We start from the raw sequence: 57509 nt of genomic DNA on the forward strand, positions 1-57509 counted from the left end.
TACAAATGGAATGGCCACCGACTGGCCACCCCAGCTGCGCACCACGCGTGTCTCTTCGAGCGACGCCATGTCGTAGTCGCCGCCCTTGACATAGACGTCAGGGCGCACTGCCTTGATCAGCTCGACCGGTGTGCGTTCATCGAAAAAAGTGACCAGCGACACCGAGGCCAGTCCGGCCAGTACCAGTGCCCGGTCCACATCGTGGTTGAGCGGCCGGTCTGGCCCCTTGCCCAGCATGCGCGCAGAGGCATCCGAATTGACAGCCACCACCAGCGAGCCACCCAGTTGGCGCGCCTCGTGCAGGTAGCTCACATGCCCACGGTGCAACACATCGAAGACACCGTTGGTGAACACCAGTGGACGTGGCAGCGCGGCCAGTCGTTCGGCCAATTCGGAACGCGGGCACACCTTGTCAGCGGGATGAAGCTGCGACGTCACGCAAACAACTCCTCGTAAGTGACCGTGGCGGTGCCGAACTTGCCCACCACGATGCCGCCCGCGCGGTTGGCATGCTGCATGGCCTCGCTCATCGGCACACCCGCAGCCATGCAGGCCGCGAAGGTGGCAATGACGGTGTCACCCGCACCCGTCACGTCATAGACCTCACGCGCCTGCGCCGGAGCATCGGTCACCTGCCCTGCCTCAAACAGGCTCATGCCCTCTTCCGAGCGCGTCAGCAGCAAGGCCTGCAACTGCAGGCGCTCGCGCAAGGCCTGCGCCTTGTCACGCAATTCAGCCTCGGTACGCCAGGTGCCCACCACCTGCGCCAGTTCGGCGCGATTGGGGGTGATCACCGTCGCGCCGGCATAGCGCTCGTAATCACTGCCCTTGGGGTCGACCAGCACTGGCTTGCCCGCAGCACGTGCCAACTCGATCATGCGCTGAATATGGGTCAGCCCACCCTTGCCGTAGTCAGAGAACAGCACCACATCGTGCTGAGGCAACTCGCGCTCGAAGTCGGCCGACATCTGCATGAGCACCTCGTGGTCGGGCTCGCGCTCGAAATCCACCCGCAACAGTTGCTGGGACCGGCCGATCACGCGCAATTTCACGATGGTCTGCAACTGCGGGTCTTCGCCCAGCACCGCGTGGATACCGGCCTCAGACACCAACCGGCGCAGGCTGCGGGCGGCATCGTCCTGGCCGACCATGCTGATCAATGTCGCCTGGCACCCCAGACGACTGACATTCAGCGCCACATTGGCAGCGCCGCCCATCCGGTCCTGCTCACTCTGTACACGCACTACCGGCACGGGGGCTTCGGGCGAAATACGGTCCACCGCCCCCATCCAGTAGCGGTCCAGCATCACGTCTCCCACCACCAGCACTCGGCGGGCTTCAAACATCGACCGCGCAGGCATCATCAGATTGGCATCCATTCTCTATAGAACAAAGCGGTACGAGCGCTGTCAGGCCAAGCCGAGCTCGTGCTCAATCAAACCGCACAGCGTGTGTCCGATCAGGATATGCGCCTCCTGAATCCGTGCCGTCACCTGACTGGGGACCACGATGGCGACATCGCACATCGGCGCCAGCACGCCACCATCCCGGCCGAGCAAGCCCACGACCTTCACCCCCAACTGGCGAGCCTCTTCCACGGCACGCACCACATTCTTCGAGTGCCCCGATGTGGAGATGGCCACCAGCACATCGCCGGCACGCCCCAAACCGGCCACCTGTCGGGCAAACACCTCGTCAAAGGCATAGTCGTTGCCGATGCAGGTCAGCGCCGAAGAGTCGGTTGTCAGCGCGATGGCTGCCAAAGCGCGACGATCCTTGATGAAACGCCCCGTCAATTCGGAAGCCAGATGCTGACAATCGGCTGCGGAGCCGCCATTGCCGCAGAACATCAACTTGCCCCCAGCCGACAGGGCTTGTGACGCAAGCTGCCCTGCAGCGGCCACGGGCTCTGACACCACCGACAGCGATGCCATCAGAGCCATGTGCTCCGAAAGATTGGTTAAAAACAAAGACGCCATCATTCCTGGCTGGGCAGCCGAGTCATCCACAGCCCTGCATTGTCACCGATCACCATCGATTTACCTCGCGTCAAACCACGCCTGTTCAGGCTGACTGGCTGTGAAATTTCCGACGCCGGTTCCAAAGCGACCACCTGTCAAGCAGTGACAGCGATTTTGTCGTCTTGACCTTGTGGACCTGCAAGCGCTTCAACAGCGCGTTCGGCACCAAAACGTGCTCTTGCACAGCCAGCCTGGCACATGCCTCAACCGGGATGCTCTGCTTCTGGCAATACCAGCCAAACAACTTCTCCAGCTTGTGTGCGCGCTGAGCAATGTAGCCAGCGCTGTACTTTTTCCCCAAGAACCCGTTATTGCCATGAACGCGGTATCCCACACCCACCCCCGGCATGTAAACCTTGGAAGCACCCAAAAGGCTGGCGCCAAAAACCAGCACATCATCAGCGCGCGTCACCCACTCACGCTCATGAGGATAGGGCAAGATGTCCTTGAGCAAACGCCCCCTCACAGCAATGGCCGATGTCGGACTACCGATCCAGGCCCCAAAACGACGTGCCATGGCAGAACTACACGGAATGACAAAATCAGTCCGGTCACACAAAACAGCAGAGATAAGCGGCTGAGCCTTTCCGTCCTGAAACTGAACCGCCTCGCCAAAATAGAAATCAGCCTGGTGCTTGTCAACCCGCCTCAACAAAGAAGCCAGGTAATCAGCCGGATAGACATCATCGGCATCCAGAAATGTAACGATGTCATCTTCCTCGACGAGCTGAACGCAAGCATTAAAGCAAGACAACTGCCCACCGTTCGACTTGAACAAAGCCACCCAGCCCGACAATCTATTGCAGTACGACTCGATGATCCCCCTTGACTGATCACTCGAGCCATCGTCAACCACAACCACCAGATCAAACTGCGTCGATTGCAACTCAATGCTGCTCAAGCACGCAGGCAAAAACTGCGCATAGTTGAAGCTATTGACAAGGCAAACACGCCGCATGGTCACTCCGTTATGTCTTTGCGGGTATCTTGTTGATGCCATTGATCCTTCATCGAGTAGCGGTAGAGGCGCTTCTTGACAGATCGGCTGATGCGCCCACACCAACTGGATTGATATTTCCTCAAACCGTGCCGTTTGACCTCCGTAATGGTCGACGTCACCCCCTCAGCATGGTGAATCGGAGCGGGGTTCACCATGACCATGCGAACACCCCTGGTCCAGCAGCGGTCCACCACAGTGTCGATGGGTATACGGACCACTTCAGCCTGGCTAACCAGCTTGGCGGCGCCTTCGCTGGTCAGCACATATCCAGCCAGACCACTAGGGTTCTTCATCGGGATAATCAACTGACGCCCACCCGCCAAGTTGGACAAAGGCGCCCCAACCTGCTTTTCCAGGGCTGACAGCCTCAAGACATCAAAGCGATCTGTATACCGTGATGCATCACGTACCACATCCAAAGCGTCCGAATCGATCCGGGCGTCATCTTCCAGGATCAGCGCCAGTGGAATCTGTTCATCACGGATCTTCTTCCACAAGGAAAGATGGCTCAGATAACAACCAACTTCCCCGCGGAACAATCCATGGGCACCACCTCGTTGCATGTACACAGACTCGTCCAGTGCCCGCCCATCAATGGCCGGCCAGATCTCGTAATCAGCCCCCAGATCACGCAACTGCCTGTCCATGTCTGTGCGCCGATCAACCGACCTTTCCAGATTGATCACAAATATTCTCAAACCGATCCCCTTTTATTTTCTTAACCACGCCATCCTCAGACGTTTGACATCGACAGGCAGCGTCCAGTGCCCGTGCAGCCAATAGCGAACCCGATACTTGAAAAACACATACCCGAAAGAAAACAGCACATGCATTTTGGGTCGACCGTGAAACTTCACGATCAGCGCCTGTGCCGCACACTGCCTGGCCGCGACAAAGTCATGCAACCCGAGCCTCATCAACCGCTTGAAGCTATCTACATGCTCAGAGGGGAACAATGCGACCGCAGCCCCCCTGGCACGGGTTGAACCGTATATGTAGTCTTGATCCCCCGCAATCTGCATCGGGTATTTGATGCCGGCCAGATAGTCGTCGTAGACGTATTTCATATCACGGGGCCGGATACGCATGACTGACGAGTTGTACCCGTCATAGAACCAGTCCTGAACCACGACCAGCCCCTGCGAGCACCCCGACGCGAAATCGACAAGTGGAGTCAGATTGCGCTGAATGACAAGGCTCAAGTCAAGATAGATGAGCTCCTCGCAGTCAGCATAGACCGGGTTGAAAAGCCCGATCTTGTAGTCGGTCGGGTGAGTTCCGTCCTGCTGAAACTCAAGCCAACTTGAACAGTCCATCTGCCGGATACGCTCATCCACCTCACGCCGCCGGTCTGTGTAACATCGCAACTGGAAGGGCCGCTTGTAGTGTTTGGACAACATACGGTACATCGCGTTGATGTACTGATCGGCCAAACCATAAAGCGGGCCGGTTGCGACGCACGCAAAGACGGTCTCCGACTCAACACGCAAGCGATTTCTCCTTCGACTCAGACAATGGCGCACACGGTATCACCGTTCAAGGGCCTTCCCAGGTCCAAGATGTCTACAAATGTCACCCCCATGCTTCAGGGGTGCAAGCATGTTGCCCATATGTCGATGATAGGAGGATGGATCTTGTCCACCCAGCCCGCAGCCGCCCCATGACCCAGACACATCGCGTGGCCGTCATCTGCGCACACAACCCCAAAAACAGTGGCATGTACTGTGTGGACAGCAGCGCACAGGCCTATTTCAACAGCAGAGGCATCCCTCACGATCTGATCGTCACACAAGGGCGCGCTCATATTGGCGGGCTGCAATACCGTCGACTGTCGACCCCGGCAGACTTCGCCCCCTATCAATCGGTCGTGTACTGGGGAGATTTCCTGACCAACCCCTTGTGGGGACAGCGAGACTACCTGACCCGTCGATCAACGCACGGGAGCCCCTCCACAGTGGAGGAGTGGCTGACACTCTATCTTCGACTCAAGCAGTTCAACCCACACCAGCGCATCATTGTGGCGGGTGGTTGTGCCCTCGGGGGCAACGCGCACTGCAATTCCCCCGTCATCCGCGAGGCATATCAACAGTTTCTGCTCGATGCAGATGCACTGATCCTGCGCGACCCTGGTTCTGTGGAAGAGGTCAAAAGCATTCAGCCACATGCCACCCCTCGGCTAGGGTTCGATTGCGCTGCCTTGCTGGGCACTCCTGAGCGCCATCGAAAAAGCCCCATTCGTTATTTTGTGTATGCCTTTCAGCGCACGCTAAGCCCCAACGATGCAGAACGCGTCGTCCGGGAAACAGAACTGCTGACAGGTATGAAGGGCATCGAAGTTGGATGGCTTCGCAACCGTTGGCCCCGAAAATTCTTCCATATCCGGCTTGCCGCGCAACTGGCCCTGATTGCCAGAGCACAGTTTTGCATCACCGATATTTACCACCTGAATATCTGCGCCATGGGACGTGGCACCCCTGCCATCTGCATCGCCGACCCGCTTGGCCCTGTCACGTCCACCTTGAACGAGTCCAAGAAGCACCTTCTCTATAACATGCTGCGGCTTCCCCAGCACCTCATCATCTGGAACAGTGACTGGGACAAGTCTCTGAGCGCGGCCATTGATGCGCTTCAGCTCGACGCCCCCTCCCCCCCAGCATGGGCTCGTAGCTTCCTATCCCAAAAACAATGCCTGCTGCACCAGCTGGATCAGATCTTCGTCACCCCGGCCCGCTCGGGCTGACCCTTGGCGATGTAGAACAGCCGCCGCAACTTGCCGACAAACAGCAGTACCGGAACCCATCGATGCCACATCGGGCGAGGCCCGGCGAACCTGGCAGACAGGATGGACCGCCATTCGGACTCCTGAGCAGGAGTCCGCAGCTTGATCCGGGTGATGTAGCGGCCCAGGTACCGGTCATCGCCCCCCAGACTGCGAGGCACCGGGTGCCCCTGCGTCACGAAGTTGGCCATCGTCCGCAGACACTTCTCACACTTGAGGCAATTTCCGCCGCTGACGCTGTCTTGCCAGCACACGCGCAAGTGGTCACACCCCTGCGCCCACCCGGCCACTGCCGCCGCCTTCTCCGAGCGGGAAAACTCCGCCCCGTCGTGGATCACGCGCAACGAAGAGCTCGACAGCAGGTGGTCACAAAGTGGCGACATCCCCCAGGGAATTGCGAGATCGTCATACGGCTCACAGCTGGCGACCAGCATGGTCCTGGCATGGGCTTTGAAAAAGTGAAAGCAGGCTACCAATGAGGTGCCATGCAAATGGTCCCACTTCACCGGCATCACCTCACGCAGATTGGTTCGCAGCGTTTTGAGTTCAGCCCCGATGCTGGCCAGTGTCTTCCGCGCTGATGCCATCGACGCGTCAACGTGCCCGGTCCGATCGTGGCGGATATCAAACCCACTGAGCATCACAAAGAACCCGATATCCCGGCTTCGCCAGCCAACTTGTCGACGGTGATGGCGCCAGGCCAAAAATGTGGCATCGAGCCCACCTGAAAACGCAGCCATGGCCGTCCCGGTACCCAGCACATCCGCCCCCATGTCGCCGGGAGCGGCATCATCAACCGTTGTGGCCTCGATATCGACCGAGCGATACAGGCGTGGCGCCACACGCGACCAGAAAGCCATGTATTCACCCAGGTTCTGCAACAGATACCTTGATACACGGCCCTGAACCCTTATCGAGCGTTGCTCCTGCATGGCAAGCATCAAGCTTGCAATCAAAAACGGCTCGGCATCATCCGGCGCCAGCGCCCCCGCATCTGTCACGGGGGCGTCGAACCAAAGCTCGTCTGCTGACTCCTGAGCCTGATGCTCATCTGTGCGAACCAGCTTGCACGCCCAGCGGGTCCGCCCCTCAAGGACACGAGCCGCCTGTGGCTCCAATATCAGAAACCCCATTTCCACCCAACCTTCTGCTCTGTCTTAAGCATAACAGCACAGGCGGCGATGCAAAAAATGCATTCACACTTCGTAAGGAGATGGCTCCGGAAAATAGTCGGCCAAGAACTTGATCATTTCCTGCAAATTGGCAGGCATGGTCAACTCGGTCTGATTGATGCAAAACAACAGCGGCCGCATATCCATGACCCGGCCCAACTGCACCTCGCACCCATCCTGCAGGCTCACGTATTTACTCGACCTCATATTCAGCGTGCGATAAATATAATCCTTCCATCGCGCACGATCCCCGAAAGATTTGAGATACGTCTTCTTCGCACGCCCAACAGCCAGCATATGCCGCATGAAGCATTGAGGCGCCAATACCGTACCGGGCGACCTCACCGGTGACGCCGCAGCCGCATCAAAGTACTCTCGATAGAGCACATCGGTCAGTTGCCGCAAATCAGCTGTGACAAACGGCACGACCTGATGCCGTATTTCGTAGTTGGGTGCTGAGCCCGCCACGGATTTGACGGCCTGCTGGGTAGACCGCAGCCCATCATGATGCAACCAGCCTGGGGCCTGGCTTGACACATTGAAAAGCGCCCGTCGCGAGGGCAAGCGGGTTGTTGTAAATACCCTGGGAGCCCCCCTGAAGAAGAAATCATTTTCCGAAGAGGACCGCCCCAGAAACATGTCATCATTGAAATATACGAACCGTTCCGCCAGACCCTCTATGTTCACCAGCCGAGCCTCAATGGCACGGCTACTGAAGGTTGGCAACACATCCGACGGATAAAATATATCCCGATGCGCGACAAGGTTGATCTTTGGGTGTTCAACATTCAACCACCCCGGCCTTTGCCCATTTGTAACAATGTGAATTCTATTAACCCATGGCGCAAACTTATGAATCGACCTGAGCGAATACAGCAACTCACCATTATTGGCAAACCTAGCCGGATGCGCCCCGGCTTCACAGACCAATTCGGGGTGCTCATGCGCAGCCGCTTGCTTCTGCCACTTCCACTCCGGATCAGAGCTGTCGACCCATGTGTAAACAATATCAACCTTCATTCGCCGGATGCTAATGCGTTGTTTGTAAAAAAATGCTGTGATTAGGCAATTTTCAGAAAAGGCCCAGCTCGTATATGATCTGAACGTGTTGCATGATGGCAGTGACAGGGTGGCAACCATCGTGCTATTCAAGCATCGCTGCTGCAGCTTTCTGCCCCATCATCGCCCTTGATCAAAAGCTCCCATCCCTGACATACACATGATCGACAACCTGGCTGAAAACACCGGCAACCTGTCTGGCGTAGCCCGCGTGCTCGTCAATGCAGGAAAGCTTGATGCCACCGCCGCAGGCGAACTGACCCGCGCAGCCAAAGAGCAAAAACGCAGCTTTGTCAGCACGCTCGTAACGCGCGGCGCCATTTCATCGTCTGATCTCGCACACACCTTGTCGACCGCATTAGCCGTTCCCCTGCTGGATCTCTCGGCAATCGATCTTCAACGGCTGCCCAAAGGCGTCATCGACAACAAGCTGGCCAGCCAATACCAGGTGCTGGTACTGTCCAAGCGTGGCAACCGCCTCTTTGTGGCGGGAGCTGACCCGACCGATCAGGAGGCCATCGAGCGCATCAAGTTTGCCACGCAACTCACGCCAGAATGGGTCATCGTCGAATACGACAAGCTGGCCAAGCTGATTGAGGGTCAGGGGGCATCTGCAGAAGAGCAGCTCAACGCTTTGACCTCCGAGGACTTCGAGTTCGATGTCACCGACGATGTCACACAGCCGCAGGAATCCAACGACATTTCAGCGGACGTGGAAGACGCTCCCGTCGTCAAATTCCTGCAAAAGATGCTGATCGACGCCATCAACATGCGTGCGTCCGACTTGCACTTCGAGCCATACGAATTCAATTACCGGGTGCGCTTCCGTATTGACGGTGAGTTGCGCGAAATCACCCAGCCACCCGTGGCCATCAAGGAAAAGCTCGCCTCACGGATCAAGGTCATCTCCCGGCTGGACATCGCCGAAAAGCGCGTGCCGCAAGACGGCCGGATGAAGCTCAAATTCGGCAACAAATCCATCGACTTTCGGGTCAGCACACTGCCCACGCTGTTTGGCGAAAAGATCGTGATCCGTATCCTGGATTCGTCCTCTGCCAAGATGGGGATCGATGCACTGGGCTACGAAAAGGCCGAAAAAGATCGGCTGCTCAACGCCATCAACCGCCCATACGGCATGGTGCTGGTCACCGGCCCGACAGGCTCGGGTAAAACCGTTTCGCTGTACTCCTGCCTGAACATCCTCAATCAGCCTGGCGTCAACATCTCCACGGTTGAAGACCCGGCCGAAATCAACTTGCCCGGCATCAACCAGGTCAACGTGAACGACCGCGCAGGCCTGACCTTCTCTGCTGCGCTGAAAGCCTTCCTCCGCCAGGATCCTGATGTGATCATGGTCGGTGAAATTCGGGACATGGAAACCGGCGATATCGCCATCAAGGCCGCTCAGACCGGCCACATGGTGATGTCCACCCTGCACACCAACGACGCGCCCACCACCCTGACACGTCTGTTGAACATGGGTATCCCCCCGTTCAATATCGCGTCCGCCGTGATCCTTATCACGGCCCAGCGGCTGGCGAGACGCTTGTGTGAAAACTGCAAGGTCCCGGCCGATTACCCTAAGGAAGCCTTGCTGAAAGCCGGTTTCCAGGAATCCGAACTCGATGGCACGTGGAAGCCTTACAAGGCTGTGGGCTGCTCAGCTTGCAACAACGGTTACAAAGGGCGTGTTGGTCTTTACCAAGTCATGCCCATCAGTGAAGAAATACAACGCATCATTCTGCGTCAGGGTACGGCCATGGATATTGCGGAGCAAGCACGACTTGAAGGCGTGCGAGACTTACGGGAGTCTGGCTTGGTCAAGGTCAAGTCCGGCCACACGTCCCTGGAAGAAGTGATTTCCGTCACTAACGAATAATCAGACACGCGCGCAACGCACCTCGGAGTTCCACATGGCCACGGCTGCAGCCAAAAAAACCACTGAAGAGTTCGTCTTTGAATGGGAAGGCAAGGATCGCAACGGCAAGATTGTCCGTGGTGAGGTCCGCGCTGCAGGCGAAGCAGTGGTCAGTGCCACGCTGCGCCGCCAGGGCATCATGGTCCAGAAGGTCAAGAAGCGTCGCACCAGCGGCGGCTCCTCGATCAAAGGCAAAGACATCGCGGTCTTCACACGCCAGTTGGCCACCATGATGAAAGCCGGGGTGCCACTCCTGCAATCATTCGACATCGTGGGCCGCGGCAGCACCAACCCGAGAGTCACGAAACTGCTCAACGACATCCGCACCGACGTGGAAACCGGTACAGCGCTGTCGCAGGCATTCCGCAAACACCCCATGTACTTCGACGCCCTGTACTGCAACCTCGTCGAAGCAGGTGAAGCTGCAGGTATTCTCGAAACATTGCTGGATCGTCTGGCCACCTACCAGGAAAAGACGATTGCCATCAAACAGAAGATCAAGTCGGCCCTGACTTACCCCATCGCCGTGCTGGTGGTCGCGTTCATCGTGGTCGCCGTGATCATGATCTTCGTGATCCCGGCTTTCAAACAGGTCTTCACATCCTTTGGCGCCGAATTACCCGCCCCCACGCTGTTCGTGATGGGCATGTCCGAGATCTTCGTCAAATACTGGTGGGCCATTTTCGGCTCCATTGGCGGCGGCATCTATTTCTTCATGCAGTCGTGGAAACGGTCCGAAAAAATGCAGAAAGCGATGGATCGCTTCCTGCTCAAGATCCCCGTCTTTGGCGACCTGCTGTTCAAATCTGCCGTAGCCCGCTGGACCCGTACGCTGTCCACCATGTTTGCCGCTGGGGTGCCCCTGGTTGAAGCCCTTGACTCCGTTGGTGGGGCAGCCGGCAATGCTGTCTTCTCTGAAGCGACCGAGCAAATCCAGCGCGATGTGTCGACAGGTACGAGTTTGACCACATCCATGCAGAGCGTAAACCTGTTCCCGGTGATGGTGCTTCAGATGGCATCCATCGGTGAAGAGTCGGGTTCGCTGGACCAGATGCTGAGCAAGGCAGCCGACTTCTACGAAGAAGAAGTGGACGAGGCAGTGAAATCCCTGTCGAGCCTGATGGAGCCGTTCATCATCGTGATCCTCGGTACGGTCATTGGCGGTATCGTGGTGTCCATGTACCTGCCTATCTTCAAGCTGGGCCAAGTGGTTTAAGCGCGCAGCTCTCCTTCATGCAATTCGATACCCTGCTGGCGATGCTCGCCACCCCCTGGTGCATGGGCCTGATTGGCCTGTGCATCGGCAGCTTCCTCAATGTCGTCATTCACCGGCTGCCCAAGATGCTTGAGCGCCAGTGGCGTGTGGACAGTTCCGCCTTGCTCGAGATCCCCGTCAAGGAAGAGCCCGAACTCAACCTCGTCAAGCCCGCCTCGCGTTGCCCGTCATGCGGCCACCTGATCCGCTGGTATGAAAACATCCCTCTGCTGAGCTGGCTGTTCCTGCGGGGCAAGTGTTCTGCTTGCAAGACACCCATTTCGATACGCTACCCGCTGGTCGAGTTGGCAACCGCCCTGCTGTTTGCCGCCACCAGCTGGCGTTTCAATGGGCAACCCGTGACGCTGGTCTGGGCGGTTTTCGTGTCCATCCTGGTCGCCGCATCGATGATCGACTGGGACACCACCCTGCTGCCGGACGACCTGACGTTTCCGCTGTTGTGGGCTGGTTTGCTGGCAGCCTTGTTCGGCTGGACTATTCCGCTCAACGAGGCCGTGACTGGGGCCATGGTGGGCTACCTGTCTCTCTGGGCGGTGTACTGGCTGTTCAAGCTCACCACAGGCAAAGAAGGCATGGGCTACGGCGACTTCAAGTTGCTGGCAGCGCTTGGCGCCTGGCTTGGCTGGCAAATGGTGCTGCCCGTCGTGCTCGGTTCATCCATCATCGGTGCCGTTGTCGGCATCATCATGAAGGTGTCGTCGCAACTTCGTGAAGGCCGCTACGTGCCCTATGGGCCTTTCCTCGCTGGCGCAGGCCTGGGCATCATGCTGGCTGGCCCGCAAAAAGTGCTGGAGTGGTTGGGATGGGCCTGAAAATCGGCTTGACCGGTGGCATTGGCAGCGGCAAAAGCACCGTTGCCCACATATTGGTCGAGCTGGGCGCCCACCTGGTCGATACCGACGCGATCTCTCGCAGCCTGACGGCAAAGGGTGGCGCAGCCATTGAGGCCATACGGCAACAGTTTGGCCCCGACTTCATTGACGCGACTGGCGCACTTGACCGTGACCGCATGCGCCAGGCTGCATTCAGCGATCACCACATCCTGCAACGCCTGGCCGGCATACTGCACCCCCTCATCGGGCAAATTGCTGCCCAGCAAACCCTGCAGGCCAGACCTGGCCAGATCGTCGTTCTGGATATCCCTCTCCTCACGGAATCAGGCGACCGCTGGAAACAGCAGGTCGACGAGGTGGTGGTGGTCGATTGCCAGCCGGAGACTCAGATTCACCGCGTGATGGCCCGCTCTCACTGGAGCAGAGAAGCCGTAGAAAAGGTCATTGCACAGCAGGCCTCACGCTCCGCCAGGCTTGCCATTGCCGATCATGTGATCCTGAACGAGGATCTTGATCTCGATGAATTGCGACAGGAAGTTAATAAGCTCTGGCGCCTGTGGAACAATGCAGCATGACTGCTGATTCACTTGCTCAGGTGGCGCGTTGATCCTTTACGAATACCCCTTCAACGAGAGTATCCGGACCCTGCTGCGGCTGGAACACCTGTTCAACCGCCTTGGTCAGCTGATGTGGCGCGAAACCCCGGTGGACCACCACTTTGCGCTGGCCACGATCTTCGAGATCATGGACGTCGCCTCGCGCGCCGACCTCAAAAGTGATTTGCTGAAAGACCTGGAGCGCTACCGCTCGCAGTTCATTGCCTGGAAAGGCAACCCTGCCATTCAGGAAGCCATTCTCGACCAGGTGCTGCAACGCATCGATACGGCGTATTCCAATTTGCAGCAGCTGCCCGGCAAGGCGGGACAAGTGCTGGCATCGAACGATTGGCTGATGGCCATTCGCAGTCGCATCAGCATCCCCGGGGGCACCTGTGAGTTCGATCTGCCGTCCTACTACGCCTGGCAAAACGAACCAGCCACCAAGCGTCAGAATGATCTGATGCAGTGGACCCAGACGCTCACCCCGCTGGCTGATGCCTTGCGCCTGATGCTGGGTCTTTTGCGCGATACGGGCACACCGCACATGGTGGCAGCCCCCTCTGGCCTGTACCAGCAAAGCCTGAAGGAAAACAAGCCCTACCAACTGCTGCGCCTGCGCATTGCCAGAGAGTATGGGCTGGTGCCTGAAATCAGTGGTAACCGATTGATGGTTGCCATTCGACTCATGAAACAGGACACTGAGGGCAAGTTGAAGTTGGCAGCAGATGCCGATGCGGGTTTCGAGTTGACCTTGTGCGCATGACGCGCACACCGTGACAGCGTTTCATGACAGACCAGACCACGCCTGACAACACGCAGGCCACCAAGCCGTTGATGGTGCGCTGCCCATCCTGCGGCGACACCGTGCCGTACCGCCTGGACAACCCATATCGACCGTTTTGCAGCAAAGGTTGCAAAGCCATCGACCTGGGCGCATGGGCCAGTGAGGAGTACCGGGTAGAGGCCAAGCCCAACCCGGAAGATTTGATCGGTTGAAAAGCGACGAAGGTGTACACCTCCGTTTAGTTGAGCAAGCGTTTACCATGCTTTACAATCCAAGTTAATCCCGCATTTATAGGGGTAGTGCTGTACCTTTTTCACAGGAGGTCCAAGTGGGACACCCAGGGCTGTTGGTTTTACTGGCAGTACTCATCGCTTCTTTCACCACCTGCATTGGCCTTGTGCTGACGCAACGCTGGCACGGCAAGCTCTCTTTAGACCACGACCTCTGTGGCGTACAAAAGATACATAAGCAGCCCGTGCCACGCATAGGTGGTGTGGCTTTGCTCCTGGCCATCATGGTTGGCATTGCCGGTGCCTACTATTTCGACGAACCCCACGCAGTTCGCATCCTGACTTTGCTCGGATGCGCGATGCCAGCCTTTATCGCAGGGCTTGCTGAAGACATCACCAAGCGGGTAGGCGTCAGACCCCGCCTCTACGCCTCGTTTGCATCTGCGGCATTGGCCGCATGGTGTCTGGACGCTTCACTGACAGACATCGATACCCCGGGCATCAACCTCCTGATTGCCTATGGCCCGGTGTCCGTGGCATTCACCTGCTTTGCGGTGGGCGGCCTGACCAATGCGGTCAACATCATCGATGGCATCAATGGCTTGGCGGCAGGCAGCGTGATGCTGATGCTCGCTGGCTTGGGCGCCCTGGCCTGGTTTCACACCGACATGCTAGTCCTGATGCTTTGCAGCATCGGCTTCGTCGCCTTGGCCGGGTTTCTGCTGGTCAACTACCCAGGCGGGAAGATTTTCCTGGGGGATGGGGGCGCATACCTTGCTGGCTTTTGGCTGGCTGAGTGTGCCGTGCTGCTGCTGGTCCGCCGCCCGGCCGTGTCAACCTGGGCTGTGCTGCTGACCTGCTGCTATCCCGTTGTAGAAACCTTGTTCTCGGTGTACCGGCGCCACGTGATTGCCGGCACAGACAGCAGCCAACCAGATCAAGTTCACTTGCACCATGTACTGATGAACAGACTGCGCATGGCCATGCCCTCTGGTTCACCGAGACCAACTTGGAGAAGCCATGCCGGAGCGAGCTTGATCATTTGGATCTTGGTTCTCTTGTGTCAAGGCCTTGCAGTTATCGGCCATGAGTCGTCATCAAGTATCGCTATTGGGTTGCTTTGGTTTTTAGTAACTTATTTATGGCTTTATACAACAAGCACACCTCCAGGTACAAACAGACGAACCAAATTTGACGAGACCAGCCACAAATCGTCAATCATTCGTTAGCTATCACAACACGAACACAACAACACAAAGCTACCCAACGAAGACAGCGCACATGTAATTAAATGGCAGCAAAGAAGGTTTTATTTGTCACACCGACTGTAATAGCCCAACATACCAGCGGCGGCATGCAGGTAACGCAAGAGCGCCTGGACGCATTGGCAAAAATATCCGACGTCACTGTGCTAGCCCTAGAGGTGGATGATCAAGCCCGAAAAGCCTATCCCAGCATCGACTGGATAACTGCAGGAAATCTTCGAGCAAGATCCACACAAAATCTATTTCTTTCCTACACAGCGGGGCTGCCACTGAGCGTCTGGAGGAATTCCCACAAAGAATTTGTAAGTGCTGCAAAAAAACTAAGCGAAGAGCACTATGACCTGGCCTACGTGGACCACTGGCTCGTTGCAGAGGCGGGACTGAATTGCCATGCCGACAGGCGAGTTCTACACCTCCACAATGCTGAACCAGAAATATTCTTTAGAGCGGCCCTCCATGCTCGTCAACCTACCCGCACGGTGCTTGAGCTGGAGGGGCATCGCTGTGTGAGATATTTATCCCGGATTACACCAAAATTCGATGAGTTGCACCTCCTATCTGGCGACGATCTTTCCAATCTTGCGACTAGAGGCATCAGCAACGAGCATACATCCATATTCTATCCAGCAGCCCCCAAGCCACCATCAGCAATCGCGGCATTCGCCACACGAAACGATTCCATACTGTTTGTCGGAACACTGAGCTGGCACGCGAACCACGAAGGACTTCGCTGGTATGCAGAGCATATTCACCCACACCTACCGGCCGACATAGATATGGATGTCATTGGCGGTGGCGCACCACAATCTCTATCGTCGATGTTGATTGAGCATCGAAATATCATTGCGCATGGATATGTCGACGACATTGAGCCTTTCTACGCGTCAGCAAAATGTCTTGTAGCGCCACTGCTATCTGGGTCAGGAATCAAGATCAAGATTCTTCACGCCTTGACAAGAGGGCTGCCTGTCGTTACGACGACAACGGGCATCGAGGGATTTCCAGCTGGGTATGGGTCGGCCGTGCAGGTATCAGACAAACCAGAAGAAATGGCCTCATTTATTCAGCGGCTGACGATCGATAGAACAGCGTGGGAGCAAGCAAGTTCTGCCGCGCTAGACTATGCTCACAAGCATTTCTCAGGCGCCGATTGGCACAACTGGACGACACATATTTTGTCGGACAAAGTCAATCAGTGCCTGCCATCCCATTCATGAGCAAGAGCCGCCAAGCAGACACCCACGTCGCCGGGGTGCGCGTAGATCTCACACCTAAGCCCCAGTTAATCAAGCAGTTGGCCAGTTTATTCGATGCATCTGCAGACATGGACCAGCTTACGGCCGTTCATACGCTGAACCCGGAAATCTGCATGGCTGCGCTGTCTGAGCCCTGCTTCCGTGACGTGCTCAACGCAGGACAGTTCAATGTCGTCGATGGCGTTGGCCTGCAAGCTGTACTGAAACTACGTACGCACCACCAGGTCGATAGAACCTGTGGATCGGACCTCGTCTATGACCTTGCTCAGATGTGTCACGCAGCTGGGAGAGCATTGATGATCATAGGTGGAACTCCCAACCGCATAGAAAAAGCCTGTGCACGATTGGTCGATTTACTCCCTAACCTTCAAGTTATTGGGAACTCTCCACCTTACACACCTCATTTGCCGCTCATCAATCAAACCGAAATTGAAAGCCTGATCACAAAGCACAAACCGGCTGTGATTGCAGTTTGCCTTGGGGCGCCGAAACAGGAGTTCTGGATAAATGAAAACAGAACATTTCTTTATGCAAATCAAGTCAAAATTGCAGCGGGCTTAGGTGGAACAGTAGATTTTCTGAGTGGAGATGTACCACGTGCGCCCAAGATGTTACGTCAAATTGGTCTGGAGTGGCTATATCGTCTGTATATCGAGCCACAACGCTGGAGGCGCCAGATACGCACATTACCAAAATTTGCAGCACTGGCACTGACTAGCAAGAGTTTCGTACAAAATGGCTGACCTTACTCCAGGCGTGCTGATTTATGCGCACTATGTCCCACCGCATCCATCTGCCAGCGCCACGCGAATGAGATCTCTGGCTCGGTACCTCACCCAGAGCGGGCATGCAGTCAATCTATTGACCAGCCAAGCAGGACCGACTCACGTCGACGGCATCAACATAATTAGGTGCAAGAATAGATTGGGTTTACTCATTACCATCCTCAAGCATCGAAAATGGTCCATATTGGTCAGCTCGCCACCAGGCACACCTGCAGCAGAAGTTGCTTTGATGGCCAGACTATTCGGCATGCGGGTTATTGTAGATATCCGCGACCCCTACGTCAGCGAGGCGCTTGCAAATGGGGAAATTGCGCCCGGACTCAAAACCAACATCAAGAGGTGGCTAGAGAGCTGCTTACTGAAGGTGGCAAATGGCCTGTCTTATGTTTCAGAGCCTCTTCGGCTCACCATGAACAAGCACTTCAGCACGCCAATGGCACCATATGTCATTGCACCCAATGGCATTGATCTTGATATTTTTCATTTGAACCCGGCTACTCGACGCCATACCAGGCTGGAGCTTGGTGCAGGGGACGAGCCGGTTTTTGTCTACGCAGGAATATTAGGCGGCAAGTCTCTTGACAAGGCTATTCAGTCACTCGCGCAGCCGTTGAGAGATGGTGCCAAATTACTCATCATCGGTGTGCTGGACGAACACTCCAAGCCCATCAAGGAAGAGTTGGAAGTCATCAGCAGTCGACTTGGAATTTATTCAAACATCATCTGGCGCTTTAATGAGCCGCTCGATCAGGTTGCCAGACTATTAAATGCCTGCGACATCGGTATAAACCCACTGCCAGACACGCGGCTATATTGCCTTCCAGTGAAGACATTTGAGTACCTGGCATGCGGACTGCTACCCCTTTGCATCACCGGATCCAATAGTGCACTGAGTGCACTATTTCCAAGCGATTCGACTGGAGTTGTATGTTATGACTGGGCTGAATTTGCCAGACAAGCAGACAAACTGGCATCCAACATTGCAATAGTTCGCAGTCAATCACTGTTCCGAGCGGATTTTGCCAAGCGATTTGATCGCAATATTGCCAACCGCGCATTGAGTGCCCTGCTATTAGAACGGTCTACTCCATGACGAATGCAACTCGCGCACGGATTCTCATCCTTTCCCCTCAAAAGCCAGGCGAAGGATTTGGAGGGGCCGAGCAACATCTTGCAACGTTAGCCCAGATACTTGATCCACTTTGTGCGGGAATCGAGTTCATCTCCATTGGTGATGCACCGCCCCCCTCTTGGGTGGAGCGTGCGCTCCTGGGAGTCATACCTCTGCTGCGCTCCCCTCTGGCAGTGAAGCGATTGCTGCGCCACCGTGCACTGCCGCCATATGATGTGATTTTCAGCGTCGAGTTGATGGGCGTCGGCTTGCCCCGGCGAAGACATCTCCACCTGTTCTTTGGCAGCTATTCAGGCTTTCATGCTCTGGCGCTGAGTCCCCCCCGGGGGCTCAAAAGACTTTTGCGCCGGGCAAACGGAGTGCTAGCGAACACACTGGAGAGACATACGGCCAGACCAAGTGGAGCTGTTGCCAACTCGATTGGCCTCCAAGAGTGCCTGCGACAACATGGAATCCCAGTGCGCGATGAGGTGATTCCACCGCCAACCGATACGGAAAAGTTTCAACCTGGCGATAAGACCCTGGCCAGACAAATGTTGGGGCTTCCATTAGACAAGAAGCTTTTACTTTTTGCAGGGCGCTGGGAGTACGCCAAGGGCGCCGACAGAATTGAAGCGCTCGCAAACACACTCGCCCCCAACTGGCATATCTTGATTGCAGCCCCTGGCAATGCCAGTTGGCCATGGCCAAATTCACCCGCTGTCACTGTATTAAAAGATATCCCCAATGACCAGATGGTCACCGTGTACCAATCGGCTGATGTAACCCTCCAACCATCACGTTTTGAAGGGTACAGCCTGGTTGCGAGCGAAGCCCAATCTTGCGGCTGTCCGGTCATAACGAGCGATGTTGGTCAAGCAAAGCACTTTCTACTATCCTCTGACCCACACATCAAAGAGTCTGTCATCGCACAACCGGACAGTCCAGCAGAATGGGCGCAACGAATCGATGCGCTATTGGTAGAACTCCCCCAGGCCAGTGTCGCAAGTAGAAGTTACGCCCTGGAGCATGTGTCACCTGCTGTCATACAGCACCAGTGGATGCAACTTCTCACCCGTCTTTACCCAGAATTCGAATGGCACCCACGCTAACCATCCTCGCACCTACACACAACAGACCCGATGTTTTGGAGAAGGTCTGGCCGACTTGGCTTGAACAAGAGGGTTTGGCTGAAATCGTAGTGGTAGATGACGGAAGCACCGAGCCCTACAGCGCCGTTTTCAATCAACTCTCCGATGCGTGCAAGGCCAATCGGATAGTGCTCAGAGTTATACGCAACGACACACGCTTAGGAGCGCCCGCGGCAAAGAACCGCGGCTTGCTCCATTGCACATCTGATGAAGTGCTCACGACAGATGACGACATCCTGCTGCCGCCGGACATGGTCCGCCTATGCCGCGCGGGCAAGCCAATCGACGACCGCCCGACCATCGTGGGTCCGAGGGTGATCTATCTACTTGACGACGAGCAACCAGATGCCGCCATTGCAAGGGCGAACGCCGAAAAGCGGGCTTTCTTCAACTACAAAGACCTCACCCTGACACCATGGTCAAACCCGGGAAAAGTGCGTGAATACCCCTTTGTCACGGCCGTAGCACTCTGGCCCAGATCACTTTTTGAGCGCGGACTCACGTTCCACGAAGGCTACGGCGGCAACGGCTACAGAGAGGAGACGGACCCACAGCTAGCAGCCCGGGCTAGTCATGCGGCCGCAGTATTTCTTGTTCCTGACGCCGTATGCTTCCATCTGCCATTGTCAATTGCTTATGCAAAAAAGGGTGGACAACGACGGGGAAGTCGTCTGTGGTTCGAGTATTGGGTACACCGCAACAACGCCACGTTCCTGAACCGGCACAGAGAAATACTTCATTCATTCGGCATTTCCGTATTTGGCAGCTGGGTTCATTTGATACAAAACAGAATAGGCCCGAGGAAGATTGCAAGCCACATCATGAAGAAGATTGATGAAAAAAATGCCAAACATCACTGAAATATATTTGGCCATCTTTCTTCTTGGGTATTATCTATCCTACCCTACCAAGGTATTGCTAGCCAGCACACAGGCATCTACGCTCACAGCCTTCACAGCACTAGGCTGGGCCATGCTTTGCTACCATGGAGCGAAAGCATCCATATCCAAATCAGACTTCACCATGAAGTCAAGCCACTTATTTATCACTTTTGTTCTATTTGCCGCGGCCATCAACATCAATATTGCATCGGCATACCATCCAGCAGCCCCCACGCTGGCTGCAAATGCAGGCAGGTATATTATATTTTTCTGCGCATGTGCACCACTCATGCTGACAACACACAAAGAAGTCGACCCAAAATCACGATTGATCAAATCATCAATCATCGCCGGATCGATTACTTACGCTATTGCAGCCGCACTGAATTCAAGCTACCGCCTACCAAGTGACTTATCTGAACCCATCAACGAAAAATATATTGTTGGTCCGCTATTACGCGCCGGCGCCGGTTATCTTGATCCCAACTTCCTGGCAATTAACCTGATCATCCTCCTCGTTATTTCATATCACTTTAGTTTTGGAAAGATTGCCAGATATTTGATCACCACGACCTGCATGCTTGGCATCTTTCTCACTTTCTCCAGAGCGGCCTGGCTAGTTACTGCTGCAATATGGATCGCACTGACATGGAGAACGCAAAAGACATCGTTCTGGCTCATTGCAATAGGCTCATTTGCAGCAATTTCTTCTCAATTCAGTGACGAAATCACATCGGAAAACGGGTTGTTCAGAAGATTTTTTGACGAAGAAGGTTCATCATCGACAGCCGATCGTTTTCACCAGTACTCCGGCGCCTTGTCGGAAATTTTCAATGCCTCGACTGAAAAATTGTTTTTCGGCATGGGTGGACCTGACTCATTTTTCCAGAGTTATGGCTCTCATCTACACAATTTCTATCTAGGTTCATTCATTGACGGCGGCGTTCTTTCGACTTGCCTTCCCATTGTTGCGCTATTAAGCACGTTCTACATCTCAGATCGCACTTCCAGATGGCTATTGGCATCTTGGTTTTCCATGAGCCTCTTCCTTCCGGATGTCCCCGACACCCTGTTCCTCGCTGTTTCACTTGCATTGACACTAAACAATAGCGCCGCCCCAAAGGTCCAATCGCTCACAACGCTGAAGCCAACGCCGCCCATTGACAGCATGGATATTTAACACGTCAACATATTGAAACAACCCCTCCTGCACTACGCAATCCAAAAGCAATCCGCATCTGTATAACTGAACTTTAAATTAATTTAATACGTATATTTATGATTGCATGCAAACATATTTCGTTGCGAATTCAATTTCAAGTTGATGCGAATGGTCAACGGGATACCATCGACATTACCCAGGTGACTGTTCAGGGTGAGATGTTGCAATGACGCGCACAGAATGGAGCGGCTTCTACGGGCCATCCTATAGACTACTACTGGCCGAAGATTACCCACATCAGGTTGATGACGATCTGTGGAACGCAATATGTGAACCACACAACCAAAACCCATCCCGAGAAGGACATTGGGAGTTTCTGGCAATCGGCTACCTCCACTTGATAGATCGTGGAAGTTATCTTTCAACAATACACCAGACCAGACTTTCAGCAATCGCAACTCGATTCAATCCAAGACCGCGGACAGTCAACTGGCGGCTCATGGCTAAGATCATTGATGTGCGCTTATCTGGGCGCCATCTAAATATGGATGACTTGAAGGCCATCCGACTGTATCCAGAGCAATCTGGTTTTTTACCTGACGAACCAAAAGACAACAGTTCACAGTATCACGCCTACATGCTCCTGTTGATCATGCGGTTTGCTGACCGTAGCGACCTGCTGCTGCGAAGATTGGTATTGAAAGCCATAAACTGGATGGAGGAAATCTGGCGCCAATATGGTGATCCATCTCCATTGGGCCGGGGAAGATTTCAACTGTTTGGCTATGCATCCATGGTCACTTGTGGACACATGGCCAAGGATTGGGGCGTCAACGTAGATCCGTTATGGGTGAATGCTGCCCGTGTTCGTGCGCGGCCAGAAACCCCCACGGGGGCCATGTCTGCAACTTGGGCTGGCCCATTCCGTCACTGTCTACTGCACGGCTACAACACCACCGATGACTATGCGGCTTTTGCGGAACTCTGGTTACGTGGAATTCCAGCTCCAGATTCAGTTGAATCTATGACTGGCCATGTGGTCCCACGTTCAACGCAGCTCTGGTGGCATCCTGTGGACCACGACGGATCCGGTCTAGTGGCAACCAATTCTGGGCCCATCATCGCCTTGCTCAAGAATCATCAGAGGCCACCAGCACAGCGACCCGGCGTCATCAGCTTCTTCAAGCAACTCTTGATCTCGCCTTTCCAGCAGAAAAAGCTTACCCTGACCCCACAACTCATCCACCACGACAAACCTTTTGCTGTGGACGGCTTTGTTATTTCACAACAAACTGACAAGTTGGTCATTCAGAACAACGAGAGTACCTTGAATCAACATTTGGTACTTGAGTCGACCACAGTTTGGGGGAAAAATGCCGCTGACAAGTTCAGCTTCAGCGGTAGCTGCGAAGTTGAAGAACTGACATGGGCCCGTCAATCTTCGGCTGCTTGGTATGGGGTGTGTTTCCGAATGGCACGCCACGCTAATGCCGCACTGGAGTGGACAGTTTGACCTTTATCCGCGTTCGATCAGAGGCTGTATGGCGCTATGTGGACGCCTATTTTCCACGCATTTTCGGCCTTGTGTTTCACACCTACCTTATCAGTAGGTATGGTAGCTCTGGGTATGGCTTACCGGGCTGGGTTCTCGGTACGCTAGGAATTTGCATTTCACTCATTCCTGACCCGCATGCCTACATCTTGGTCAGGGCCCAAGGCCAGCGAGCCAAAAGGCTGCTTAGCCTGACAACGCCTGCATTGCTGGTCAAGATATTAATTTCTGTATTGATATCACTTGGAGCGCTTTACGCTCTTCCGACCAAAAATCTGCTCACACCCCATCAAGATGGATGGATTGGCGTATTTGCTGGGACTGCGCTTTATGGGTCTACAGAGTTCTTGTGGGCAACACTTGGCACGACTTCATTGGCTTGCAATAACACACGGATCATTGCGTCAGCTGGAATTTTTGCAAGATGCTTATCCCTGACCATTCTCGCTATTTTGTGGGCCACAAAAATAAGCACCATGGCACTCGACTTTTTCGCTGTCACGATGCCTGTACTAATATCGGCACTCATACTATTACCCATTAGCACAAATGCCAATAGAATTCTGGAATTCTATTGTTTCAGCACCCGCACATACTCCATATGGAGCCAAGCGATTGCATTAAGCACAAATCTACTATTCCAATTCCCACTACTTATTGTAGGCAGCACACCAGGGTTTACACCCAACACAACCGGCCACATTGCTTTCATTTCCAGAATACTACTTGCCGCGCTACAGCCATTCCAAATACTTCAATCAATTTCCATCCGGAACCTGGCATCACACCAACACCCAGAAAGCCACAGGCGACATAAAAATATAATATTAACCTTCAAAATTGGCGCAACCTGCACACTGATTGCCGGCACATGCCTGTTGCTGCAACTCAATTATGCAAACAAAATTGGACGCGACTCATTGATGATATCTGGCGCAATGTTGATTGGCGTATCCGCATCCATTTGGTACCGACATGAACAAGCACATTTATTAGCAAGACCAGCATCGATCCCATACCTAGTTACCCTAGGGTATATACCAGCAGCATTTATCAGCTTTGTGGCGGCCACCTTTAGCGCAAATCTCGCCAACACTAATTTGTTCGCCCTATCTATAATATTCGGGTGGATTGCCGTTTCATGTAGCTGGAAATGGGTTTCTCTGTTATTACCCACACCCAAAACCAGTCGTTGAGCTGCCCATTTAGGCAACTCACTCAACGCAACAACAACTCCATTTTTTCTGCATTGCGACCAGACTGAATAGTCTTTCGCCATGACTCTTTTATAAACACGTAGATCAGCAAAAAGAACCCACTGATCAGTGTTGCAAGCACGGCAATCAATGCCTTCATGGGCTTCGACTTACGTTCAGGTGGCTGAGCCTCATCCACTACCTGAATCAGTGCACCTTCCTTGGCCTCATCCAATTTGGCAAGCTCAAACTGCTTGGCAAACATTTCAAACAATGTTTCCTGATATTTGAAGTCCCGATATTTGGCAATGTAATCGTCATCCGCAGCGGCATTGTTTGCCGCTTCGGCCTTGGACAGTTGTGATCGCAATGCCCCCAGGTTTGCTTGTGCAGCACGCAATTCTGGTGATTGATCTGTCAGGTAGGCTCTCATTGATTGCAGTGCAACTTCCGCTGCCGTCACCTGTGCTTTCAATGCAGCATAAGCCTCTGCCGCTGCACGAGGCTCTGCACGCAATGCACCCTCCTTGATTCCGCTGCGTTGTAAATCAGACTGCGCTTGCTTCAGTTTCGTCTGCACATTGGCAAGTTGTCGCTCATAGAACATGCGTCGCTGCTGCGCATCTGTGACAGCCAATCTATCTAGCAGCTTGTTCAACTGCTCAATGTGGGCATTGGCCAGCTTGGCTGCGAAAACTGGGTCAGTATCATCGACGTCAATCGAGATCAACCCATCCTTCCCCGCCGTCACCTTTGCATTCCCAGCAAGCGTTTTCAATGCATCGTCGGTGAAGTCAGCCTTGTAACGAGACTTCAAATCAAACTGCTTTACCAGGGCCTCTTGAACACTTCGGCTTTTGGCGAAAGACACATATTGATCCGTAGCATTCTTGATGCCAGCCGCTGCACCCGCCAAGCTGCCCAGTGCCCCCAAGCCCTGCAGCATGGCTGCCGCAGAACTTTGTTGCTGCTGCGGGGGCAGGAATGTGGTGGTCGCCGTATATGTCGGGGTAATCAAGAAGCTGCAGCCCAGGGCAACAATGCCTATGGAAAGCGGGCCAACGAGCAGTAGCTTGATGTTGTTCTTGATGACAAGCAGCAAGTCGAGCAAGCTGATATCACCTTCCGTCCCATTGTCAGCACGCATGTCTGTCATGCTTGTTCCTTAATCTCGCAGCGTCTTGATCGCCGCGGCGCCCAAGCTCAACTGGTAGACGATCTGGGTGATGTCCTTCGCATTGCGCGTGAACACGCTCCAGGCGCTTTCGTGGTCTGTCTTTTCCGGCAAGACGATCACGTCGCCTGCGCTCACAGTCGCGCCCGACACCGAGCCAAACCAACGGCTCGCGGCTGACAGCACGCTGCCGTCGGCGCGAATCACAAACATCTCATCCTTGTCCGCTCCACTGGTCAGGCCCGACTGGTCCAGATAGAACTGCACGGACTTGCCTTCCTGCCAGATCAGAGACGACTCAGTGTTGACAGAGCCCAGCACATAGACAAAGTCAGGCCTGGATGGAATCACCAAGCGATCCTGGTTTTCCAGCTTCAGGGCAGGCAGGTCGTCTGGGCGTGATTTGTCGTTCAGCCCCAGCATGATCCGGCCTGTCGGCTTCAGATTACGCAAACGCTGCAAAGCCTGCTTCTGGGCCTGTGCTTCAGCCTGAACGCGAATTTGCGCCACGCCAGCTGAGTCACTACCGGAAACGCTGGCTGCTGCTGCGCTCAATCGGGAGTCAACTTGTGCCTCCAGGCGTCGAACCAGTTGATCCAGGCTGGCAAGCTGGGCACGGCGCACTTCTTCGCGGTAGAAAGCTGCGCCAAACAGATAGGCATCCGGGGTCACACCGCCAGCCTTTTCCAGCATCTGCTTCAGGCCATCTCCTGGCTTCATCTGGTAGATGCCAGGGCGGTTCACTTCGCCTTCCACCCGCACAAACACCTGTCGCTTCGACTGGGGCACCTGCACATCGTTCACAGAGAACACCGTGACCGTGTCGCCTGGTTGCAGCGCCAGGTTGTCAGGGCTGTTGGCATCTTCCAATGCCTTGTTCAGGCTGAAGGGCAGCAACTTCACCGTCACATCTTTACGGTCTACGCGCTCGACCACGGCGTAGTCCATGTTCACCTCGTCAACGAGGTTGCCAATGCGTTGTGCAAGGGTGTCTGCCGTGTCGCCCACATCCTTGTCATTGGTTTGGGGCATGGCGCTTACCCCGGCAGGCTGCGCAAGCATCGACTGGGCCATTGGCCGCTGTCCTGGCTGAGACACTGCATCATCTGCTGGTGTGGTGAACCCCAGCAAGGCCCGCTGCTTGTCCTCAGGCGTCAGCAACACTTCGTTTTGTCGCTTCACCGAGCCGCGAGACATCAGGAAAGATTTGCTGGGAATCAGGTCACGGATGGTCATGCCCTCCTTCCAGGGCATGCGCAGTGGCTGGTCCACATTGCCGCGCAACGTGACCGCATTGCCAAACTCACCCGTCACCGCCTGCACAGCCAGCGTGTCGCCATTGCGCAGTGTGCGTTTCAGTCCGGCCGTATCCAGCGCAAAGCTTTCAACGGAACGCGATGGTTTGTGAGACGGGTCCACACGCTCCAGCGTGGCCCGCTTGGGGTCGGCTGTCACGGGCAGGCCACCAGCAATCGTCAGCAGGTTTTCAATGCTGTCACCCTTGCCTGAGATTTCATAGACCGCCGGGTTGTTGACCTTGCCCGTCAAAGCCATGAAGCCCTTGGCCGCCGGGATGACGATGGCGTCGCCATCTTGCAGCTTGATGTCGCCGGATTTGTCACCCCGCGCGAGGAAGGCATACAGGTCCAGCTCGGCCACCACGCGGTCACCGCGCTTCACCTGCACATTGCGCATGCTGCCATTGGCACCAGGCCCACCGCTGGCGAACAGGGCTGAGATCACTGTCGACACGCTGGACAAGGTGTAAGCGCCTGGCTTGCGGGCCTGCCCCACGACATAGACCGTGATGCCTCGCAATTGGCCCATGGTCACGCTGAGCTGGAAGTCTCGGTAGTAACGGCCCACAGCGGTGCGCAGCACGCCTTCCGCCTGAGACGATTTCACGCCAGCCAGTTGAACCGCGCCCACGCGGGGAATGTGCAACAGCCCATTGCGATCGACCACGCCCTTGACGTCAATGTCGACCGAGCCCCAGCCTCGAACCAGCACCTCGTCGCCGGGGCCGATGGCGTAGTCAGGTGATACGGGCGTGTTGGCAAGCGGCACATAGCTGTTGGCCGCTTGCGTGAAGAAACTGGCGCCAAACAGAGGCAAAGACTGACCTGTGCTTTCCAGAATGAACTTCTGAAACTCATTGGGTGGCAAAGGCCGTGCAGGCTGATCAGGCACAGAAGGCGCGGGGGTGTTGACACCGGAGCTCAAACGGTCGCTGGCCACCCCATTGTTCTGGCGAATCTGCGGAATGCCAGACAAGCCACCCAGGGAGGTGGACAAACCGGACGGAGACGACAGCACGGCACTGCCCATCGACGCACCTGACAAGCTGCTGCCGCTGCCATCGGTGGCCATCTGCAGCATTTGGGCATAGCTGGCAGGCGGCAAGGCGAGTGAAAGGGAAATCAGGTAAGGCAGGACGACCCTGAATGGTTTCTGTGCGCGTTTAATGGCCATGACCCCAGTCTTTCAAGCGAATTGGCAACCGATTGTATGGGCAAGGAATTTGGGCAAAAACGATAGATAGAACCAATGACAAACATCAAAACGATTGACTTCTCGGTTGACTGAACAAGGCATACAGTATCTTCATCGACAGCAACTTGCTGCCCCAAAGAGAACAGAAAGGAGCCCCCCATGGCCAGCCCATTCCACGATCCAAAGTCTGTCACCATCAAAAACCTGGAAGCCGCTTTCGCCGGCGAGTCGATGGCGCATATCAAATACCGCTACTTCGCCAAGCTGTGTCGCGAAATGGGCGACGAAGACACTGCCAAGGCATTTGAGGCCACGGCAGATCAGGAAGTCATGCACGCCTTCGGTCACCTGGACCTGCTGTTCCCCAAGGCGAACATGACGCCCGCCAAGGCGCTTCAATTCGCCATCGAAGGCGAAACGTACGAGTACACCGAAATGTACCCGTCGTTCCGCAATGCGGCCGTTGCGGAAGGGCATGACGCTGCCGTCCAGGAAATAGACGAGCAGATTGCCGAATCCAAAGAGCACGCTGCGCAGTTCAAGGCCGTGCTGGAAAAGGCGGCCAAGCGTTTCGCTGCGCTGGCCAAGGTGGAAGAGCGCCACGCCAACCACTATCAGGCCGTGCTGGACAAGTTGTCCGCCTGACAATCTGACGCCAGCACACCCCGATCTGACGCATGGCCTTCCCTGGCCTGCTCAGATCCACAGGCAGAATCCACCCCGAAATTTGTATTGAGTGAGTGAGCAATGAAAACCTATCAATGTGTTGTTTGCGGCTTCATCTATGACGAGGCACAAGGTCGCCCCGAAGAAGGCATTCCGGCTGGCACCAAATGGGAAGACGTGCCCGATACCTGGACCTGCCCTGACTGCGGCGTGGGCAAGGCCGATTTTGAAATGGTCGAGATCTGAGCATCATGTCTGAAGCAGCTGTCGTCATCATTGGCTCTGGTCTGGCAGGCTACAACGTGGCCCGCGAATTGCGCAAGCTGGATGCGCAGGTGCCCATCGTCGTGATCAGCCGTGACCAGGCGGGCTTTTATTCCAAGCCCATGCTGTCCAACGCACTGGCAGGTAAGAAGACCGCTGCCACGCTGGTGATGAAGGCTGCCGACAAGATGGCCTCCGAGATTCAGGCTCAGGTGCTGCCGCACAGCATCGTCAGCCAGATCGACACGCAAGCGCAGACGGTGACGCTCACCGGTGGTCAGGTCATCACCTATCGGGATCTGGTGCTGGCCACGGGTGCAGACCCCATCCGCATTCCGCTCGAAGGCGACGCGGTCAAGCAGGTGCTGTCGGTCAACGACCTCGAGGACTTCGCCCTCTTTGCAGAGGCACTGGACACCGCTGCGGGTGGGCAACCCGCGCGCAAGGTCGCCATCCTCGGCGCCGGCCTGATTGGCTGTGAGTTTGCCAATGACCTGCTGGCGCGCAGCATTGAGCCCACGGTCATTGACTTGTCTGACCGCGTGCTCAACCGCCTGCTGCCCCCCGTGGCCAGCGCCCGTCTGCAATCCAGCCTGGAGCAAGCTGGGGCCCGCTTCCGTTTCGGTGTGGGGCTGCAACGGGTGGACCGGCGAGCCGATGGCCCGGGCCTGACCTTGACACTGAGCGACGGCAGCACCCTCGAAGCCGATCTGGTGCTGTCTGCCATTGGTTTACGCCCGCGCGCCGCGCTGGCTACCGTGGCGGGCATCCAGGTCAACCGCGGCATTGTGGTGAACCGGCAGTTGGCCACCAGTGCCCCGCACATCTATGCGGTGGGGGACTGCGCCGAGGTCGACGGGCTGAACCTGCCCTACGTGCTGCCACTGATGACGCAAGCCCGTGCCCTGGCAGCCACGCTGACCGGCAAGCCTACGGATGTGGTCTACCCGGCCATGCCCGTGGTGGTGAAAACACCCGCGCAACCCACCGTCATTTGCCCGCCACCAGCAGGTGCGGCAGGCGACTGGCAAGTCAACGAGACCGACGATGCACTGGAGGCCCGTTTCACGTCGCCCGCCGACCCGGCGCAACTGTTGGGTTTTGTGTTGCAAGGTAAAGCTGTGTCGCAGCGACAAGCCTGGGCCGCACAAGCCCCCGCGTTGTTGTCCTGAAACAGGGGTAACGGGGTCTCACCCCGTTTGAACCCGGACCCTGATTGCGCTAACCTTGAACCCTTTTCGCTGCAAAGCGTCCAGCAGGCGTGGTTGAAGCTGACGCAATTTGGCCGACAAGGCCGAATTCGGCACGAGCAGGGTCCACCCTTCATCGTCAATGGGGCCCGCCTTCACATAGGCGGCCACAGCGGGCGGCAAAACTGCCCGAACCACCTCCAGACATGCCTGCGAAGCCTGAAGCCGTTGCATCAGGCTCACCAAGGGCTGTGCCTGTGCAAGCGCCTCCTTGATACGGGGCACTTCAGGCACGAGCGGTCGAAAAGTGGAGCGTGAGCGCAGGCTCATGATGGCGTGTGGTTTGGCGTCGAACGGGTTGGCATGCAGATTCTGATCACTTCCAGCGTATTGTCGCGTCCCCGGGTGTTGCAATTCACCCCGGTCACTTTTGTGCTCACCGCACTGGCACTGTGCTTGCCCGCCATTTTGCTGTCTGCATTGATCTACCACGCCGTGGTCATCAAGGCCGCGCATGAGCACTGGCCCAGTCTGTCGGAAGCCGTGCGCTTTGTGGAGCGCCAGGAATTCGCCCAGCGTGACCGCTACATGCGAGAGAACCTGGACGCCATGGCCCAGAAGGTGGGTGACATGCAGGCCAAGGTGGTGCGACTGGAAGCCGTGAGCGAGCGTCTGGCCGGCATGGCCGGGGTCAAGCCCGATGAACTCAAGCAGATGACCGAGCCGGACCCGAAACAAGGCAGCGGCGGAGCACTCCCCAGCCTTCGAACCGGGGACGACCCCCACAGCGCACTGTCGCTACAGGACTTGAACCAGCAGGTCGCGGCCATGGATTCGCAAAGCGACCATGCGGCAGACGTGCTGACCCTGATCGAATCCCGCCTGTTTGAAAAGCGCCTGGAGGCCCGGCTCATCCCCAGCTCCGCACCGGTACAAGGCCCGATCGGGTCAGGGTTTGGCTTTCGCCGAGATCCGTTCACGGGCGGGTCAGCCCTGCACACCGGGCTGGACTTTCCTGGCGACATTGGCACACCCATCAAGGCTGCTGCTGGCGGCGTCGTCATCACCGATGTCATGCACCATCAATACGGTCACATGATCGAGATCGACCACGGCAACGGCCTGATCACCCGCTATGCCCACACCTCCAAAGTGCTGGTCAAGGAAGGGGACATCGTTCGACGCGGGCAACCCATTGCCCTGATTGGCACCACAGGGCGATCTACCGGGCCACACCTGCATTTCGAGGTGCTGGTTGAAGGCGTGCAGCAAGATCCGGCCCGCTTCCTCGCAGGCAAGGGGCAAGCCCCCACCCTCGCCCAAAATACCCTGCGCTGACACGGGTTGGCCCGTTTGACGCTACAGTTGGCGCCCATGATTCGCGCGAATCGCCTGCTGTACCTGGGGCGCCATGTGCTGCTCACGTTCTGCCTGTTGCTGTTGCAGCAGGCATCGGTGCTGCACGCCTTCCAGCATGCTCGCGCTCAAGACGAATCACCTACCCAGCACACGCTCTGCAAGGAGTGTCTGGCCTATTCGGCGCTGGACCATGCTGTGGCCAGCAACCCGCTGGCCACCCCCACCTGTGCGCCACTTGCAGACACACTGCCTGAAGTGGGCCGTGCGCAATGCACGCCCGCCGCACCGCGCGTCTACCTCAGCCGCGCCCCTCCCGGTCTTTCCAAACAGGCCTGACTGGCCTTGACCTCGTTTCCGCATTCGTCAAACCGTTGCTGATCGCCCGACCGCGATCAGCACACGCTATTGGAAAGACCATTTCATGAATCGACACTTTGTGTGGCGGCCAACTGCGTTGGCCTGCTTGGCTTCGCTCGCCCTGATGAACCAGACCGCATGGGCGGCAGACACCATCTCCGCCAACGACCTCGCTCAACTGCGCCAGCAGATGAACGACATGCGCCAGCAGTATGAAACCCGCCTGAAGGCGATGGAAGAGCGCCTGCAAGCCGCAGAGCAGCAAGCAGCCCAGGCCACCACCACCGCCAATACGGCTGCTGCGGCGGCCAACAATGCCACCGCCCCTGAGCCTGTGGCCACCGCAGCGGCCAGCGGCAGCAATGGCTTCAACCCGGCGGTATCCGTGGTGCTCTCGGGCACGTATGCACAGCTCAAGCGAGACCCCGACAACTGGCGCATCACTGGCTTTGCAACCGGTGATGGCGAAATCGGCCCCGGCAACAAGGGCTTCAACCTGGGTGAGTCTGAAGCCACGCTGGCCGCCAACATCGACCCCTGGTGGTATGGCGCCCTCACCCTGGCCTTCACGCCAGAGAACGAAGCTGAAGTGGAAGAAGCCTTCGTGCAGACCACCGCACTGGGCAATGGCCTCACCGTCAAGGCCGGTCGCTTCTTCTCGGCCATGGGCTATCAGAACGAACAGCACGCCCATGCCTGGGACTTTGTCGATGCACCGCTGGCCTATCAGGCCTTTCTGGGGGGGCAGTACAAGCAAAACGGCGTGCAGGCCAAGTGGGTGCTCCCCACAGAGCAGTTCATCGAGCTGGGCGGCGAGCTGGGCAATGGCGACAACTTCCCCGGCACCCAAAGCGGCAAGAACGGTGCAGGCGCCGTGGCCCTGTTCGGACACCTGGGCGGCGATGTGGGCGACAGCGGCAGCTGGCGGGCCGGCTTGTCGCACCTGTGGACACAGGCCAGCGACCGCGAGTCGACCACCGACGACGGCACACCCTATGCCTTTACCGGCAACAGCCGGCTGTGGGTGCTGGATGGCGTCTGGAAATGGGCCCCCAACGGCAACACGAAGTACACCAACGTGAAGCTGCAGGGTGAATATTTCTATCGTGACGAGAAGGGCCAGGCGCTGACCAATGTAGGTAGCAGCACAGAGGCCGATGCCACCTACCGCTCGGCACAGTCGGGCTGGTATCTGCAAGGGGTCTACCAGTTCATGCCCGCGTGGCGTGTGGGCCTGCGCTATGACCGACTGGACACCGGCTCGGTCAAGTTCGACGGCAGCGACACCAGCCCCGACTACCACCCCAACCGCACCAGCCTGATGCTGGACTGGTCGCCCAGCGAGTTCAGCCGCTGGCGTCTGCAGTTCACGGATGACCGCTCGCAACAAGGCGTGCGTGATGGCCAGATCTACCTGCAGTACCTGATGAGCCTGGGCAGCCACGGCGCACACAGCTACTGAGATTGAAGAAGAAAGGATGTTTGATATGAATAAGGTTTCTCGTTTGGCCTTCAGCCTGGCCATCTCGATGCTGGCCTCGTTGCACAGCGCCCATGCCGCGGTCAAGGTGTTCGCCTGCGAGCCCGAATGGGCCTCGCTGACCAAGGAGCTGACAGGCGACCAGGCCACGGTCTACAGCGCCACCAACGCCATGCAGGACCCCCACCAGGTGCAGGCCCGCCCCAGCCTGATGGCAGCCGTGCGCAATGCCGACCTGCTGGTGTGCACCGGCGCCGAGCTCGAAGTGGGCTGGTTGCCCGTGTTGTTGCGGCAGTCTGGCAACACCGCCATCCAGCCGGGACAGAAGGGCTACTTCGAAGCGGCCCATTACGTGCGGATGCTGGAGGTACCCAGCCGACTCGACCGCGCCGATGGCGATGTGCATGCCGCCGGCAACCCGCATATCCAGACCGACCCACGCAACATCGCCGCAGTGGCACAAGGCCTGGCCCAGCGACTCGCTGAGGTGGACCCTGCACATGCCGGCATCTACCAAAGCCGTCTGGCTGACTTCAACACCCGGTGGAACCAGGCCATGCAGCGTTGGGCCAAGCAGGCCACACCGCTGAAGGGCCTGCCCATTGTGGTCCAGCACAAGGGCTTCCCTTATCTGGAGAACTGGCTGGGCCTCAATGAGGTGGCCACGCTGGAGCCCAAACCGGGCGTCGAACCCAGCAGCGCCTACCTATCTTCCGTCGTGGAGCAGTTGCAAAAGCGTCCGGCCAAATTCGTGATCCGTGCAGCCTACAACGACGGTCGTGGCTCGCAATGGCTGGCATCACGCGCCGGCATTCCCGTTGTGGTGCTGCCCTTCACGGTGGGTGGCAGCGACAAGGCCAAGGACCTGTTTGGCCTGTTCGATGACACCGTGGAACAACTGGTGAAGGCGGCCCACTGATGTTCTCCTCGATGCTTCACCCCGTTGACTGGAGCATCGTCGGCCCTGCCCTCGTGGCAGGGCTGCTGGTGCTGACGACCCACGTTCCCCTGGGCATGCAGGTGCTCTCGCGTGGGATTGTGTTCATTGACCTGGCCATTGCGCAGATTGCCGGACTCGGCGTGATCGCGGCCGATGCACTGGGCTGGGAGCCGCAAGGCTGGGCCGTTCAGGCCGCGGCCGCCAGTGCCGCGCTGGCTGGTGCGGCCCTGCTGACCTGGATGGAGCGCCGCTGGCCTGACATCCAGGAAGCGCTGATCGGCGTGCTGTTTGTGCTGGCTTCCTGCGTGGGCATCTTGCTGCTGGCAGGCAACCCGCATGGCGGCGAACACCTCAAGGACTTGCTGGTCGGACAGATTCTGTGGGTCACCAACTCGCAGTTGACCGCCATGGCGGTACTCTCGGCGGTGATTCTGGTGCTGTGGTTTGGCGCCCCTCAGCTGATGCGCCGAGGCGGCTTTTACGTGTTGTTCGCCCTGGCCGTCACGGCTTCCGTGCAACTCGTGGGTGTCTACCTGGTGTTCAGCAGCCTGATCATGCCCGCGCTGGCTGTGCGACATGCCCCAGCCAGATGGAAGCTGCCGCTGGCTTACGGCATGGGCGTGATTGCCTATGGGCTGGGCCTGAGCCTGTCGGCCATGCTCGACTGGCCTTCAGGTGCTGTGGTGGTGCTCGCCATGGCACTGTCTGCGGCGGTATTCAGCACTGTGATCCCGGCTCCCAAGGGCGGGAAACCTCACGGTTGAGTCGTCGCGGATCCGTCACCCCCAGGTGCTACACTTTTCCGCTTTGGTCTACTGGGGAAAAGTCCCTCGTAGGCGGACGTGTCAGCCTGCTCACCCAGAAGGGGTGAACCAGGTTGGCGCGGTCACTTGTTTCAATGGATTACCTTCTCCATGTTGCCCAAGCTTCTCACTTCGATTTTCGGTAGCCGTAACGAACGCCTGCTCAAGGAGTTCCGGCGTACGGTAACCAAGATCAACGCGCTTGAATCCACTTTCGAGCCTCTGAGTGACGAACAACTGCGCGCCAAGACCGAAGAGTTCAAAGAGCGCGTGGCCAAGGGCGAATCGCTCGATGCCATCCTGCCGGAAGCCTTCGCCGTTGTTCGCGAAGGTTCCAAGCGCGTCTTCAAGATGCGCCACTTCGATGTGCAGTTGATGGGTGGCATCGCCCTGCACAACGGCAAGATTGCTGAAATGCGTACCGGTGAAGGCAAGACCCTGACCGCCACGCTGCCCGTGTACCTGAACGCTCTGACCAACAAGGGCGTGCACGTGGTGACGGTGAACGACTACCTGGCACGCCGCGATGCGGAGTGGATGGGCAAGCTCTACAACTTCCTCGGCCTGAGCGTGGGCATCAACCTGCCCCAGATGGACCGTGAGCAAAAGCAGACCGCCTACGCCTCGGACATCACCTACGGTACGAACAACGAATACGGCTTCGACTACCTGCGCGACAACATGGTCTACGAACTGCAAGACCGTGTGCAGCGTGGCCTGAACTACGCCATCGTCGACGAAGTCGACTCGATCCTGATCGACGAAGCCCGTACGCCACTGATCATCTCCGGCCAGGCCGAAGACCACACGGCGCTGTACCTGCGCATCAATGCCATCGTGCCGCACCTGAAGAAGCAGATCGGCGAAGCCGACCCGCGCACGGGCGAAGGCATCATCGAGCCGGGTGATTTCACGGCCGACGAAAAGAGCCGTCAGGTGTTCCTGACCGAAGCCGGCCACGAAAAGGCCGAGCAACTGCTGACCGAAGCGGGCCTGCTGGTGGAAGGCGCCAGCCTCTACGACGCCGCCAACATCACGCTGATGCACCACCTGTACGCAGGTCTGCGTGCCCACCACCTGTTCCACCGTGATCAGCACTATGTCGTGCAACCTGGCCAGCACGGCCTGGAAGTGGTCATCGTAGACGAATTCACCGGCCGCCTGATGTCTGGTCGCCGCTGGTCCGATGGCCTGCACCAGGCTGTCGAAGCCAAGGAAGGCGTGCCCATCCAGGCCGAAAACCAGACCCTGGCCTCGATCACCTTCCAGAACTACTTCCGCATGTACGGCAAGCTCTCCGGCATGACCGGTACCGCCGACACCGAAGCCTACGAATTCCAGGAAATCTACGGTCTGGAAACCGTGGTGATCCCGCCGAACCGTGCCCTGCTGCGCAAGGACCAGCTTGATCTGGTCTACAAGACCGCGCAAGAGAAGTACGCGGCCATCATCACCGACATCCAGGACTGCCATGGCCGTGGCCAGCCGGTTCTGGTGGGTACCACCAGCATCGAGAACTCGGAGCTGGTGTCGGCCCTGCTGACCAAGGAAGGCCTGCCCCATCAGGTGCTCAACGCCAAGCAGCACGCCCGTGAGGCCGACATCGTGGCCCAGGCCGGTCGCCCCGGCATGATCACCATCGCCACCAACATGGCCGGTCGCGGCACCGACATCGTGCTGGGCGGCAACGTCGAGAAGGACATCGCCGCCATCGAGGCCGACGAGTCGCTCGACGAGGCTGGCAAGAAGCAAAAGATCGAAGCGCTGCGTGCCGAGCAGGTCGAACTCAACGCCAAGGTGAAGGAGCTGGGTGGCCTGCGCATCATCGCCACCGAGCGCCATGAAAGCCGCCGTATCGACAACCAGTTGCGTGGCCGTGCCGGTCGCCAGGGTGACCCGGGCTCGACCCGCTTCTACCTGAGCCTGGATGACCCGCTCATGCGCATCTTCGCGGGCGACCGCGTGCGCGCCATCATGGACCGCCTGAAGATGCCCGAAGGCGAAGCCATCGAGGCCGGCATCGTGACCCGCTCCATCGAAAGCGCCCAGCGCAAGGTGGAAGGCCACAACTTCGACATGCGCAAGCAGCTGCTGGAGTACGACGACGTGTCGAACGACCAGCGCAAGGTGATCTACCAGCAGCGCAACGAGATCCTCGAGTCGGATGCCGTCAGCGACGCCATCACCAACCTGCGCAAGGGCGCCCTGACCGACGTGGTGCGCACCTACGTGCCCGAGCAGACCATGGAAGAGCAGTGGGATCTGCCCGGCCTGGAAAAGACGCTCAAGGAAGAGTGGCAGGTCGAGGTTGACCTCAAGGGCTGGGTTGAATCTAGCTCCTCCATTGAAGACACCGACATCCTGGAGCGCGTGCTGCAGGTTGCCGACGCAACGTACCAGGCCAAGGTCGAACTGGTCGGCGCGGGCGAATTCAGCAACTTCGAACGCAGCGTGCTGCTGCAATCGATCGACAGCCACTGGCGTGAGCACCTGGCTGCGCTGGACTACCTGCGCCAGGGCATCCACCTGCGCGGCTACGCTCAAAAGAACCCCAAGCAGGAATACAAGCGCGAGGCTTTCGAGCTGTTCGGCCAACTGCTGGACGTGGTCAAGATGGACGTCACCCGCGTGCTGATGACCGTGCGTATCCAGAACCAGGAAGAAGTGGCTGAAGCCACGCAGGCCATCGAGGAACAAGGCGACAGCTTTGTCAACGTGACCTATACCCACCCCAATGAAGATGGCTCTGTGGCAGCCGAGACCGACCAGAGCACCGTGGCCGGCGAGGTGCCGCGTGTGGGCCGCAATGACCCCTGCCCCTGCGGCAGTGGCGAGAAGTACAAGAACTGCCACGGCAAGCTGGCCTGATTTCCTGCTGGAGCACTGACTCACCATGCCCGTCAATCTGAGCGTTCCCAACCCGTCTGATCTGCACCCCGTACCTGGCGTCCAGCTGGGCATCACCATGGCCGGCGTGCGCAAGGCCAACCGCCGTGACCTGACCGTCATCACCCTGGACGAAGGCAGCGCCGTCGCTGGCGTCTTCACCAAGAACCGCTATTGCGCTGCACCGGTACAGCTGTGCCGCGAGCGCTTGGCTGCCGGCAGCGAGATTCGCGCGCTGGTCATCAACACCGGCAACGCCAATGCCGGCACGGGTGAAGACGGCCTGGTGCGCGCCCGCGCCACCTGCATCGCACTGGCCCGCCAGCTGAGCATCTCGCCTGAACAGATCCTGCCGTTTTCCACCGGTGTGATCATGGAAACCTTGCCGGTCGACCGCATTGAAGCGGGCCTACCCGGCGCCATCGCCGACCTCAAGCCCGACAACTGGGCCGCAGCCGCTGAAGGCATCATGACGACCGACACGCTGCCCAAGGCAGCCTCGCGTCAGATCACCCTGGGTGGGGTCACCGTGACCGTGACGGGCATCAGCAAGGGGGCCGGCATGATCCGCCCCAATATGGCGACCATGCTGGGCTATGTGGCCACCGACGCCAATATCCGCCCTGACCTGCTGCAAGCCCTGGTGACCGAGGCGGCCAACGTTTCCTTCAACCGCATCACGATCGACGGCGATACGTCGACCAACGACTCCTTCGTGCTGATGGCCAGCCGCAAGGCCGCGCACGCCGAGATCACCGATCTGGACAGCGCTGAAGGCCGTGCCCTGCGCGAGGCCGTGATCGCCGTGTCCCAGCACCTGGCCCAGGCCATCGTGCGTGATGGCGAAGGCGCCACCAAGTTCATCGCCATCACCGTCGAAGGTGGTCGCACGGAAGACGAATGCGCCAAGGCGGCCTATGCCATTGCGCACTCGCCGCTGGTCAAGACCGCCTTCTTCGCCAGCGACCCGAACCTGGGCCGCATCCTGGCAGCAGTGGGCTACGCCGGCATCGATGACCTCGACCAGAACCTGATCGAGCTGCACCTCGACGACGTGCACGTGGTCACCAAGGGTGGCCGCAACCCGAGCTACCGCGAGGAAGACGGCCAGCGCGTGATGAAGCAAAGCGAAATCACGATCCGCGTGGGCTTGAACCGCGGCACCGCCAAGACCACCGTGTGGACCTGCGACCTCTCACACGACTACGTCAGCATCAACGCCGACTACCGCAGCTGATCATTGCGGGTTTACCCGCAGTCCCTCCCCTGCCAAAAAGCCATGTCTCACCCGGACATGGCTTTTTTTTGTGCAGGATCAGACCAGATCAGGGGCATCCATAGCCCCTCTTTTTCGGACTGATCTGATAATGGATTCGGCCCCACGCAGACGAAGAGAGGAGTCTGTCATGAGTCAAATCTCCGCGACCGGCGCGTTCCGCACCGCCAACCCACATGCCCTGGCTGCCATCCTGGAAGCCAGTGAAACGAAGTCGATCATCGCCGCCGATGACATCTTCGACATCAGTGGCATCAAGCTGTGGGCACGAGACCAGCCGGTGTCACAGGACCTGCAGCGCAAGCTGATGGACCGGGCATTGAGCAAACCACTGGAAACCTGCTTGGTGGCCGAAGATGGTGTCACCACCCAGTCCCTGCTCAAGTCGCTCCACGAATTGCTGCAGAGCGAGGGGGGCGCCCTGGCCCCCTTTCTGAAGCCCTATGCCGCCACCCTGCTGAAGGCAGCGGCCAACATCCGCCTGCATCCGGTGGTGCAACTGCTGCTGAGTGCCAGCGAATCAGCCCGCCCACAGGCCTACGCCCATGCCGTCGAGGCCATGGCGGTGGCCGGCACGCTGATGATCCGCGCCAGCGGAGGCGAGGAGCGCCTCATCACCCAGGCCATGACGGCCGGCTTGCTGCACGATGTGGGGGAGATGTACATCGCCCCTGAACATGGCGAAGCCGATGCGGCCGCGACCCTCAATGTGGAAAGCTACCGCCAACTGGTCGTGCACCCCCACATTGGCCAGTTGCTGCTGACCCAGTTGACCGACTACTCGAAAGACATTGCCCGGGCGGTGGGCGAACACCACGAGCACCTGGACGGATCAGGCTACCCGCACATGCTGCGGGGCGAACAGATGTCGCCCCTGGGGCGCCTGCTGGCCACGGTCGAGGCTGCGCTGGCTGCACTGCGCATGCCTGGGGCCACCTTGCACCATGCCAGCGTGGCGCTGCGGGTGGTGCCTGGCGAGTTCGACGAGCATCTGGCGGGGCCGCTGGCTGCAGCGGCACGCAAAGTGGCGCCCATGCAGGCCAAGCGTTCGCTGCCCGACCTTTCCCGCGAGCTGGCCCGCCTGGACACCGCCCTGCAGACCTCCATGTCGCGCATCGACACCCTCATCCCGGCCGAAGCCAGTGACAGCCTGCAAAAGGCGGCCAGCCTGACACGCTTCCTCGTGCACAAGCTGCGCAGCGGCTGGAATGAAAGCGGCTTGTGGGCCAGCCAGGTCGGTGCAGAAGAAGCGGCGGAAGCCGAGGCTGTACAAGATGCCTTGCGCGCGCGCCTGCAGGAAATCGAGCGCGTGGCCCGGCTTACCGCGGGCACCCTGGAGCCCGATGAAGCCGACGCACTTGACCTGATGTGTGCCGGCCTGGTTGAAGACATGGCCTAAGTTGCCTTGCGGGGGCTTGAAATCACGTTCCAGGCCTCCATGTAGACCCACAAGGCTGGCAGGCGGGGCAGAACCCGCCTACAATGGCCAAACTTTTCCTGGGGCCGACCTGGTTTCGACGTGGGTGCGGATTCGGGACAGGGCATGTCGAGCACCAGTCCGCTCGTAAATCCACTGGAAAAAACTAACTGCAAACGACGAATCGTTCGCACTCGCCGCTTAATACCGGTGAGCCTCTCAACAGTTGGCCTATGGGCTGTGCCTGAGTCGCAAGACAAAGGCTGAGAGGTCATTCACATAGGCTGGGTCTGAGCTGGGTCACACAGTTCAGGTCGAGATCAAGTGACTGGCTAGCTTGGTAGCGTGTCGCTGCGCGATCAGGTTGGTGAGAATCAAATCAGACGACTACACATGTAGAACTGCTCGATGATGGCTTACGGACGGGGGTTCAATTCCCCCCGGCTCCACCATACAAAGCTTCGGTGAATTTCGCCAAGCACCAAAAAGCCCTAAGTAATCAACTACTTAGGGCTTTTTCATTGACAAGACAGCAATGCAAGCTTCTTCGAAATTCGTGTCATGTACCTGGCAATAAGGCGTGCGCAGTGCGCCATGCGATCAACGTAGGCAGCCCCTAAGACAGCCCTACCTGCGAGGGGCATCACATACAGCAACCTCAAAGTACGCTCACGATCCCCTCACACATGCCATCAGCCCCGCCCTCACGCCTGATCCGTTTCAACAAGCCCTACGGTGTTCTGAGCCAATTCACGCCCGAAGGAGCCTGGCGTGGACTGAAAGATTTCATCGACCTGCCCGGCGTCTATGTTGCCGGCCGACTGGACGCCGACAGCGAAGGCCTGCTGCTGCTCACCAATGACGGCGAGCTGCAGGCCCGCATCAGCGACCCGAAATTCAAGATGGAAAAGACTTACCTGGCACAGGTGGAGGGTATCCCGACTGAGGAGGCCCTCGCATCACTGCGCCGGGGTGTGATGCTCAAAGATGGCATGACCCGACCGGCCCAGGCGCGCCTGCTGGAGCAGCCCCCCGAAGTCTGGGATCGCGTGCCGCCTATCCGCGAACGCAAGGCCATCCCGACTTCATGGATCGAGTTGCGCATCAAGGAAGGGCGCAACCGGCAGGTGCGCCGCATGACCGCCGCCGTGGGTTTTCCCACGCTCAGGCTGATTCGCACGGCCATTGGCCCCTACAGCCTGGACGGACTGTCGCTCGGCACCTGGCAGGATGCGATCGACACCCAGCCAGCGTCAATGCGCTGAGGATGCGGGCGTGTCCACCACAGTGGCCGCAGGGTCTTCGGCCGCCGCGTACTGCTTGATCAGATCAAACAGCCGGTCATAGAAATCGGAATTGGTGATGGTGACGCTGGCCACCTTGGTGAGCCCGTCACTCGACTCGCTGAATGGCATGGAGACCGAACCAATGCCCCCCACACCCAGGCTGGCCGAGTTGGTGGAGCGCTTGACGACATAGGTGTCCTGGATGGCTGCGGCAAACGCCAGGCTGACTTTGCCATCGGGTGCGTCGGTGATGCACTCGACCCGGATGATGATTTCAAGGTTGGAGCCCGGATCTGGCTGGAAGTGCTTGCGCCCCTCCACCACCGTGGTCTGCGTGGAGTTGACCAGATAGCCCTGGCTCATCAAGGCCAGCTTGGCCGACCGGCATACCTTGGGTGGCGTCGCATCGAACAGGCGGGAGTAGGTTTCACCCGAAGCAAACTTTTCCTGGGCGGCATACACCTTGCCCTTGTCAAACGAGCCACAGCCCGCCAGCAATGTGGTCAAAAGGCAGGCAGCCAGCAGGGCCCGGCGGGGGGCATTCAGGGCAACAAACATGGACATGGATACCGACATCGTCAACAGGCCAGCTGGCGTACCAGACAGGCCTGGGCATCCTGCGCCCTGTCACAGCCCTCAAGGCTGTTTGGCGGGTGTCGTGGGTGCGGCAGGCTCAGCCTGATTCTTGGAAATTTCTGGCAACAAGGGCGGATTATCCGCCTCCGTGCCTTCTTGCAGCACCTTTAACGGATCACCCGGCTGTTCCAGTTGACGCGCGCGGATGTAAGCGTAGCGATCCAGCGTGATCTGATCGGCCGCACCGGTCTCCGCCGGCATGATGTGGGGACGCAGGAACACCACCAGATTGGTCTTCTTGCGGGTGCGGCTGAGGCTGCGGAACAGACCGCCGATCACGGGTGTATCCCACATGCCGGGCATCAGACCGGCCTCGGTGGCGTTGCTGTCTTCCAGCAAGCCGCCCAGCACGATGATCTTGCCGTCCTTGACCACCACCTTGGTTTCAATGGAGCGGGTGTTGGTGGTGACGCCTGAGTTGGATGTGCCGACTGCTGCCGTGGCCGACACGGAGGACGACTCCTGGTAGATCGTCATGCGGACCGTGCCGTTCTCACCAATCTGTGGACGGATGCGCAAGGTGATGCCCACATCCTTGCGCTCGATAGTCTGAAATGGGTTGGACGAGCTGCTCGAGCTGCTGGTGTAGCTGCCCGTGACAACCGGCACGTTCTGCCCCACCACGATCTTCGCTTCTTCGTTGTCCAGGGTGATCAGGTTGGCCGTCGAGAGCACATTGGTGCCGGCCAGCGACTCGACTGCGGAGGCGATCGTCCCCAGCGTCAGGGTGGTGTCCTTGCTGATGTTGAAAATCTGCGCCCACTGCACACCGACGTCATAGGTGTGGCTGGCGGCCACTTCGACGACCAGCGATTCCACGTAGATCTGCGCACGCGGTGTATCGAGCATGTCGATGACCCCGCGCATTTCGCGGAACAAGGCCTCTGACGCGGTGATGATGAGGGCGTTGCTGGCCGGGTCAGCCTGGATGTAGCCGCCCGTGATGGGCTGGGCTGTGGCCGCCACGGCTGCCGTGGCCTGTGCACTGTTGAGGCCACTGGATGTCGATGACGAATTGCCCATGCTGGTGATGCCGGCCGTGCCCTGACTGCCGACATTACCGCCCGAGATGGTGCCATTGGACGATGTCCCGCCTCCACTGCCGGCGCCCGTGTTGGTGGCCGAACGCCCCCCATCGGCGGTGAACGCGGCTTTCAACACCGACACCAGACGGGTGGCCTCTGCATTTTTCAGGTACACCACATGGATGTTGCTGCCGGCAGCGCCGGTGCCGCCGGGTTGATCCAGCCTGGCCACCAGGGTGCGGACCATGGCCAGCTTGGACTGGTTGGGCGCCCGCACCAGCAAGGCGTTGATGTGCGGGTCGGCCAGGATCACCGTGGCCCCTGACTGCATGGTTGCCGCCGCGCCATTGCTCCCTGCTGCTGCGGTGGCACCGCCACTGGGTGTGCTGGCAGCCCCTTCCGTGAGCTGGCGGATGGTCACAGCCAGATCGGAGGCCTGCGTGTAGCGCAAGGGGATGACCTCGACATCGGTCGCACTGGGCGTGTCGAGGGCCGCAAGCAATGTCTTCAGACGAGCCAGGTTGCTGAGGTAATCCGTGATGATCAACGTGTTCGTGCCCGGGTTCACGTTGATGGTGTTGTTGGGCGAGATCAAGGGCCGCAGCACCGTCACCAGGTTGGAGGCGTTTTCGTAGCGGATCGGAAAGATCTGCGTCGCAATCTGTTCCCGGCCCTTGGAGCTCACGCCCTCGGGCAGCACCAGCCCGCCCTGCAGCTTGCCTTCAGCCTCCGGCACCACCTTCAGCAGGCCATCGGCTTCCACCACGGCATAGCCGCGGCCACGCAAGGCGGCTGTGAACAGCGCGTAGGCCTGTGCTGGCGTCACCGCCACATCGGTATAGAGGCTGACCTTGCCGCTGACACGGGGGTCCACCATGATCTGCTTGCCGACAATGGCGGCCATGGCCCGCGCCACGGCGGACACATCGGTATCAGGAAAGTTGAGGTTGATGCTGGCCGATGGGGCCTTGGACCACACCGAGCCCGCGCTCACCAGCAGCGCCAGCAGGCAGATTTTTCGAAGACAAGACAACAAGGACACGACAGATCCGCCAAGAGCATCGGCTCGTGAGTACACCAGCCGACATCATGGGAAACCAACGTAAATCCTTGCGAAAGCAATGTTGAGGCTCCGTCAAGTTTCAATGCTGAACACAACGAACATGACGCGCCATGTCATGCACCGAGCACCCTCACCGGCACACGTTTGACCCCACACAGCAATTCATAGTCGATGGTACCGACCGAAGCCGCCACGGCACCAGCCAGCACCTGCGGCCCCCAGAACTCAACACGCGAGCCGACACCGGTCTGGGGCAGATCTGTCAGGTCCACCATCAGCATGTCCATTGACACACGCCCCGCCAGTTGGGCGGCATGGCCATCTACCGCCAGCGGGGTCTGCACATTGGCCGTACGCGGATAGCCATCGGCATAGCCCATCGCGACCAAGCCCAGGCGACTGGGTCGAGGCGCACGCCAGATGCCGCCATAGCCCACCGCTTCGCCGACCGCCACCTCGCGCACGGCAAACACGTGGCTGCTCAAGGTCATCACCGGTCTCAATGCAGCCTGCCACGCAGGCAAGGGCGAGCCACCATACAGCGCGATGCCCGGACGGGCCCAGTCATACCGCGCTGCCGGCCAGCCCAGCAGTCCGGCCGACGCCGACAGGCTGCGCTCGCCAGGCAGACCGGCTGTGGCCTGGTTGAAGGTATCAATCTGACGGGTGGTGGCATCTGCATCCGGCTCGTCGGCGCGCGCCAGATGCGACATCCAGGTGATCTGCGCTACACGCCCCGTGCTGTGCAGGCGGTCCCAGACCGAGCGCGCCTCATCGGGCGCAAAGCCCACGCGGTGCATGCCCGTGTCGAGCTTGAGCCAGACATGCATGCCGGAACCGGCCGGCAAGGCTGCTTCCAGCGTGGCGATCTGCGCGGCATGGTGGACGACCATCCACAGGCCGAGTTGCCGGGCCTGCTGCCACTGGGCCACGTCAAATGCCCCTTCCAGCACGAGGATAGGCGCGGTGACACCCGCTTCACGCAGGGCGACCGCCTCTTCCACAAAGGCGACGCCGAAAGCATCGGCCTGAACCGGGCCCTGAGACAAGGCACGGGCACAACGATCGGCACCATGCCCATAGGCATCGGCCTTGACCACCGCGACGAGACGACCACCATGGTGTTGCTTGAGGAAACGATAGTTGGCACGCAGGGCATCCAGGTCGATGCAGACTTCTGAAGGGCGACCCATGGCTCAACCCCGCGTCAGGTGGTGCGCCGGTTGCGCGACAAAATGGCCTTTGCGCGCCTGGCGCTGGTACCGCGCCACCGACAAGCCTTCAGGGTCGATAGCGGTCACGCGACCTGCCATCAGGTCGGCGAGCAACTGCCCCGAGCCACAGGCCATGGTCCACCCCAGGGTGCCATGACCGGTGTTGGTCCACAGGTTGCGCCACGGGGTGGCACCGATGATGGGGGTGCCATCAGGTGTCATGGGGCGCAAGCCCGTCCAGAAGGTGGCCTCGGCCGTCTGCCCGGCTCCGGGGAAGAGGTTGTCGACCACCATTTCCAAGGTGGCGCGACGACGCGGGTTGAGCCGCAGATCAAAGCCGGCGATCTCGGCCATGCCGCCCACGCGGATGCGTTGGTCAAAGCGTGTCACCGCGATCTTGTAGGTCTCATCCAGGATGGTGGAAACCGGCGCACGGGCCTCGTCCACGATGGGCACGGTCAGCGAGTAGCCCTTGAGCGGGTAGACCGGGAGATCCAGCCCCAGCGGCAACAGCAGTTCGCGACTGTAACTGCCCATGGCCAGCACGATGTGGTCGGCCTGCAGGCGCTGGCCATCCACCACCACAGCACGCACGCACTGGCCTTCGGTTTCCAGCGACTGGATGTCCACCCCGAAACGGAACTCGACGCCCAGGGCACGGGCTTCGTCAGCCAGCGCACGGGTGAACAGGTGGCAGTCACCCGTTTCGTCATTGGGCAGGTGCAGCCCCCCTGTGAGTTGATCGCGCACGGCATGCAGGGCCGGCTCGATGCGGGCCAGTTCATCCGGGCGCAGCAACTGGTGGTCCACCCCCAGAGACTTCAGCACCTCGACATCACGCGCAGCGGCATCAACCTGAGCCTGGCTGCGAAACAGCTGCAAGGTTCCCTTGCTGCGGCCCTCGTAGCGCACACCGGTGGCGGCGCGCAAGTCACGCAGGCGGTCGCGGCTGTATTCAGCCAGGCGCATCATGCGCGTCTTGTTGACCGCATAGGCCTGCGGCGTGCACTGCTTGTACATCTCCCACATCCAGCGCAGCTGGAAGCGCGTGCCATCGGGACGGATCGCCAGCGGCGCATGACGCTGAAACAACCAGCCCGCCGCCTTGGCCGGAATGCCCGGCGCAGCCCACGGGGTGGCGTAACCGGCTGACACCTGGCCAGCGTTGGCATAACTGGTCTCCAGCGCCACACCTGGCTGGCGTTCCAGTACCGTCACCTGAGCCCCGGCCCGAGCCAGGTAGTACGCGGTACTGATGCCGATGACACCGCCGCCAAGCACGATCACATCCATGGGTTCACTCCAAAATCACCACAAGATGCATTCAAACTGTAGTGGAGCCGGCCCAGTGGATTCCAACGTTCTTACGCGCACAAACCACGCAAACCAGTGATAATCACCAAAACACCAGAATATTATGGTGACTTTCAATGAAACGAGATCTGGACCGACTGGACCGACGCATCCTGGCCGCCCTGCAGCGCAACGGTCGACTGACCATGACCGAACTGGCCGAGCAGGTGGGGCTGTCAGCCACGCCCTGCACGGAACGGGTGCGCCGGCTGGAACGTGACGGCGTCATCACCGGCTACCACGCGCGGCTCAACCCGGCCGCGGTGGGCAAATCGATGCTGGTGTTCGTGGAGTTGAAGATGTCAGCCAAGTCGGACGAGGTGTTCAACCAAGTGAAATCACAGGTGGGGCACGTGCCGGAAGTGCTCGACTGCCACCTGGTGTCAGGCGACTTCGATTTCCTCATCAAGGCGCGTATCAGCGAGATGTCGCAGTACCGCCGCCTGCTGGGTGAAATCCTGTTGAAGCTGCCGGGCGCAACCGACTCGCGCACCTACATCGTGATGGAAGAGATCAAGGAAACCCTCATCCTGCCGGTGGATGAATGAGGGTGGAAACCCGCCAATTCATCGTTTCAAAGTTGCTTATGTAACCGGTTTCGTACAACTGCGAAACAGCTGGGCAAAACGCGCGCCGCACACTGACTGCCAGTCTTCAACCTTCACATTGAGGAAGCAGTTCACGATGGATGCCACCACGAAAATCACACCGTCCGAGCCTGGCAGCAGCCAGCCAGCCATGGGCGCGGAAGAATTGCAGATGGACAAGCTGCGCGCAGCGGGTTCGGCCTTCCTGGGCGCCATGCAGGGCCCTGGTCTGGCCGGTCGACTGCATGACCTGATGCACCGCATCGAAACCGGCACGGAAACGCCCGATGACGAGCGCCTGCTGAGCACCATCCCCCCCTGTCACCTGTCCCCGCGCGAACTGGTGGCCCTGTTCAGCCGTGTTGAGCGGCTGATGTGAGCACCCTCAGTGCCGCCCGGAGAGAAAGGGTGGACGGGGCAAGGCAGGCAAGGCGGCCAGCCCCTCACGCACGACATCGAAAGGTGACTTGCCGCTGCCAGTGAGTTGTCGGGTGATCGCCGTCTTCAGTGGTGGAAGATGGCGAGACACCCGGAGAATTGCACCGCGCAGCACATGCGCCGCAGGCTGGTCATTGGTAAAGAGCTTGACGATGGCGTTCGTGCCCATATAGATGGGCAGTGTCACCCGCTGGTGCTCGCGTGAATACGCCTGCAGCGCCAGCACATCCCCCAGATCACGGCCCGCCTGTCGAGCTGCAACCAGCTCACGCGTCAGGGTTTCAATGCCATACAGGCCGAAGTTGTAGCCGTGCGCCGTGACCGGGTGCATACCCACGGCGGCATCGCCAATGAGCGCAAAACGCGCCGCCCAGAAGCGCTGGGCATACACCGCCACCAGCGGGTAGGCGTGGCGCTGCCCGGCGGTCTTCATCTCACCCAGGCGATGCCCGAATTCCTTGTCCACGGCCTGGGCGAAATCGGCTTCGTTCATCTGCATGAGGGCTTCGGCGCCATCGGTGCTCACCGTCCAGACCGCCGACGCCTGATGGCCCGCCATGGGCAGGATGGCCAGGGTATGACCACGCAAGAAGCACTCGTGCGCCACCCCTTCATGGTCCAGTTCATGCTGCATGCGGCAGACAATGGCCGTGCGACCGAAGTCGAGCATGCGCGCACCGATGCCAGCCATCTTGCGCACACTGGAAAAGCGGCTGTCGGCAGCCACCACCAACGGCGCCGACAACACACGGCCATCCGCCAGGGTCACCGTGGCGCGTTCGCTGTCACGGTGCAAGGCGGTCACACGGGCATCGCCCTGCAGGGTGATCCACTGCGCACGCGCCTGGGCGCCCGCATAGCAAGCCGCCCGGATGCGGTGGTTCGGCACCAGCCAGCCCAGGGCATCGTGTCCTTCTTCCTGCGCATCAAACGGCAAGACCAAGGGCGAGGTGCCACTGGTCACATGGGCCTTCTTCAAGGGAGCCACCTCGTCAGCTGGCAGGCGCTCCCACAGGCCCAAGGTCGTCATCACACGGCGGGCACGGTGGGTCAAGGCGATGTCGCGGCCATCTTCAGGCGGGTCGACCAGGGTAGCCAGCGGCGCCTGCTCCAGCACCATCGAGCGGATGCCGGCATCCGCCAGTGAACAAGCCAGCGCCAAGCCAGCCGGGCCAGCCCCGACAATCAGAACTTCGGTGTCATACGACGCATTCACGACAGACCTTCTTCCTCAGCAAATGTCACGAATCTGTCTGCAAGCTGGCACGCCCTTGCGGCAAACTGGCGAAACAGACGGTGCGCCATCCTAGGTCGGCCGTCTGGATATGTCCTTGACTGGCATCATCATTCAACCCTTGCAACCGTGATCCAGACAACCAAACTGCTGCTGTGGCGCCTGCTGGCCATCGTGGCCCTCATCCTGGCCGTGATCGGTGCCGTGCTGCCGGTCATGCCCACCGTACCTTTTCTGCTGGTCGCCGCCTGGGCTGCCGGCAAGGGCTGGCCTGCGCTGGAAGCCCGGATGCTGGCCCACCCCACTTATGGCCCGTCCATTCGTCAATGGCGCGAGCATGGTGCCGTCTCACGCAAGGCCAAGTGGTTTGCCTGTTCGATGATGAGCTGCAGTGCCCTGATGCTCTGGTTCGTGATACCCGTGCCGCCCTGGGTGCGCTGGGGTATCTATGCCACCTTCCTGGTGGTGGGCGTGTGGTTGTGCTCGCGCCCTGAACCGCGCGCCTCTGCCCTGCCCTTGCAATGAGCCCAAGCTGGCGGCCGACGATGGTCTAATCCTGACTGTTGTCGATTTGTCTTGTCTACCCCGTGTCATCTGGCTCCTCATCCCCGTCCGCCACATCTCAATCTGTCATGGTCATCGGGGCTGGCCCCGCGGGCCTGATGGCAGCCGAGACACTGGCCCAAGCCGGCATCCAGGTGGATGTCTATGACGCCAGTGCATCGGCTGGCCGCAAATTCCTGCTGGCGGGGCGCGGTGGGCTGAACCTCACCCACTCGGAGCCACTGGCCCCCTTCCTGACGCGCTTCGGCCCACGGCAGGATGTGCTGGCCCCGGTGATCGAGGCGCTCACGCCGGAAGCCTTGCGGGCCTGGGCCGCTGGCCTGGGCATCGACACCTTTGTCGGCACATCGGGTCGGGTCTTTCCGAGCGACATGAAAGCGGCACCGCTGTTGCGTGCCTGGATGCACCGCCTGCGCCAACTGGGGGTGCGGTTTCACATGCGGCATCGCTGGCTGGGCATGACACCCAACGGTGCATGGCGCTTCGCGACGCCCGATGGCGAACGTCAGGTCGAGGCCAGGACCGCCTTGCTGGCACTGGGCGGGGGCAGCTGGGCACGACTCGGCTCCGACGGAGCCTGGGTCTCTGCTGTTCAGTCACATGGCGTCGATGTCGCACCGCTCAAACCCGCCAACTGCGGCTTTCATGTGGCCCCCACCGGGCCTGATCGCACCGGCTGGAGCGCCCTGCTCAAGGAGCGTCATGCTGGACAACCGGTCAAGCCTGTTGCCATCACCTTCACGGACCTGCAAGGACACACCCGCCACCAGCAAGGCGAGTTCGTGGTGACCGAGCATGGTGTGGAAGGCAGCCTGATCTACGCATTCTCGGCGGCCATTCGCGACACCATCGACGCTCAAGGACAGGCCACCATCTTGCTGGACCTGCTGCCTGCCTACAGCCCCGACCAGGTGCTCACCGAAACACGCCGCCCGCGCGGCACACGCAGCTTGTCGACCCACCTCAAGAGCCGCCTGGGCATCCAGGGCTTGAAGATGACCTTGCTCTACGAACTGCTGGACACAACCCAGCTCAATGACCCGGTTCAGCTTGCGCAGGCACTCAAGGCCCTGCCCGTGACGCTGACCGCCACGCGCCCCATCGACGAGGCCATCAGCACAGCCGGCGGCGTGTGCTTCGAGTCGCTCGATGCGCAATTGATGGCCCGGCAGTGGCCCGGGGTGTTCTTTGCCGGCGAAATGCTGGACTGGGAAGCCCCGACTGGCGGCTACCTGCTCACGGCCAGCATGGCCAGTGGCAAGCACGCGGCGCAGGGCATCCTGAGCCACATCGCCAGCTGAAACCAGGTCATGCCAGGCGACATTTATATCTTCGGCTATCAAAGCATTCTGGCCAAAGGCTCGCTGACGTCCACCATCGGTGGCGATCTGCACGACAGCACCTGGCTGGCAGCCAGACTGCGCAACCACCAACGTACCTGGACTGCCGTGCGCGACTTCACCGACCACGGCAGCAAGCGCTACGTCCGCACACCCGACTGGCAACCTGCAGGACGCGTTGCCTTTGCCAACATCGAACCCGCCCCGAACGTGCACGTGAACGGCATCTGCCAGCGTGTTCACATCGATGCACTGGCAGACCTGGACTTCCGCGAGCAAGGCTACAGCCGCGTGGACGTCACAGAGGCCATTGAACCCTACCCTGGCATGTCGCTGCCAACGGGCGCACGCTGCCATGCCTACGTGGATCTGGCGCCAAGCGCCGCACCCGCCTGCATCAGCGCCCATTACTACCGCATGGGTGAACAAGGGGCTGCAGCACTGTCAAGCCGCGTGCCCCATTTTCTCCAGGACTATCTGGCTTCAACCGAAGCGCCCGGCAACCGACTTGATGAGGCACTCGCCTTTGTCTACTTCGGCCGCGACGGGCGCCACCTGTGGCTGCTCAATGAACCGGACTCCTCGCTCGTCTTGCTGCTCACATGCCTGGACACGCAGATCGGCCCTGCTTCGTGCGATCCAGCCCTGAACCTGGCTGAATTTGATCGCCCCATCACAACAGGCATGATGTGGCTGGACCTGCGACACAGGCAACCTCGTCAGCCCATACCGGCAGCGCCATCGCGCATGGCGCCGGACCTTGCGCAGGCCATCGTCGACCTGCCCGTCACCCCCCTGACCAAGGCCATCGAATCAACTCACTGGCTGATCAGGCTGGCTGTCACCCAGCGGCCTGACGTCTCTCAGGCTGCCTTGCTGGCCCTCACGGCCGATGAAGATGCCTGGGTGCGCCGCGCTGCGCTTTTGAGGCTGACAAGCCGACAACCCCCCCCTTGCTCGGAAGACACACAACCATCATGAAGTGGCTCAAGCACATCTGGAAGCGCCTGCAGGGCGCCGGCTATTGGACCCAGATTTCCCTCATTGCCGGTGCCTATGGGCTGTTCTATGTGGCGCTGTTCATCCTGATCAATCAGTTCACATGGAGCTACACCCATGGACCTGACTGGGCTGAACGCGTGACGCAGGTGACGACCTTCCTGTTCCTCGACAGCAGCGAAGCTTCCGGCATTTCATCCATGTGGAGCGGCATCAACAAGCTGGGCTTGCTGCTGCTCACGGCGTTTTCTTCCTCGGTGTTGACATCGAAGATGATCAGCCACCAGTCCAAGCTGCGCTTCTCCAAACCGCTGGCCTACTACTCTCGGGCCATCATCGAATCCGAGCAATCACAGTTTCAGGGTGAATACCTGGTTTTGCGGCTGCTCAACGAAAACGAGCACGACCTGTTCAACGTGCGCATCTCGGCCACCTTGCGTTACTACCATGTGCCCACCCGGACCTTCCAGCACTACACCTGCAAGGTCACCAACGGCAACATTCCCGTTCTGGGCAGCATGATGCCATTTCGCATTTACATCGAAATGAGCGAGATCGTCTCGGCCATCTACCGCAAGACCTTGTGTTTTGCGACAAGCGACCAAAGCGATGTCATTGCCATTGCGGCCATTCAAAATGAAATCAAGGCCGGCACGCGTCCCGCTCATGCCGACCGGCTGATCCTGTATGTCGAGGGCATCGATAGTGGCGAAGGCAAACTCACCACAGCCGCCCATCAATACCCACTCGACCAGGTTGGCGAAGGCCAGTTTCGCAGCATCGAGCCGGCACAAGATGGCTCCGGCTTCGACGCCAAATCCATCAATCAGCACTTCGATCAAGTCAGCTTGACTTGAAGGCCCCCACGGCGTCGAGCAGGCCGTGCGACTGGTCCTTGAGTTGGCTCGTGTCCTGAGCGTGGGTGCTCATCAAGTCGGCATTGGTTCGGCTCGACTCGTCCAGCCGGCTGACCGTATCGCGTACCACGGCAATGCCGGATGCGTGCGTGGCGCTCGACTGCTGCAACATGGCCATGATCTGTGCCACACGGTCGATCAAGGCCATGATCTGCTCCATGGCCTGACCAGCGGCATCGACCTGACCGCTGCCCTTCTCAATGCGTTCCACACTGTTGGTGATCAAGGCCTTGATTTCCTTGGCCGCCGTGGCTGAGCGCTGCGCCAGGGTGCGCACCTCAGCTGCCACCACCGCAAAGCCCCGACCCTGCTCACCTGCACGGGCCGCTTCCACCGCCGCATTGAGCGCCAGGATATTGGTCTGGAATGCGATCCCATCGATCACGCCGATGATGTCGGCCACCTGACGTGACGAGGCATGGATGCCGCGCATGGTGTCCACCACCTGGCTCATCACCCCCGCGCCTTGCGAAGCCGCCTGGGCTGCCGAGGTGGCCAGCGAAGCCCCTTCCTGGGTCCCTTCGTGGTTCTGGTGGATTTCTGCCGACATCTGTACCAATGACTGCATGGCGTCCGTCAGCGTGGCGGAATGGACCATCGAGCTTTGCGCCAGGCCATCCATGCTGCCGGCCACCTTGTCAGAGATGTGCGCCACCTGTTGCGCCTGCTGGCGCACCTCAGCGGTCAATGTGATCAGCGTGGTCTGCATGCGGCCCATGGCACGCATGAGGCGACTGACTTCGTCATCACGATCCGCATCGGGAATGTGCACGCCCAGGTGGCCGTCGGCCATGGCCTCACACACCGCCTGAGCCTGGCGCACCGGCACACTGATCGAGCGGGCCATGAACCATGCCACGGCCATACCCAGTGCCAGGGTCACGCCCGTCAGACTCAGCACCAGGGCATTGGCCTGTGCGGTGATGGACGCTGCCTTGTCCCGGCGAACCTGGGCCAACTTTTCTGCCGATGCCGACAAGGTCTTCATGGATGCAGCCAAGCCAGTAACCGCAGGACTCAAGGCGGACTTCTCCTGTTCGCTCGCCTGCATGGTCTGCCCGGTAGCCACCAGCGTCAGCACGGCCTCGCGTGCCTGACCATAGGCCTTGTACTGGTTCTGCACTTGCGCAATCAAGCCACCGTCCATGTCATCACTGGCCAGCTTCACCAATGCGGTCAGCCCCGCCCGTACGGACTCGTCAGACGTCTTGAGTTGCGGAGCAAAACCCTCTTCGATTTCGGGCATGCCTGCTGCGCGGATGATGGCTTGCGCACTCGACACATTGGACTGCAGAGCCTGGGCCACATGCTCCACGGTCAACTGGGTGGACGTCGCACGGCTGGCAGCCTCCTGAAGCGCCTGCACCCGGCTGACCGACACACAGGCTGCGATGGCCCCCACCACCATCAGCACCAGCACCAGGGCAAAGCCCGCCAAAAGCCGTTGCCCAATGGGCAGGCTGCGAATGCGATTCAACAGGTTCATTGCGCGTCACCAGACCGGTAGCCAGACAGAAATGCCTGCCATCACGCCGGCTCTCACTGGCCCGGCTATGCGACAGATCAAGACTGGTTTGTAAGGACCGGGCGTGACACATCCGTGACACACGAAGTGACTAGGTCAGCATGCGTGAACAAGTACGCAGCCGCGTCAGCCTGTCGTTGCTCAAAGACCAAGCACTGAATCGCCTGAATCGCCCCGGTTTCAGTAGACACCTTCGAGCCTCAAACTGAGGCCCAATCGGAGGTGCCATGCAAAGCAAGCAACCCTACCCAGAAGAATTCAAGATCGAGGCGGTCAAGCAGATCACGGAGCGAGGCCACCGGGTGGCCGACGTGTCGGCCCGGATTGGCGTCAGCCAGCACAGCCTGTACAAGTGGATCAAGGCTTACTCGGTGCCGGCAGCGGAGCGGCAGGCTCAGATCTCGCAGGCTGAGGAGCTGCGCCGCTTGAAGGCCGAGTTGCGGCGCGTGACCGAGGAGCGCGACATCCTAAAAAAGGCCGCCGCGTACTTTGCCAAGCAGTCCGGGTGAGGTACGCGTTCATCAAGGCGCACGAGGGCCAGTACAGCGTGCGCCGCATGTGCAAGGTCATGCAGGTGCACCCCAGCGGCTACTACGCGTGGAAGTCCGAGCCGCAGAGTGCGAGGGCCAAGGACGATCAGCGCTTGAGCGGTCTGCTCAAGCAGGCATGGCTGGAGAGCGGCGGCGTGTATGGCTATCGCAAGCTGGCGCTGGACATGCGCGACCTCGGCGAGCGCTGTGGCAAGCACCGCGTGGCGCGACTGCTCAAGCTTGAAGGGCTGCGCTCGCAGACTGGCTACAGGCGCCGTCCGGGCATGCGCGGCGGCAAGCCTGCAGTCGTCGCACCGAACCATCTGCAGCGCCAGTTCACGGTGGCCGAGCCCAACCAGTCGTGGGTGACCGACATCACCTATATCCGCACGCACGAGGGCTGGCTGTACCTGGCGGTCGTGGTGGACCTGTTCTCGCGCCAGGTGGTGGGCTGGTCGATGGGCAGTCGTATCGACACCGACCTGGTGTTGGATGCACTGCTGATGGCGTTATGGCGGCGCCAGCCCAAACAAGCCGTCACGGTGCACTCCGATCAGGGCTGCCAGTTCACCGGGCACGAATGGCAGAAGTTCCTGCGGGACCACAACCTGGGCAGCAGCATGAGCCGGCGCGGCAACTGCCACGACAATGCCGTGGCCGAGAGCTTCTTCCAGTTGCTCAAGCGCGAGCGCATCCGCCGCCAGGTCTACGCCACGCGCAACGACGCCCGCGCCGACGTCTTCAACTACATCGAGATGTTCTACAACCCCAAGCGGCGCCACGGCACCGCAGGCGACACTTCGCCGGTCGAGTTCGAACGACGCCATTCCCAACGGCTCACGGGTGTCTAGGAAATCCGGGGCGATTCAGGCATCCCGCAAAGCCCATCGGCTGCCCTGCAAGCGATAGAGATGATCGGCGACCCAGAAGTCCCCACCGCCATCCATCAATAGACTGCTGATGATCAGCGCCGCACCCGCTGGTAGCGCTAAATGAGTGATTAAGAATCGAGGTGCGAATGGTGCGTTGGATAGTGGGGCGTTGCCCAGTAGTCGGGATTCATTGAGGGGCATCGGCATGTGCCTCCTTCGAATGCCACAGCGCATGCGCATCGATACGCACCAGTGCTGACGCTTGCAGCGCATCGATGCGAGCCTGTGCCTCACCGAGGCGTGTCTGGCGCAGGTTTCGCAACGTCAAGAGGTATTCGGCCAAGGGGGCCTCTCCCAGTTCCCAAGCTCGCCGCGTGCGGTTGCTGGCCGTGGTCTGCGCGGCCAGCGCCTGCGCGAATGACTGCCACTGCGTGCGCTTACTTTCAGCTGCCTGCGCGGCTACCCACGCACTTTGCTCCACCGCGCGCCGCACGCCGAGCGCCTCTGCCTCTGCGGCAGCTGCGTTGGCGCTTTCCGTGGCAGCCATTGCACTGCGATAGTCAGTGCCAAATGGCACCGTCAGGACAACGCCAATGACACGTTCCGTCCCACCGCGTTCAGACATCATCCGTACCCCGACTGTGGGGTCGGGCGTGCGGTTGGCGCGAGCTCGCTCGGCCACCTTGGCAAGGCGCGCTGCCTCTCCATCGGCAATGCCGATTTCGACGCTTTGTCGCACAATTCGCGCCAGCCACTCCTGTACCCCGCCCGGCAAAGGATCGGGATCTGGCAGCGTGGATGGCCGCGCGGGAATCTCAATGCCCGGGAACTCGATCACCATCGTTTGTCGTGCTGCCCGTTCTGCGTCGCGCGCAGCGCTAACCTGGGCTGCAAGCATCGCGCGTTCGGCTTGCAGAACGTCGCTGTCCCGCTGCGCTGCATCGCCCAGGGCCACGCGGCGGGCCATTGCTTCCTGCTCACGTCTAAGCAACTTTTCCTGAGCTTGCATCTCGTCGGCTACGACGAAACTGCGCAGCCATCCGGCCCAGACTTCCAACAGTCGCCTTGCCATTTGGTGCTCGGCATCTTCAAGGCGCATATCGGCCACCCTACGGGTGCGGCTGCCGATGTCCCGATCTATACGCGCCTTGTTTGGCAAGCGAACAGCACGGCTGAGCTGGATTTCCCATTCGTTGTAGCGACGCGCTTCGTTGGTCACGTTGCGACGTTGTAGGCCACTACTGAGTTCAAATTCGTGGCTACCGGCTTCAAGGGCGCTTTGCGTGGCGGCCGCCGCGTCCAAGCGAGCGGCTGCGGCATTCACGACCGGCTGGATTTTTATCGCCGCTTCGACTTGCGCCTGCGCAGGCAGCCACGAAAGATCATCGGCGCGCGCTTGCGCGGGATGAAATGTCAAAGCCGCGATAGCCACCATGACGGCACCAGTCGGTAGTACCAGGCTGCATCCTTTGTTTTTACTCGTCATACCAGTCTTCCACTTGCCAACACCGACTCCACCCACCAGCGGACATCGCTAGACGCGATGCGCTGGCGCAGATGCGCCAGGACCTGTTCCAGTTGTTCATATTCG

At 59.1% G+C, this 57509-nt stretch carries 53 protein-coding genes, 1 other RNA gene and 1 pseudogene (2 of these 55 running past the window's edge); 36 read left to right on the top strand and 19 right to left on the bottom strand.

Features of this window, described 5'->3' with window-relative positions; translation table 11 throughout:
• The 6 genes and pseudogenes from rfaE2 to ACE3PH_RS04420 all read right to left on the bottom strand — a co-directional run.
• Positions 1-438 (bottom strand): annotated as a pseudogene (rfaE2, locus tag ACE3PH_RS04395) (D-glycero-beta-D-manno-heptose 1-phosphate adenylyltransferase) (its annotated part extends 42 nt beyond the left edge of the window); the annotation flags it as partial.
• A complete protein-coding gene (rfaE1, locus tag ACE3PH_RS04400) occupies positions 435-1379 on the bottom strand; it encodes a D-glycero-beta-D-manno-heptose-7-phosphate kinase (protein WP_374316776.1) in 945 nt (314 codons plus the stop codon). The pseudogene rfaE2 and the gene rfaE1, both read right to left, overlap by 4 nt.
• Before the next feature lie 30 nt (positions 1380-1409).
• Positions 1410-1979, bottom strand: a complete 570-nt coding sequence (locus ACE3PH_RS04405) for an SIS domain-containing protein (RefSeq protein WP_374316897.1) — start codon at positions 1977-1979, stop codon at positions 1410-1412.
• 85 nt (positions 1980-2064) lie between these two features.
• The gene (locus ACE3PH_RS04410; protein WP_374316777.1) at positions 2065-2979 is read right to left on the bottom strand and encodes a glycosyltransferase family 2 protein; all 915 of its coding nucleotides are present in this window, start codon (positions 2977-2979) and stop codon (positions 2065-2067) included.
• A 2-nt stretch (positions 2980-2981) separates the two neighbouring features.
• On the bottom strand, positions 2982-3707 hold the full coding sequence (locus tag ACE3PH_RS04415) for a glycosyltransferase family 25 protein (RefSeq protein WP_374316778.1): 726 nt from the start codon (positions 3705-3707) through the stop codon (positions 2982-2984).
• Between the two features lie 24 nt (positions 3708-3731).
• The gene (locus tag ACE3PH_RS04420) at positions 3732-4511 is read right to left on the bottom strand and encodes a hypothetical protein (protein WP_374316779.1); all 780 of its coding nucleotides are present in this window, start codon (positions 4509-4511) and stop codon (positions 3732-3734) included.
• A 236-nt stretch (positions 4512-4747) separates the two neighbouring features.
• Here ACE3PH_RS04420 and ACE3PH_RS04425 point away from each other — a divergent pair, with 236 nt between their 5' ends.
• Complete coding sequence (locus tag ACE3PH_RS04425) at positions 4748-5761, top strand: polysaccharide pyruvyl transferase family protein (protein ID WP_374316780.1); 1014 nt, start codon at positions 4748-4750, stop codon at positions 5759-5761.
• On the opposite strand, the gene ACE3PH_RS04430 is transcribed toward ACE3PH_RS04425, so the two are convergent.
• Both ACE3PH_RS04430 and ACE3PH_RS04435 read right to left on the bottom strand, forming a co-directional pair.
• Positions 5728-6933 carry a hypothetical protein gene (locus ACE3PH_RS04430; protein ID WP_374316781.1) on the bottom strand — a complete coding sequence of 402 codons (1206 nt, stop codon included), beginning with the start codon at positions 6931-6933 and terminating at the stop codon, positions 5728-5730. The two genes, ACE3PH_RS04425 and ACE3PH_RS04430, sit on opposite strands and share 34 nt — an antisense overlap.
• A 63-nt stretch (positions 6934-6996) precedes the next feature.
• On the bottom strand, positions 6997-7992 hold the full coding sequence (locus tag ACE3PH_RS04435; protein WP_374316782.1) for a stealth family protein: 996 nt from the start codon (positions 7990-7992) through the stop codon (positions 6997-6999).
• Between the two features lie 199 nt (positions 7993-8191).
• Between ACE3PH_RS04435 and pilB the strand changes: the two genes are divergently transcribed.
• The 15 genes from pilB to ACE3PH_RS04510 all read left to right on the top strand — a co-directional run bounded on the left by pilB (position 8192) and on the right by ACE3PH_RS04510 (position 24030).
• On the top strand, positions 8192-9910 hold the full coding sequence (pilB, locus tag ACE3PH_RS04440; RefSeq protein WP_374316783.1) for a type IV-A pilus assembly ATPase PilB: 1719 nt from the start codon (positions 8192-8194) through the stop codon (positions 9908-9910).
• 34 nt (positions 9911-9944) lie between these two features.
• Positions 9945-11165 (top strand): type II secretion system F family protein, encoded by a 1221-nt coding sequence (locus ACE3PH_RS04445; protein ID WP_374316784.1) that lies wholly within the window; start codon positions 9945-9947, stop codon positions 11163-11165.
• A 17-nt stretch (positions 11166-11182) separates the two neighbouring features.
• On the top strand, positions 11183-12037 hold the full coding sequence (locus ACE3PH_RS04450) for an A24 family peptidase (protein ID WP_374316785.1): 855 nt from the start codon (positions 11183-11185) through the stop codon (positions 12035-12037).
• A complete protein-coding gene (gene coaE, locus ACE3PH_RS04455; RefSeq protein ID WP_374316786.1) occupies positions 12028-12633 on the top strand; it encodes a dephospho-CoA kinase in 606 nt (201 codons plus the stop codon). Before ACE3PH_RS04450 ends, coaE begins: the two co-directional genes overlap by 10 nt.
• A 28-nt stretch (positions 12634-12661) precedes the next feature.
• A complete protein-coding gene (zapD, locus tag ACE3PH_RS04460; RefSeq protein WP_374316787.1) occupies positions 12662-13420 on the top strand; it encodes a cell division protein ZapD in 759 nt (252 codons plus the stop codon).
• A gap of 23 nt (positions 13421-13443) precedes the next feature.
• Entirely contained in the window at positions 13444-13653 is a 210-nt protein-coding gene (locus ACE3PH_RS04465) for a DNA gyrase inhibitor YacG (protein ID WP_374316788.1), read from the top strand.
• A 116-nt stretch (positions 13654-13769) separates the two neighbouring features.
• Positions 13770-14900, top strand: coding sequence for a glycosyltransferase (locus ACE3PH_RS04470; RefSeq protein WP_374316789.1), 1131 nt, complete (start codon positions 13770-13772; stop codon positions 14898-14900).
• A gap of 62 nt (positions 14901-14962) precedes the next feature.
• A complete protein-coding gene (locus tag ACE3PH_RS04475; RefSeq protein ID WP_374316790.1) occupies positions 14963-16153 on the top strand; it encodes a glycosyltransferase in 1191 nt (396 codons plus the stop codon).
• Positions 16150-16935 carry a WecB/TagA/CpsF family glycosyltransferase gene (locus ACE3PH_RS04480; RefSeq protein WP_374316791.1) on the top strand — a complete coding sequence of 262 codons (786 nt, stop codon included), beginning with the start codon at positions 16150-16152 and terminating at the stop codon, positions 16933-16935. The genes ACE3PH_RS04475 and ACE3PH_RS04480 overlap by 4 nt, the downstream gene beginning before the upstream one ends.
• The gene (locus ACE3PH_RS04485) at positions 16928-18070 is read left to right on the top strand and encodes a glycosyltransferase (RefSeq protein WP_374316792.1); all 1143 of its coding nucleotides are present in this window, start codon (positions 16928-16930) and stop codon (positions 18068-18070) included. The genes ACE3PH_RS04480 and ACE3PH_RS04485 overlap by 8 nt, the downstream gene beginning before the upstream one ends.
• The gene (locus ACE3PH_RS04490; RefSeq protein ID WP_374316793.1) at positions 18067-19200 is read left to right on the top strand and encodes a glycosyltransferase family 4 protein; all 1134 of its coding nucleotides are present in this window, start codon (positions 18067-18069) and stop codon (positions 19198-19200) included. The genes ACE3PH_RS04485 and ACE3PH_RS04490 overlap by 4 nt, the downstream gene beginning before the upstream one ends.
• The gene (locus tag ACE3PH_RS04495; protein WP_374316794.1) at positions 19185-20099 is read left to right on the top strand and encodes a glycosyltransferase family 2 protein; all 915 of its coding nucleotides are present in this window, start codon (positions 19185-19187) and stop codon (positions 20097-20099) included. The genes ACE3PH_RS04490 and ACE3PH_RS04495 overlap by 16 nt, the downstream gene beginning before the upstream one ends.
• Positions 20074-21300, top strand: coding sequence for a hypothetical protein (locus ACE3PH_RS04500; RefSeq protein ID WP_374316795.1), 1227 nt, complete (start codon positions 20074-20076; stop codon positions 21298-21300). Before ACE3PH_RS04495 ends, ACE3PH_RS04500 begins: the two co-directional genes overlap by 26 nt.
• 481 nt (positions 21301-21781) lie before the next feature.
• Entirely contained in the window at positions 21782-22795 is a 1014-nt protein-coding gene (locus ACE3PH_RS04505; RefSeq protein ID WP_374316796.1) for a hypothetical protein, read from the top strand.
• On the top strand, positions 22792-24030 hold the full coding sequence (locus ACE3PH_RS04510) for a hypothetical protein (protein WP_374316797.1): 1239 nt from the start codon (positions 22792-22794) through the stop codon (positions 24028-24030). Before ACE3PH_RS04505 ends, ACE3PH_RS04510 begins: the two co-directional genes overlap by 4 nt.
• A 22-nt stretch (positions 24031-24052) precedes the next feature.
• Here the strand turns inward: ACE3PH_RS04510 and ACE3PH_RS04515 are convergent, their stop codons facing one another.
• The gene (locus ACE3PH_RS04515; protein ID WP_374316798.1) at positions 24053-25186 is read right to left on the bottom strand and encodes a Wzz/FepE/Etk N-terminal domain-containing protein; all 1134 of its coding nucleotides are present in this window, start codon (positions 25184-25186) and stop codon (positions 24053-24055) included.
• Positions 25187-25195: 9 nt separating this feature from the next.
• A complete protein-coding gene (locus ACE3PH_RS04520) occupies positions 25196-27676 on the bottom strand; it encodes an SLBB domain-containing protein (RefSeq protein WP_374316799.1) in 2481 nt (826 codons plus the stop codon).
• Positions 27677-27856: 180 nt separating this feature from the next.
• Between ACE3PH_RS04520 and ACE3PH_RS04525 the strand changes: the two genes are divergently transcribed.
• The 3 genes from ACE3PH_RS04525 (at position 27857) to ACE3PH_RS04535 (ending at position 29799) form a co-directional block, all read left to right on the top strand.
• Positions 27857-28342, top strand: coding sequence for a rubrerythrin family protein (locus ACE3PH_RS04525; protein WP_374316800.1), 486 nt, complete (start codon positions 27857-27859; stop codon positions 28340-28342).
• Positions 28343-28444: 102 nt separating this feature from the next.
• The gene (locus ACE3PH_RS04530) at positions 28445-28609 is read left to right on the top strand and encodes a rubredoxin (protein WP_374316801.1); all 165 of its coding nucleotides are present in this window, start codon (positions 28445-28447) and stop codon (positions 28607-28609) included.
• A gap of 5 nt (positions 28610-28614) precedes the next feature.
• Positions 28615-29799, top strand: a complete 1185-nt coding sequence (locus ACE3PH_RS04535) for an NAD(P)/FAD-dependent oxidoreductase (RefSeq protein ID WP_374316802.1) — start codon at positions 28615-28617, stop codon at positions 29797-29799.
• Between the two features lie 18 nt (positions 29800-29817).
• On the opposite strand, the gene ACE3PH_RS04540 is transcribed toward ACE3PH_RS04535, so the two are convergent.
• On the bottom strand, positions 29818-30147 hold the full coding sequence (locus tag ACE3PH_RS04540; protein WP_374316803.1) for a DciA family protein: 330 nt from the start codon (positions 30145-30147) through the stop codon (positions 29818-29820).
• Between the two features lie 33 nt (positions 30148-30180).
• Between ACE3PH_RS04540 and ACE3PH_RS04545 the strand changes: the two genes are divergently transcribed.
• From ACE3PH_RS04545 to ACE3PH_RS04590, 10 genes are all read left to right on the top strand, one after another.
• Complete coding sequence (locus ACE3PH_RS04545; RefSeq protein ID WP_374316804.1) at positions 30181-31155, top strand: M23 family metallopeptidase; 975 nt, start codon at positions 30181-30183, stop codon at positions 31153-31155.
• A 36-nt stretch (positions 31156-31191) separates the two neighbouring features.
• Positions 31192-31512, top strand: coding sequence for a hypothetical protein (locus tag ACE3PH_RS04550; protein WP_374316805.1), 321 nt, complete (start codon positions 31192-31194; stop codon positions 31510-31512).
• An 85-nt stretch (positions 31513-31597) separates the two neighbouring features.
• The gene (locus ACE3PH_RS04555; RefSeq protein WP_374316806.1) at positions 31598-32995 is read left to right on the top strand and encodes a hypothetical protein; all 1398 of its coding nucleotides are present in this window, start codon (positions 31598-31600) and stop codon (positions 32993-32995) included.
• 25 nt (positions 32996-33020) lie between these two features.
• Positions 33021-33932 (top strand): metal ABC transporter substrate-binding protein, encoded by a 912-nt coding sequence (locus tag ACE3PH_RS04560; RefSeq protein ID WP_374316807.1) that lies wholly within the window; start codon positions 33021-33023, stop codon positions 33930-33932.
• 11 nt (positions 33933-33943) lie between these two features.
• Positions 33944-34717, top strand: coding sequence for a metal ABC transporter permease (locus ACE3PH_RS04565; protein ID WP_374316808.1), 774 nt, complete (start codon positions 33944-33946; stop codon positions 34715-34717).
• 150 nt (positions 34718-34867) lie between these two features.
• Positions 34868-37624, top strand: coding sequence for a preprotein translocase subunit SecA (secA, locus tag ACE3PH_RS04570; protein ID WP_374316809.1), 2757 nt, complete (start codon positions 34868-34870; stop codon positions 37622-37624).
• A gap of 25 nt (positions 37625-37649) precedes the next feature.
• Complete coding sequence (argJ, locus tag ACE3PH_RS04575) at positions 37650-38879, top strand: bifunctional glutamate N-acetyltransferase/amino-acid acetyltransferase ArgJ (RefSeq protein WP_374316810.1); 1230 nt, start codon at positions 37650-37652, stop codon at positions 38877-38879.
• A gap of 169 nt (positions 38880-39048) precedes the next feature.
• The gene (locus ACE3PH_RS04580) at positions 39049-40317 is read left to right on the top strand and encodes an HD-GYP domain-containing protein (RefSeq protein WP_374316811.1); all 1269 of its coding nucleotides are present in this window, start codon (positions 39049-39051) and stop codon (positions 40315-40317) included.
• A gap of 100 nt (positions 40318-40417) precedes the next feature.
• Positions 40418-40787: a transfer-messenger RNA gene (gene ssrA, locus ACE3PH_RS04585) on the top strand.
• Positions 40788-41021: 234 nt separating this feature from the next.
• Positions 41022-41600, top strand: a complete 579-nt coding sequence (locus ACE3PH_RS04590; protein WP_374316812.1) for a pseudouridine synthase — start codon at positions 41022-41024, stop codon at positions 41598-41600.
• Here the strand turns inward: ACE3PH_RS04590 and ACE3PH_RS04595 are convergent.
• The 4 genes from ACE3PH_RS04595 to ACE3PH_RS04610 all read right to left on the bottom strand — a co-directional run bounded on the left by ACE3PH_RS04595 (position 41589) and on the right by ACE3PH_RS04610 (position 46852).
• Positions 41589-42185 (bottom strand): DUF2242 domain-containing protein, encoded by a 597-nt coding sequence (locus tag ACE3PH_RS04595; RefSeq protein WP_374316813.1) that lies wholly within the window; start codon positions 42183-42185, stop codon positions 41589-41591. The genes ACE3PH_RS04590 and ACE3PH_RS04595 overlap by 12 nt on opposite strands.
• A 72-nt stretch (positions 42186-42257) precedes the next feature.
• The gene (locus ACE3PH_RS04600; RefSeq protein WP_374316814.1) at positions 42258-44324 is read right to left on the bottom strand and encodes a secretin N-terminal domain-containing protein; all 2067 of its coding nucleotides are present in this window, start codon (positions 44322-44324) and stop codon (positions 42258-42260) included.
• 134 nt (positions 44325-44458) lie between these two features.
• On the bottom strand, positions 44459-45538 hold the full coding sequence (gene alr / locus ACE3PH_RS04605; protein WP_374316815.1) for an alanine racemase: 1080 nt from the start codon (positions 45536-45538) through the stop codon (positions 44459-44461).
• Positions 45539-45541: 3 nt separating this feature from the next.
• Positions 45542-46852 carry a D-amino acid dehydrogenase gene (locus ACE3PH_RS04610; protein WP_374316816.1) on the bottom strand — a complete coding sequence of 437 codons (1311 nt, stop codon included), beginning with the start codon at positions 46850-46852 and terminating at the stop codon, positions 45542-45544.
• A gap of 137 nt (positions 46853-46989) precedes the next feature.
• Between ACE3PH_RS04610 and ACE3PH_RS04615 the strand changes: the two genes are divergently transcribed.
• A complete protein-coding gene (locus ACE3PH_RS04615) occupies positions 46990-47460 on the top strand; it encodes a winged helix-turn-helix transcriptional regulator (RefSeq protein WP_374316817.1) in 471 nt (156 codons plus the stop codon).
• 136 nt (positions 47461-47596) lie between these two features.
• A complete protein-coding gene (locus ACE3PH_RS04620; RefSeq protein WP_374316818.1) occupies positions 47597-47878 on the top strand; it encodes a hypothetical protein in 282 nt (93 codons plus the stop codon).
• A 6-nt stretch (positions 47879-47884) separates the two neighbouring features.
• Here the strand turns inward: ACE3PH_RS04620 and ubiM are convergent, their stop codons facing one another.
• Positions 47885-49153 (bottom strand): 5-demethoxyubiquinol-8 5-hydroxylase UbiM, encoded by a 1269-nt coding sequence (ubiM, locus tag ACE3PH_RS04625; RefSeq protein WP_374316819.1) that lies wholly within the window; start codon positions 49151-49153, stop codon positions 47885-47887.
• A gap of 147 nt (positions 49154-49300) precedes the next feature.
• Here ubiM and ACE3PH_RS04630 point away from each other — a divergent pair, with 147 nt between their 5' ends.
• The 4 genes from ACE3PH_RS04630 (at position 49301) to ACE3PH_RS04645 (ending at position 52931) form a co-directional block, all read left to right on the top strand.
• Complete coding sequence (locus tag ACE3PH_RS04630; protein WP_374316820.1) at positions 49301-49696, top strand: YbaN family protein; 396 nt, start codon at positions 49301-49303, stop codon at positions 49694-49696.
• A gap of 107 nt (positions 49697-49803) precedes the next feature.
• Complete coding sequence (locus tag ACE3PH_RS04635; protein WP_374316821.1) at positions 49804-51036, top strand: TIGR03862 family flavoprotein; 1233 nt, start codon at positions 49804-49806, stop codon at positions 51034-51036.
• Between the two features lie 9 nt (positions 51037-51045).
• Positions 51046-52056, top strand: a complete 1011-nt coding sequence (locus ACE3PH_RS04640; protein WP_374316822.1) for a gamma-glutamylcyclotransferase family protein — start codon at positions 51046-51048, stop codon at positions 52054-52056.
• Positions 52053-52931 carry a hypothetical protein gene (locus ACE3PH_RS04645; protein ID WP_374316823.1) on the top strand — a complete coding sequence of 293 codons (879 nt, stop codon included), beginning with the start codon at positions 52053-52055 and terminating at the stop codon, positions 52929-52931. Before ACE3PH_RS04640 ends, ACE3PH_RS04645 begins: the two co-directional genes overlap by 4 nt.
• On the opposite strand, the gene ACE3PH_RS04650 is transcribed toward ACE3PH_RS04645, so the two are convergent.
• Positions 52918-54477: a methyl-accepting chemotaxis protein gene (locus tag ACE3PH_RS04650; RefSeq protein ID WP_374316824.1), complete on the bottom strand. Its 1560-nt coding sequence runs from the start codon at positions 54475-54477 to the stop codon at positions 52918-52920. The two genes, ACE3PH_RS04645 and ACE3PH_RS04650, sit on opposite strands and share 14 nt — an antisense overlap.
• A gap of 266 nt (positions 54478-54743) precedes the next feature.
• Here ACE3PH_RS04650 and ACE3PH_RS04655 point away from each other — a divergent pair.
• A protein-coding gene (locus ACE3PH_RS04655; RefSeq protein ID WP_374316825.1) for an IS3 family transposase occupies positions 54744-55897 on the top strand; the annotation gives its coding sequence in 2 pieces (ribosomal slippage) (positions 54744-54984 and positions 54984-55897; 1155 coding nt in all).
• A gap of 208 nt (positions 55898-56105) precedes the next feature.
• Here ACE3PH_RS04655 and ACE3PH_RS04660 read toward each other — a convergent pair.
• On the bottom strand, positions 56106-57353 hold the full coding sequence (locus ACE3PH_RS04660) for a TolC family protein (protein ID WP_033460289.1): 1248 nt from the start codon (positions 57351-57353) through the stop codon (positions 56106-56108).
• Between the two features lie 47 nt (positions 57354-57400).
• On the bottom strand, positions 57401-57509 hold the final stretch of the coding sequence (locus ACE3PH_RS04665; RefSeq protein ID WP_003056157.1) for a DUF3240 family protein. It continues 212 nt past the right edge of the window; the window shows 109 of its 321 coding nt (coding positions 213-321); its start codon lies beyond the right edge, outside the window; it ends in the stop codon at positions 57401-57403.

The sequence above is a fragment of the Aquabacterium sp. genome, from assembly GCF_041909175.1.
Taxonomy (GTDB): Bacteria; Pseudomonadota; Gammaproteobacteria; order Burkholderiales; family Burkholderiaceae_C; genus Aquabacterium.

Excerpts from the sequence above, each read along its gene's own strand:
- rfaE1 (WP_374316776.1), bottom strand. The coding sequence starts at position 1,379 with ATGGATGCCAATCTGATGATGCCTGCGCGGTCGATGTTTGAAGCCCGC.
- ACE3PH_RS04405 (WP_374316897.1), bottom strand. The coding sequence starts at position 1,979 with ATGGCGTCTTTGTTTTTAACCAATCTTTCGGAGCACATGGCTCTGATG.
- ACE3PH_RS04410 (WP_374316777.1), bottom strand. The coding sequence starts at position 2,979 with ATGCGGCGTGTTTGCCTTGTCAATAGCTTCAACTATGCGCAGTTTTTG.
- ACE3PH_RS04430 (WP_374316781.1), bottom strand. The coding sequence starts at position 6,933 with ATGGGGTTTCTGATATTGGAGCCACAGGCGGCTCGTGTCCTTGAGGGG.
- ACE3PH_RS04435 (WP_374316782.1), bottom strand. The coding sequence starts at position 7,992 with ATGAAGGTTGATATTGTTTACACATGGGTCGACAGCTCTGATCCGGAG.
- pilB (WP_374316783.1), top strand. The coding sequence starts at position 8,192 with ATGATCGACAACCTGGCTGAAAACACCGGCAACCTGTCTGGCGTAGCC.
- ACE3PH_RS04445 (WP_374316784.1), top strand. The coding sequence starts at position 9,945 with ATGGCCACGGCTGCAGCCAAAAAAACCACTGAAGAGTTCGTCTTTGAA.
- ACE3PH_RS04450 (WP_374316785.1), top strand. The coding sequence starts at position 11,183 with ATGCAATTCGATACCCTGCTGGCGATGCTCGCCACCCCCTGGTGCATG.
- coaE (WP_374316786.1), top strand. The coding sequence starts at position 12,028 with ATGGGCCTGAAAATCGGCTTGACCGGTGGCATTGGCAGCGGCAAAAGC.
- ACE3PH_RS04465 (WP_374316788.1), top strand. The coding sequence starts at position 13,444 with ATGACAGACCAGACCACGCCTGACAACACGCAGGCCACCAAGCCGTTG.
- ACE3PH_RS04475 (WP_374316790.1), top strand. The coding sequence starts at position 14,963 with ATGGCAGCAAAGAAGGTTTTATTTGTCACACCGACTGTAATAGCCCAA.
- ACE3PH_RS04480 (WP_374316791.1), top strand. The coding sequence starts at position 16,150 with ATGAGCAAGAGCCGCCAAGCAGACACCCACGTCGCCGGGGTGCGCGTA.
- ACE3PH_RS04485 (WP_374316792.1), top strand. The coding sequence starts at position 16,928 with ATGGCTGACCTTACTCCAGGCGTGCTGATTTATGCGCACTATGTCCCA.
- ACE3PH_RS04490 (WP_374316793.1), top strand. The coding sequence starts at position 18,067 with ATGACGAATGCAACTCGCGCACGGATTCTCATCCTTTCCCCTCAAAAG.
- ACE3PH_RS04495 (WP_374316794.1), top strand. The coding sequence starts at position 19,185 with ATGGCACCCACGCTAACCATCCTCGCACCTACACACAACAGACCCGAT.
- ACE3PH_RS04500 (WP_374316795.1), top strand. The coding sequence starts at position 20,074 with ATGAAAAAAATGCCAAACATCACTGAAATATATTTGGCCATCTTTCTT.
- ACE3PH_RS04505 (WP_374316796.1), top strand. The coding sequence starts at position 21,782 with ATGGCTAAGATCATTGATGTGCGCTTATCTGGGCGCCATCTAAATATG.
- ACE3PH_RS04515 (WP_374316798.1), bottom strand. The coding sequence starts at position 25,186 with ATGACAGACATGCGTGCTGACAATGGGACGGAAGGTGATATCAGCTTG.
- ACE3PH_RS04520 (WP_374316799.1), bottom strand. The coding sequence starts at position 27,676 with ATGGCCATTAAACGCGCACAGAAACCATTCAGGGTCGTCCTGCCTTAC.
- ACE3PH_RS04525 (WP_374316800.1), top strand. The coding sequence starts at position 27,857 with ATGGCCAGCCCATTCCACGATCCAAAGTCTGTCACCATCAAAAACCTG.
- ACE3PH_RS04530 (WP_374316801.1), top strand. The coding sequence starts at position 28,445 with ATGAAAACCTATCAATGTGTTGTTTGCGGCTTCATCTATGACGAGGCA.
- ACE3PH_RS04535 (WP_374316802.1), top strand. The coding sequence starts at position 28,615 with ATGTCTGAAGCAGCTGTCGTCATCATTGGCTCTGGTCTGGCAGGCTAC.
- ACE3PH_RS04540 (WP_374316803.1), bottom strand. The coding sequence starts at position 30,147 with ATGAGCCTGCGCTCACGCTCCACTTTTCGACCGCTCGTGCCTGAAGTG.
- ACE3PH_RS04545 (WP_374316804.1), top strand. The coding sequence starts at position 30,181 with ATGCAGATTCTGATCACTTCCAGCGTATTGTCGCGTCCCCGGGTGTTG.
- ACE3PH_RS04550 (WP_374316805.1), top strand. The coding sequence starts at position 31,192 with ATGATTCGCGCGAATCGCCTGCTGTACCTGGGGCGCCATGTGCTGCTC.
- ACE3PH_RS04555 (WP_374316806.1), top strand. The coding sequence starts at position 31,598 with ATGAATCGACACTTTGTGTGGCGGCCAACTGCGTTGGCCTGCTTGGCT.
- ACE3PH_RS04560 (WP_374316807.1), top strand. The coding sequence starts at position 33,021 with ATGAATAAGGTTTCTCGTTTGGCCTTCAGCCTGGCCATCTCGATGCTG.
- ACE3PH_RS04565 (WP_374316808.1), top strand. The coding sequence starts at position 33,944 with ATGCTTCACCCCGTTGACTGGAGCATCGTCGGCCCTGCCCTCGTGGCA.
- secA (WP_374316809.1), top strand. The coding sequence starts at position 34,868 with ATGTTGCCCAAGCTTCTCACTTCGATTTTCGGTAGCCGTAACGAACGC.
- argJ (WP_374316810.1), top strand. The coding sequence starts at position 37,650 with ATGCCCGTCAATCTGAGCGTTCCCAACCCGTCTGATCTGCACCCCGTA.
- ACE3PH_RS04580 (WP_374316811.1), top strand. The coding sequence starts at position 39,049 with ATGAGTCAAATCTCCGCGACCGGCGCGTTCCGCACCGCCAACCCACAT.
- ACE3PH_RS04590 (WP_374316812.1), top strand. The coding sequence starts at position 41,022 with ATGCCATCAGCCCCGCCCTCACGCCTGATCCGTTTCAACAAGCCCTAC.
- ACE3PH_RS04595 (WP_374316813.1), bottom strand. The coding sequence starts at position 42,185 with ATGTCCATGTTTGTTGCCCTGAATGCCCCCCGCCGGGCCCTGCTGGCT.
- alr (WP_374316815.1), bottom strand. The coding sequence starts at position 45,538 with ATGGGTCGCCCTTCAGAAGTCTGCATCGACCTGGATGCCCTGCGTGCC.
- ACE3PH_RS04610 (WP_374316816.1), bottom strand. The coding sequence starts at position 46,852 with ATGGATGTGATCGTGCTTGGCGGCGGTGTCATCGGCATCAGTACCGCG.
- ACE3PH_RS04615 (WP_374316817.1), top strand. The coding sequence starts at position 46,990 with ATGAAACGAGATCTGGACCGACTGGACCGACGCATCCTGGCCGCCCTG.
- ACE3PH_RS04620 (WP_374316818.1), top strand. The coding sequence starts at position 47,597 with ATGGATGCCACCACGAAAATCACACCGTCCGAGCCTGGCAGCAGCCAG.
- ACE3PH_RS04635 (WP_374316821.1), top strand. The coding sequence starts at position 49,804 with ATGGTCATCGGGGCTGGCCCCGCGGGCCTGATGGCAGCCGAGACACTG.
- ACE3PH_RS04640 (WP_374316822.1), top strand. The coding sequence starts at position 51,046 with ATGCCAGGCGACATTTATATCTTCGGCTATCAAAGCATTCTGGCCAAA.
- ACE3PH_RS04645 (WP_374316823.1), top strand. The coding sequence starts at position 52,053 with ATGAAGTGGCTCAAGCACATCTGGAAGCGCCTGCAGGGCGCCGGCTAT.
- ACE3PH_RS04650 (WP_374316824.1), bottom strand. The coding sequence starts at position 54,477 with ATGAACCTGTTGAATCGCATTCGCAGCCTGCCCATTGGGCAACGGCTT.
- ACE3PH_RS04660 (WP_033460289.1), bottom strand. The coding sequence starts at position 57,353 with ATGGTGGCTATCGCGGCTTTGACATTTCATCCCGCGCAAGCGCGCGCC.